This is a genomic window from Stenotrophomonas sp. I18B00994, from assembly GCF_014145825.1.
Classification (GTDB): Bacteria; Pseudomonadota; Gammaproteobacteria; order Xanthomonadales; family Xanthomonadaceae; genus Stenotrophomonas; species Stenotrophomonas maltophilia.
Genome location: NZ_JACIUW010000001.1, coordinates 168,153 through 222,479, shown reverse-complemented (window position 1 = coordinate 222,479; position 54,327 = coordinate 168,153). Strand labels below are relative to the sequence as shown.

Genomic DNA, 54,327 nt, shown 5'->3' with positions numbered 1-54,327 from the left:
TCGGCCGGGGATTTCGCGCGTTCGTAACTGAAGGCCCTCATGCGCGCCTCCCTGCAGAGGTCACGCCAGCGACCTCTGCCATCGCCTCGGCAATGTTGGAATAGGCGCCGCAGCGGCAGAGGTTGCCGCTCATGCGTTCGCGCATTTCCATGTTGGTGGCCCGGGGCCGTGCGCTGACGTCCGCCTGTACATGGCTGGGCACACCCCGCTTGATCTCGTCCAGGACCGCCACCGCCGAACAGATCTGCCCCGGCGTGCAATACCCGCACTGGTAGCCATCATGCTTGATGAAAGCGGCCTGCATCGGATGCAGGTCATCGGGAGTTCCGAGGCCTTCGATGGTGGTGATGGCATCGCCCTGGTGCTGCACCGCCAGGCTGAGGCAGGCATTGATGCGCTCACCGTTGACCAACACGGTACAGGCACCGCATTGACCGTGGTCGCAGCCTTTTTTCGTTCCGGTCAGCTTCAGATGTTCGCGCAGGGCATCGAGCAGCGTGGTCCGGGTGTCCAGTTCAAGTTCCCGCCGCTTGCCGTTGACGGTCAATGCCACCGTGCTGATGACCGGCGGCCTGGGCGGCGGGGGCGCCGCCAGTTCGGCGGCGAGCGATGACGCCCCCGGTGCGGCGGACATCGCCACGGTCGTGACGCCGCCGGCGATCACCTGGCGACGCGTCAACTTCATTCCTTCATCACAACTTGGCACAGTGACCTCCTGGCGTTCGGGGAAACCCCGTGGCTGGATGGACGCGCTCACACTACCGAAGGGCTACTATGCCCCTGTGCGGGGTACAGACCTGTGAAGTCGGCGAAATGTGCGAACATGATGCAGCAAGCCCGAAGAAATCGGCTGCATCCAGCCACAGCGCGGCACTCTTGAGCCATGCGTATGCCTCACTGGATGACTCACAGTCCTGTTTGTCCCTCAGCATGAGGAACATGATGGCCCGACGCTACAAAGGCGTTCGCTGGGAGGGCTCGGGTTCGTGGATGGAGCCCTCCAACAAGGCAACGTAGGTATCAAGCCTGGTGCGAAGGCCGATCAGCATCCAGCCCAGCAGGTACAGCAGCACCATGGTGAAGATCAGTAGTGCACCCAGCGGGCCAACATCGAAAGCGCCCGCCCAGTCGCCCCATTTCCATCCGCGGAACTGCAGGTAGAGGGCAATCAACAGCGGGAATGGTCCCAGCCGCTGCAGGCCGCCATACATCATGCCCATGCGCTCAATCATGTTTGTGCGCAAGGTGCTGACGAACTTGAGTCGCCGCTCGCGCTGGACGCGCGGGAATCCGCGAAGCTCGGTCACCACCGCTTGCCAGTGAGCGAAGTCTTCATCCATCTCCCGGGCGTGCGAGAGCCGCGGCTGGCTGAACTGGCGAATGCCCCTGCGGGCGGCCAGTACGCCACCGACAATGAACCCTCCTACTTCGATTGCCAGGCAGGCAACAACCACCTGGAGCACTACGCCAAGAGGCAGCCATCGATCCGGAAGCTGACCCATGAGAATGCCGACGATCGCCGCACCCACGCCGATGCGAAACGCCCACGTCTCCACCCTGCCCGCCTTGGGGTAGATGCTGTGCTCAACCAGTCCCTGCACCCGCTGGTAGAGCCAGTGGAATGTCAGTTCCTGCGAATCGGTCTTTGCCGGCGGATCGAATCCGCCCCCTGCCTGCATGTCCATTGCATCCCCTGCCCCACCGGCCAGGTTGCCGGCGCCACCATCGTAGCCGAGCGGGGTTGTGGCGGAATACGGCCTAGCCGTGTAATCGTCAGGGCCAGGACCTTCCCGGAGTCGAGCATGGCTCGATTCTACAGAGGCGGAGCCTGCGGGCCGACCCGAACATGCACCACATGGCTGACGCCGCGATGGAACATCTTGGCGTATGGGCAGACGCGTTCGGTGTTGCGAACGAGTTCGCAGGCCAGGTTCTCATCCATGCCGGGAAGATGTACCACGATCTCGGCCGACAGCAGGTACAGCCCATCTGCCGGATCACGGGCGAAGGTGACCGCCACTTCGATGCTGGGGTTGTGCAGCAGCAGGCCGGCACGCGCGGCCACCAGCACCATGGCACCGTGGAAGCAGCCAGCGTAGCTTGCGGCCAGCAGCTGCTCGGGATTGGCGCCGCCGCCAGGCCCGCCGAGTTCCGGCGGCAGGCGCAGGTCCACCGCCAGTGCACCGTCGTCCGACCGCACGACGCCGGACGCCCGCCCGTGCTGGGCCTGGCCACCGCTCACCCGCACGCGGCCGGTATACAGCGGCTTCACGTCGTCGCCCTGGTAACGGTCCAGCATGGCGGGCGAAGGAGGCTTCAGCTCGGTCATTGCGCGGCTCCATCAAGCGCAGCTGCGGCAGGCGATCGATTCGCCGCTCAGGCAGGCTGCCGCTGCAACAGGCCGGACTGCTGCAGCCAGGCGTCGAAATCGACCTGCCCCAGCCACGCGTGTCCGACCGGCACCAGCGTGTCGATCTGCAGCGGCGCGCCGAAGTACAGCGCCTGGGCATCCGCAACGACCTGCCGGGAATCACCCGTCAGTTGCAGATACTGCCTGGCCAGATCCGCCATCGCGCTACGCTGCGGCCCGGCGATTTCCAGCACGCCATTGGCCGGCGGCTGCTGCGCGATGCGTGCCACCGCTTCGGCAACATCCTCGGCGGCAATCGGCTGCACGTCGGCGGCCGGCAGCCGCAGGGTCTCCCCATCGCCGGCGGACTGGATGATGCCCGGCAGGAACTCGAAGAACTGCGTGGAATGGATGATGGTGTACGGCAGGCCCGAGTCGCGGATCAGGCGCTCCTGGGCGATCTTGCCGCGGAAATAGCCACTGGCTGCCAGCATGTCGGTGCCTACGACGGAAAGCGCAACGTGGTGATGTACGCCGGCACGGATAGCGGCCGCAAGTATGTTGTGGCCAGCGGTCACGAAGAACGAAAGCACTGCCGCATCTTCGAACGAGGGCGAGTTGGCCAGGTCCACCACCACGTCGACGCCGTCCATGGCGGCATCCAGACCTTCACCGGTCAGCACATCCACCCCGGTCGAGGGTGCTGCCACCACGATCTCATGCCCGGCTACGCGCAGGCGTTCCACCACCTTGCTGCCGATGCGGCCGGTACCACCGATGACGAGGAACTTCATTGCATGTCTCCTGGAATGTAGAAGGGCTACCGGATGTGGCCGGGCGCAGGCATCGTAGGTAGCGCGGGCGCGAGGCAGTAGGTCCATGGCGGGCCGCGCACTGTTGCCCGGCACGCACCAATACGCTCAGGCCCAGCCAGGCCGTGCGCCTGGGTTCAGAGGGGTGGCCTGCTGGCGCGCTTCCCAGTGCGAGATCACATCCAGCTCGAGCGCGCGCACCCGCTGCGTGCTGAAGTCGATGAAGGCCCGCACGCGCTTGGGCAGCTGGCGGCGGCTGAGGTAGCACAGGTAGTGGCCGCGATCGAGCGGCGCATGCCGATCCAGGCAGGTCACCACCCTGCCCGCCCACAGCGCTTCACGCACCTGATAGCTGGGCAGCTGGGCGATTCCGAGCCCGTCGATGACGGCCTGCAGGACCAGGTCGGCATCATTGAACACCAGTGCGGCCGGCGGCTGCAGGTGCACTTCGGCACCGTCGACACGGAATTCCCAGGGCTGCATGCGTCCGCCCGGCAGGCGCCGCCCGATGCAGGCATGTGTGGACAGCGCATCCACCGATACCGGTAGACCGTACGCCTGCACGTACGCTGGTGAAACACATACGACCAGCTGCATCGGCACCAGCTGCTTGGCGATCACCTGGCTGTCTTCCAGCAGGCCGTCGCGAAATGCCACGTCGATGCGGTCACCTGCCAGGTCGGGGGCCTGCTCGTCCAGCAGCAGTTCTACAGAGACCTGCGGGTACTCGGCGCGGAATGCGGCCAGCAAGGGGGCGATCACCCGCCGGCCGAAGCCGTGGCTGGCACTGATGCGCAGGTGCCCGCGCGGCGGACCCTCGCGCAGGTCGCGCATTTCCTCCAGCGCCTGCAGGATGCAGGTCACGCCCGGGTTGCAGCCCTCCAGGAACAGCTCGCCTTCCCGGGTGAGCGTGGTCGAGCGCGTGGTGCGCAGGAACAACCGCACGCCCAGCTGGCTTTCCAGCTTCTGCACGCTGCGGCTGACGGCCGAGCGGCCGATGCCGAGGCGGTCGGCCGCGCGCGCGAAACTGCCCTCGGACGCCACTGCAATGAAGGCCAGCACACCGGCGTAGCTGGTGGAGAAGGACGCATTGAGCGCATCGTGGCCGTCACTGGCCGCGCGGGGCGTTGCGGCATTCATGGGTGGCCTGGCTCCAGGCGGGCACGTTGTGCGTGCAGGTGGCTCCGCGCCGCCGCCAACCGTTGCCTGCACGTGGAAGGGTCGAGCCCCAGCAGGGGCACGATGTCCTCGAATCCGGCGCCCAGCACGTCGTGCAACAGCAGGATCGCGCGTGCGTCGGGCGGCAGTTCGCGCAATGCGGCGAGGAAGGCCTGCCAGACCTGTTCGCTGGCAGGGCGCGATGCGGTGCGCAGGTGCGATGAGGTGTCCATGCCCGGCAGACGGCCGAGCATCGGCCGCTGTGACAGGACATTGGTGTTTTTCATGCAACAGCGTGCGGCCCGGCCCCCGCCTACCGGCGTTGCGAATGCAGGCCTAGCCTCGCTGTGCCCTTCACACGCTACAGGAACACACCATGACCGCACGCCTGGATTACGCCGCGCAATCCCCCGAACTGTTCAAGAAGCTCGGCGTGTACTCGCATGCCGCCCACACCGCCTCGATCGAAGGGGCCATCATCGATCTGGTCAACATCCGTGCATCGCAGCTCAACGGCTGTGGCTTCTGCCTGGACATGCACGTGAAGGAGGCCACCCTGCGTGGTGAGCGCCCGCTGCGCCTGCATCACCTGGCGGCATGGCGTGAATCAACGCTGTTCAGCCCGCGCGAGCGCGCCTGCCTGGCCTGGACCGAAGTACTGACCCAGCTGCCGGCGCAGGGGGTGCCCGACGAGCTGTACGCGCGCGTGCGCGGCCCGCTGTCCGATCAGGAAATGGTCGACCTCACCCACGCGGTGATGGCGATCAACGCCTGGAACCGTGCCAATGTCGCCTTCCGTACCACGCCCGGCACCCTGGATACGGCCTTTGGCCTGGACAAGGCCGGCCTGGCCTGACCCTTCCGCCGCTGCCCCATGCAGCGGCCCTCCTCCACCGCTTTGGAGACCTGCCATGCGTCGCTCTGTTCTGGTCCTGTTTGCGCTGCTGCCACTGTGCGGCGCTGCCGCCACCCCGCCCTCTCCTGCGCCCCAGCCCTTGGTGCGCGAGGTGATGACCCGCGCCCTGCCGGAGCAGCCCGGCAAGGAAGCGCTGATCCTTACCGTGGAGTACCCGCCGGGTGGCGCCGATCCTGTCCACCGCCACGATGCCCATGGCTTCGTCTACGTCCTGGAAGGACGGATCGTGATGGGTGTGGCCGGCGGCAAGGAGGTCACCCTTGGCCCGGGCGAGGCCTTCCATGAAGGCCCGTCCGATCTGCGCACCGTAGGCCGCAACGCCAGCGCTACCGAGCCGGCGAAGTTCGTGGTGTTCCTGATCAAGGACATCGGCAAACCGGCGGTGCTGCCGCCGCACTGATCGCACGTCCGGCGCTGGCACCAACGACAGGTTCCCGGGTGTCACAATCCGGGGACCTGTCCCGTCTACGCTGGCATGGACGATTCCACTGCGCTGTTCTCACGCCTCCGCCCACGCCTGTTCGGCGTGGCCTACCGCATGCTTGGGTCTTCACACGAAGCCGAAGACGTGGTGCAGGATGTCTGGCTTCGCTGGCATGGCGCCGACCAGTCACAGATCGAGAATCCGGAAGCCTGGCTGGTGGCGGCCACCACCCGTCGCGCCATTGATGGCCTGCGCCTGGCCCGGCATGCGCGCGAACACTATGTGGGCATGTGGTTGCCCGAGCCGCTGCTGACCGATGACGCCGCCACGCCCGAGTACGTGCTGGAAACCGCCAGCGATCTGTCGGTCGCCTTCCTCAGTGTGCTGGAACGGTTGGCCCCGGATGCGCGTGCGGCTTTCCTGCTGCACGATGTGTTCGATCAGGATTATGCGGTGGTCGCGCGCACACTGGACAAGACGGAAGCCGCTTGCCGGCAGATCGTGCATCGCGCACGCCAGCAGCTCAGGCAGGAGCGCCCGCGCTACAACGTCCCGCAGGACGTGCACCAGAAACTGCTGCGCCGCTTCGCCGAGGCTGCATCCAGTGGAGATTTCCGCACGATGAAGGCGTTGATGGCCGAATCGGCCGAGCTGGTGGGTGACGGCGGCGGTATCGTCACCAGCTTTCCCGGGCCTTTGCTCGGCGGCACACGCATTGCCCAGCTGCTGTATGCCCCGCACCTGCGGCGCAGCGCGCAATTGCGGATGGTACCGGCCATGCTCAACGGACGGTTGGGACTGCTGCGCTATTTCGATGGCGTGCTGGAGGCGGCGATGGCCTTCGAGACCGATGGCGAACGGATCACGCAGATCCTGGTGCAGCGCAACCCGCACAAGCTGCAGCGGTTGGCTCGCCCTACCGCCATCCAGTAGTTTCACGCCAGGTGTGGATGGCGTCCGTTGTCGGCCTCGTCCTTGCGGGATTCGAGCGGGGCGCCGATGCGCCCCGTCGAAAACCCCTGCTCGCGCTGTATCCGCAGGATCCGATCAGAAGTCCCAGAACACCGGCACCCAGCGGAACGTCTCGCCCTCCAGCGACACCCGGCCCACTGACGGGAACGGAAGATGCGTGGCCACCAGCATTTCGCCGGTGCCGGCCAGTTCCTTCAGCAGAGCGATGCGTACGCGTGCGGATTCCTCCGGGTCGTGCTCAAAACCGTTGTGCCAGTTCGGTTGGTCGAAGCCGACCGCAAACACCGCGTCACCGGCAAAGGTCAGGGCCTGCCCCGCGGACGCTACGCGCACTACGCAGTGGCCCGGGGTATGCCCACCGGTACGGCGGGCCGTTACGCCCGGCGCGATCTGCTGTTCGTCCTGGAAGGTATGCACATAGCTGCTGTACTCGGCCCAGAAGTGCTTGGCCGTGGCGCGTAGCGCATCGGGGAAACCCTGCGGCATGTTGGTGCGGCTGAAGTCCGGCGACTTCCAGAACTCCACCTCCGCTGCGGCCACGTGGATCTTCAGGTCCGGGCGCAGCTGTTCCTTCACACCTTCAACCAGCAGCCCGCCGACGTGGTCCATGTGCATGTGGGTGATCACCACATCGGTGATTTCGCCCAGGTTGATACCGGCAGCACCAAGGCGACGGATCAGCTGGCCGGCGCGCGGCAGCTGCAGGTCCGGGTCCATGCCCAGGCCGGCATCGATGAGAATGGTGCGATCCCCGCTGTGCACCACCATCACGTTCAATGCCCAGTCGAAGGCATCCTGCGGCAGGTACATCTCTTCGAACCATTCGGCACGGGCGGCCGCCGGTACGTTGTGGCCGAGCATCTGGGTGGGCAACGGCAGGACGCCATCGCTGATCACCAGCACTTCGACGTCGCCCACTTTCAGGGCGTAGCGCGAGGGCACCAGTTCATCGAGGGCGGGGGCAATGGGCGCGGCGGTGTTTTCCATACTGAACATGAGGGATCTCCACGAAGAGCCATTTGGCGGGCAGCAATGCAAGGCTGGCGCGAACGAATCCGGGCGCTTGCCCATGGCGCAGGCAGTGACATTGCCAGGGCACGGTTGCCTGGCAGGCCAGCGCTGCGGAGTTCATGGGAAGACGGGCCACTGCGCGGGCAATGGGCCCGGAACACGGCAGGTGCCGTGTGGGATCAGCCTAGGCAGTACGCCGCAGGTGCGGTAGCGCCGTGAAGGGGTACGTCATGTTGCGTTCCGGGAAGCAATGCGGAACCGGCTGCAATGCCACCATTGCAAGCACCTCTGGCTCGTTCGGTAGCGCGCAGGCCCAGGTCGGGCAGCTTCGGATGATCATCCAGTCGACCCCACTGTGGATCCGTGCACTCAGGACGATCTATCACGAAATTCGGACTTGTCATATCCCTGGCGCCTGATCGCGGGCGCAAAGTACGTCTCACCACCCACCCATGAGAGTTCCCCGCATGAACACCTTCACCCGTGCCCTGGCCGTTGCCGCCCTCGCTCTCTCGGTCCAGGCCGGCCTGTCCGCGCAGGCCGCCGAACCGGCCACGCCGGCGGCAGTCACCAGCATCGCGCGCACCGCCAGCTACATCACCACCGCCGATGGCGTGCAGCTGTACTACAAGGACTGGGGCCCGAAGGACGGCCCGGTCGTGACCTTCAGCCACGGCTGGCCGTTGAACTCGGACAGCTGGGAATCCCAGATGATCTTCCTGGCCGATCATGGCTACCGTGTCATCGCGCATGACCGTCGTGGCCACGGTCGCTCCAGCCAGCCGTGGGACGGCAATGACATGGATCATTACGCCGATGACCTGGCCACGGTGATCAATACGCTGGACCTGCACGATGTCACCCTGGTGGGCTTCTCCACCGGTGGCGGCGAAGTGGCGCGCTACATTGGCCGGCATGGCACGGGGCGGGTGAAGAAGGCCGTGCTGATCAGCTCGGTACCGCCGTTCATGCTGAAGACCGCCGACAACCCGAACGGCCTGCCGATTGAAGTGTTCGATGGCATCCGCAAGGCGCAGATGGATAACCGCGCGCAGCTGTACAAGGACATTCCGTCGGGCCCGTTCTACGGCTTCAACCGTCCGGGCGCGAAGGTCTCGCAGGGGCTGATCGATGCGTGGTGGGCGCAGGGCATGCAGGGCGGCCACAAGAACACCTACGATTCGATCGCTGCGTTCTCCGCCACCGATTTCCGCGCGGACCTGAAGAAGTTTGATGTGCCCACCCTGGTCATCCACGGCGACGACGACCAGATCGTGCCGATCGATATCTCAGGCCGCCAATCGGCAAGGCTCATCAAGGGCGCCAGGCTGATTGTCTACCCGGGTGCGCCGCACGGCCTGACCGACACCCACAAGGACAAGGTCAACCAGGATCTGCTGGCGTTCCTGCAGGAAAAGTGAGTGACCGGGGCTCTGTTGTGATGGCAGAGCCCTTCCTTCCCAGAAGCAGGGCTGGCACCGGAGAAGCGCCGGGTGCCCGCGTCAGTGCACGATTGCGGGCGTAGGATTTCAGGCCAACGATGGAGCGTGTTCCGCACTTTGATGAAGGGTTAACCTCCAACGGAGGACACTGCGCCCTCACGGCTCTTCTCCGGCGCAGAATCCTTTGCTCCCGTGTCCAGCCCAAGACGACACGGCCATGCACCCTCCCAATGCCTTCCGGATCCATGCGATCCAGCCCCTTCTTGCGCGCAATGGCGCCATCGTTCGCCTCGATCAGTTGCGATCCACCTGCAAGAGCTGCGGCTTGCGCTCATCAATGACTCAGGACGAGGGCATCAAGACGAGTCCATCGGGTACGACGCTCACGTGCCCAGCGTGCGGTGCCACGGGGCTGATGGACGAGGTGGAGATATGGCACCACTGGCTCGAACAGTGCCGGCGTGAGCGGATGCTGGCGCTCTTCGATCCCGCGCCTCACGAACCACTGGAGCCTGGTGTCCCCGAATGAGAGCGGCTGTCATGGACTCTTCGGCCGGCGCCTCAGCGCCGCGCCTCAGCCGTCGCCCGGGTGCCGCCCCGCCAGGCTGCCCATCGTGAAGGCGTAGCCGGCCTCCTCCAGCAGCGCTCTCATGCGCAGCTCCACGCGCCTGGGTGAAAGCAGGCTGTTGGGCGCATACAAGGCGTAGACATAGCCGGCGCCGTCGATGATTTCACGGCGCACGGCGCAGTCGTTGGATTCCGCCGCCTCGGACCAGACAGACATCAGCCTGGCCGGACTGATGGACTGCCCGTTGCGAAGGCGAAAGAACAGCCAGCGCACTCCCAGGGAATGGGCTGGATTCAACCTAGCCACTGAGAGCCTCCAATGCGCCGGAAGAGATCCGTGAGAACCTCAGGATCCAATCGTGGATGCTCGTCTTTTGAAGATCGCGGAAGGTCAATGCGCGCGGCACCCTTCACCAGTGCAGGCAGATCGGACTGAAGGTCGATCCACCATCCCGCAGGCAGCCGGAGCCCTGTGCCCGTTCTATCGTAGATGCAGATCGGAAAAGTCATCGCGTTGCTCCTGAATGACTCGAGCATACGCCTGCGCGATGTCAGGTCCGGATGCGACGCCTAGGGAGATGCCACATCGGCGCGCTTTGCGCATTCGAATACGTGTGCTTCGTCCTGCTGGACCCTGCGGAACGATTCCAGCCAGCCGAACGCTGCACCACGATTGTGAATCGTATCGCCGAGCCTGCCGGTCAGGCACCGTGCGCACTCCATCCCGCCAGGGCTGGGCGCGTGGCAGCAACGGCATTGCGCCATTGTTGTGGTTTTCTCCGGGCGACACTGGTACATGATCTTGGTCATCAGGCTGATCGCCTGGCTTTGTGCGGACATGCACGCTCCCTGTCTGCTGCGGAAGCAGCCGCGCGGCGCGCGGCTCCTCCTGTTCCTCAGCGGCGGGTATCGCCGCCGAGACCGCCCTTCTTTTCATCCGCTGGCTTCGGGCTCTCGCGATCCTTGTTGTCCTGCTGCTGTTGCTGTCCTTGCTTGCCGGGCTCCTCTCCGCCGGGTTCGCCCCCCTCGCCCTGCCCCTGCTGTGCAGGCTGTTCTGCTTCAGCGGACGCGTTGGAGCGGTCATTCCTGTTCTGTTCGGGGACGCTGTTCATTTCGATTCTCCGCCGCAGCAAGTCTGCTGCCGATTGACTGTGGGCGTGTCGCCGTTACGGGAACGTACGGGGACGCGTCCCATATGAACAAGGGTCATGAACAGGCCCGCAGCAACAAGCGTGTACAGTGGAGTTTCGAAAAGGGGTAACGCCATGATCCATGGAAGAAGCAAGCACGTTGTCGACGTCGAGCGCGAGCTGGCCCACTGGAAAATCGCGTTCAACCTGGGCGCCCTGCCCGCGATGAGCTTCCGATATGAAGTGGCGCCCGTTATCCGGCTTGCCTGCGATATCTATGTGAGAGATCCGCATGGCACCCGGTCGGCATGGATCGACGATCTGCAGGGCAGGCTTGCGAAGCGATCGAGCCTGCGCGGCCATCCTGGCGCAGCGGAGATTGCCGATCGGTGCTGGTCCCTGCTTGGCTGCGCCTAGGCGCGGCTGGCTGCGTGATTCCGCTCGCGCATCAACTCATCATTCAGTACGTGGACAATGGACATCACCGCGTCGGCAAGTCCACGAGAATCGCTGATGGATCCGTAGAAGTAGATCCTGGCGCCTTCAATGCGAACATCCGCCAGCTGGAGCTGGGACGCCAGTGCCCTGCACTTGATGAGGAACATCTCTGTCCAGCGAGCGCCCGGCGCCAGATCCAGCAGCGCGGTGATGGCTTCGTCGGTGGATGCGTCTACACGCTCATGCAACAACGGGACATCGAAGCCGACGATTCTTGGGAGCATGGAAGCGTTCACCTGACCATCCTCTCGCTGATGGGCGCTGCGAGTACTCCCACAGTACAACAGAATGCGTCCAGCCCCAGATGAGATGGCGTCAGCTGGCCTGCCCCAGCTCGCGCGCAAGGAACGGCGCAGTCCTGCTTCCCTTGGCGCGGGCCACCTGTTGCGGCGTGCCCTTCGCCACGATGGTGCCACCCGCGCCGCCTGCACCTGGCCCGACATCAATCACCCAGTCCGCCTGTGCGACAGAACGCATATCGTGCTCGATCATCACCACGGTGTTGCCAGCCTCCACCAGCCGTTGCAGCTGCGCCAGCAACCTGTCCGCGTCCGATGCATGAAGGCCGGTGGTGGGCTCATCCAGCACATACAGCGTGCGTCCGCGCTGGCTGCGCTGCAGCTCGGTCGCCAGCTTGATGCGCTGTGCCTCACCGCCTGAAAGCTCGGTGGCCGGCTGGCCCAGCCGCAGGTAGCCCAGACCGATTTCCTGCAGCAACTGCAGCGGGCGGGCAATGGCGTCTTCTTCGGCGAAGAACGCCTGCGCCTGGTCCACCGTCATCTGCAGGACCTCGGCGATGGTGCGACCATTCCACAGCACCTTCAGGGTGGCCTCGTTGTAGCGGGCGCCATGGCAGGTGGGGCACGGCGCATAGACGCTCGGCATGAACAGACGTTCGACGCTGACGAAGCCCTCGCCTTCGCAGGTTTCGCATCGGCCCTTGGCCACGTTGAACGAAAAGCGGCCCGCGTCGAATCGGCGGCGGCGCGCGTCGGGTGTCGCGGCGAAGAGCTTGCGCACGTGATCGAACAGGCCGGTGTAGGTGGCCAGATTGGATCGTGGCGTGCGGCCGATGGGCTTCTGGTCTACCTGCACCACGCGCTGGATGGCGTCCACGTCGCCGGCCAGCTGGCCCCGCGTGGCTTCGATCACGGTCGGCCCATCCGCGGGCGTGCTGTCGGCGCTGTCGTCCACCGGCTCATGCCCCAGGTGCAGCAGTATCAGCTCGGGCAGCGCTTGTGCCATCAGGCTGGACTTGCCCGATCCGGAAATACCGGTCACTGCGGTCAGAAGCCCCAGCGGCACCTGCGCGTCCACGCCCTGCAGGTTATGGCGATGGATACCCTTCAGCTCCAGCCAGCTGATGACACTGCGCTGCCGGCTGGCGGGCGCAGGCACCTGGTCGAACAGGTACTGCGCCGTGCGCGAATCCTGAACGTCGCGCAAGCCATCGGGCTCGCCACTGTAGAGAACGCGTCCGCCATGCTCCCCTGCCTGCGGGCCCACATCGACCAGCCACTGCGCGCGGCGCATCAGCTCCAGATCATGTTCAACAACGAACACCGAGTTACCGCCGTCGCGCAGCCGTTCCAGTGCGTCGTACAGCGCCTGGCTGTCGGCCGGATGCAGGCCGGCCGAGGGTTCGTCGAGCACGTACAGCACGCCGAACAGCAACGAGCTGAGCTGCGTGGCCAGCCGCAGGCGCTGCAGTTCGCCGGCCGACAGCGTGGGCGTGGCGCGATCAAGTGATAGATAGCCCAGGCCGAGCTCGCGCAGTTGCCGTACACGCGCCATGACCCCGCCCGCCAGACGTTGTGCCGCCAGGCGCTTTTCCTCAGACAAGGCTGAGGTCAGGCGCACGTCGGGTGCGCCTTCGTGGGTCGCGCGGCCACTTGCTGCCCGCTTGGCGCGATCGCGGGGCGTTGCACGCCTGCTGGAACGCGCGCCGTGGCTGTGTGCACTGAAGTCGCCCCGCGCGATGGGCTCGAGCAACGCCGCCAGCTGGTCCAACGGCAGCCGCATGAACTCGCCGATATCCACACCGGCAAAGGTGACCGAAAGCGCCTCCGGTTTCAGGCGCTTACCGTGGCAGGCCGGGCACAGCTTGCCTTCCATGTAGCGCGACACACGCTTGCGCATCAGGGCGCTCTGGGTGTTGGCAAAGGTGTGCAGCACGTAGCGGCGTGCGCCGGTGTACGTGCCCATGTAGCTGGGCTCCTGCTTGCGCTTGAGTGCGGTACGGGTCTCGGCCGGCGTGAAGCCGGCATAGACCGGCACGGTGGGCGTCTCCTCGGTGAACAGGATCCACTCACGGTCCTTCTTCGGCAGTTTCTTCCACGGCACATCGATGTCGTAGCCCAGCGTGACCAGGATGTCGCGCAGGTTCTGGCCATGCCATGCCGGTGGCCAGGACGCGATGGCGCGCTCGCGGATGCTCAGCGACGGGTCCGGAAACATCAGTGCTTCAGTCACTTCGTAGACATACCCCAGGCCATGGCAGGTGCTGCAGGCGCCCTGTGGGGTGTTGGGCGAGAAGTCTTCGGCGTACAGCATGGGCTGGTGGGCCGGGTAGGCGCCTGCGCGCGAGTACATCATGCGCACCAGGCTGGACAGCGTGGTCACGCTGCCCACCGATGAGCGCGCGTTGCTGGCACCGCGCTGCTGCTGCAGGGCCACCGCCGGGGGCAGCCCGTCGATGGCATCCACATCGGGCACGCCCGCCTGGTCGATCAGGCGGCGCGCATAGGGTGCGACGGATTCGAAGTAGCGCCGCTGCGCCTCGGCGAAAACCGTGCCGAAGGCCAACGAGGACTTGCCGGATCCCGACACGCCGGAGAACACCACCAGTGCATTGCGTGGAATGGAGACATCGACATTCTTCAGGTTGTGCTCGCGCGCACCACGGACTTCGATGCAGCCGCTGGCTGCGGCAGCACATGACGACTCGCCAAAGGGGGTGTTGGACATCTCAGCATTCCTGCAATCGGTGGGCGGCTCGCGCATGGTGCGCCCGAGGGGGCATTGTCGCTGCTGCGGAGTGAATGGCGCGAGGGCGCCGGAGGTGGGATGCCGTCTTCACCTTCCCTTCGTACGGCGTTGCCCAGCCAGGGGCTAGCGTGGGGTGCCCACACATCGGAGGCCCTCATGCACCCCGACGTACTTGGCTGGGCCGCCACGGCGGTGCTGATGGCAACCCTGATCCGGCAGATGGTGAAGCAGTGGCAGTCGTCCCACCCGGAAGCCGTATCCAAATGGCTGTTCGCGGGCCAGATGACCGCGTCTGCGCTGTTTACTGTCTACAGCGCGATGCTGGGCAGCACGGTCTTCGTGGTGACCAATGCGATGCTGCTGTTGACGGCGGTGGTCGGCCAGGTGATGGCCTGGCGCCGCCGTGGCCGACGCCGGGCTCCCCCATCCTGCTGATTGTTAACGCGTGTTGCCTGAAGGTTTGACGCCACGTTGCCCCGCCCTTGATGGGGCCGCTCACAGCGCACTCCTATGCTGGGCCCGCCACCTGAGGGGTGGTGATCAACCTGGAGATTCACCATGCAACGCGATCAGAAAGACCTCCCCCACCCGGACGCGGAAGCGCAGCGCCCCGATCCTGTCAGCCCGCTGCAGGCAAAGCTGCACAACCACCGCAATCATGACGAAGCGCTGCAGGAAACCTTCCCTGCCAGTGATCCGATCTCCCCCTTCGTCGCCGCGCCAACGCCGGAAGAGCAGGCCAAGCGCCTGGGTGAGCGGGTCAGGCTGCCAGATCGTCGAACGGATGAGGAGGCCGCGGGAGGTGACGAGTGATCCGGCGCGGCTTCGCCCGGGTCGCGGCCGCGACGGCACGATTGTCCGGCAGCCTGGGCGCATTCGTCGCGGCGCTGGGGGTCATCATCACCTGGGCCGCCAGCGGGCCGGCCTTCCACTTCAATGATACGTGGCAACTGGTGGTGAATACGGGAACGACCATCGTGACCTTCCTGATGGTGTTCCTGATCCAGCATACGCAGAATGCCGATACGGCCGCGCTGCACATCAAGCTGGATGAACTGATCCGGGTCAGCAAGGACGCCAACCAGGAGCTGTTGAACCTGGAGTCGATGGAACCGGCGCACCTTGAAGAGATTCGCCAGCGTTACGAGGCGCTGGCGAAGACCGCTGCAGACATCAAGTCCAAGAAGGAACGCTGCATGCCCTGCGAGGCGGATGCGGCCGCCGAAGCCTGAGGGTCACCGCTGCAGCGGCTGCTCTGCCTGCAGCGGTTCTGGCGTGAGGCCCTGCCGGGCGGGGCCTTCCAGCAGCGCCCCGGTGGCGGAAAAGCGGCTGCCATGGCATGGGCAATCCCATGTGCGTTCATGGCCATTCCATTGGACAACGCACTTGAGGTGCGGGCACAGCGCCGACATCGCATGCAGTTGACCGTGCTCATCGCGGTAGACGGCGGTCCGCTTTCCATCCACGTCCAGCAGTGCGCCACAGCCACGGCTTAACTCGCTGGGCGAGTGCGACGGCGCAGCACCAAGGCGATCTCCCACCATGTGCCTTGCAACCGTGCCATTGGTACGGGCCCAGCCGGCCGCCGAACGCACTGGCGTGAAGCGCATGGGGCTTAGCAGCTTCTCGATCTCGCTGGTCGTGCCCATGATTCCCTCGGTGATCGCACGAGCGGCCACGCCCGCCCAGGTCAAGCCATCGGGACCATAGCCGGTGGCGACCCACACATTGTCGTGCGCGCTGCTGCCGATGTAGGGCAACTGGTCGGCTGCACGGAACTGCTGCGCCGACCAGCACAGCGGCTCGCCCTGCACGGTGAAGTTGCGACGCGCGTCGGCGACCAGATGCTGTGCCGGATCCATCACCGGGGTTTCGCCGGTGCGATGTGTCTCGCCGACCAGCACCAGCCAGTCGCGGCCATCAGTACCGCGCACCCCGCGCATCGAGCGGTGCCGATCGGCGATCCAATGAATACCTGCCGCTGGCGGATTGGCAACCGCCACCGCCACGCCGTACTCGCGGTACACCTCCATCTCGGCCTGCACCAGGTTGAACCCTGCTGGCGAGTGGGTGGCGAGCACGAAGTGCCTGGCATGGATGCGGCCGCCAAGGGCGGTGGCAACGCCTGCTGATGCCTCGATGCTGTTGATCTGGGTCCAGTCGTGGATGCGCACCCGGCCCACCAGGTGTCGCGCCAGCTCCCTGCAGAAAGCCGCCGGATCCAACTGCGCCTGATCGGGAACACGGAACGCGTGGCCCAATGCGAATGGCAGACCGGACTGCTGGTGTTCGCACTGCAGGCCTACGCGCTGATAGGCCTGAAGTTCACGCTCGAATCGCGTCGTCACCTCGCGCGTGCGCTCCTGCATGCCGTACTGCATGGCCACGCGTTCGAAGCCGCAACGCAGATCGTAGCGATGAACCAGCGTTTCGATGGCGCGCAGCGCCTGCTGCCGCCACTGCACGATACGACTGGCCGTGTCGCCGCCCCAGCGCGAGACCAGTTCTGCCAGCCGGGAGACGGGCGCGTAAAGATTGCCCGTGGACATCACCGTATTGCGCCCGCCGATGGGCCCTGCATCGACCACCAGCACATCCAGGCCGCTATCCGCCAGGCGGGACGCTGTCAGCAGGCCGGTCATGCCGGCGCCCACCACCAGCACGTCCGCGCGCGTCGTGCCGGCAAGGGGGCGGAAGCAATGCGACTCGGTGTCAGCTGACCATAAGCTGGCACGCGGGAACGGTTCGGACATGAAAGGGATCCTTGCAGCTTCAGCTGGGAGGCTTCTCTGATACGCCTTGCCGGGTGAAACGAGGGTGGCGCGGCCGTGCAGATGATGCTCACGCGCTGCGACGATCAACGCCATGGTCAAGACAAGGTGAGCGTTGCGTGGGCAACACGCCTGTGTCGCCTCTGCGAACCGCAACTCTCTGCTTGCAGCGTGGTCGCTAACGTGCCTGGAAGGAGGATCAGGCAGTGAGCACGCACCTGGAAATCGATCTGATGATCGCGCAACTGGACGAACTGCTGCCGACCTGGGCAGCGTTCTACCCCGAGCAGCAGTTCGTCCGCATGCTTGCCGAGGCACTGGACTACATTGCTGCCAGTGCAGACCCGGAGGCCCGGCTGTATTGCGTGATGCGCACCGGGCACCTCAACGTGTGCAGCGGAGAAATTCCATGGGCGGCGCGCTATGGAGGCCGCTAGGCCGGTGGATCACGCCGCAACCGCGTAGGGTTCCACCAACCTGGCCAGGATATCCATCGCCGTCTCGGTTGGCGCATCGTCACCGCTGTGCTGGGCGAACCCTGACCAGTCCGCGCGGGCAAGAAGCTTCAACTGCTCGGGTTGGGTGGGCAGCCAGCGCATCGGCCAGAACGGGAGCCGCCGGTTGCCCACCCTGCCGCGCTGCAACTCGATGAGCCCGGTATGGCTGAAGGCGCCCACCACCCGCGAATACGCCACCCTCAAGCCGTCTTCGGGCCCCTCCATGTACTGCAGGAAGCGGCTGCCGTCGAACAGCAGGACGCCGGTAACGCCGGCACTGCGGTTGAAGCGGGCGGCATCATCGACCAGATCGTCGAGCTTTCCGCTGCCCAGGCCGAACGGATCACCAGCAACGGCTGGGCCCGCTTCGCTGACGTATGCGACTGCCCTGATCGGCATTGGCTGCTCCTGTAGCGAATCCCCCCAGATTCCGTGGCCGTAGGATAGGCCACCTGCGCCCCGCAGTTGTTCCCATCATGTGCATTTTGTGAATCAGTTGGGTTCCAGCTGACAAACGGCATGCAGGACGCCTACACCCCCCATGCCATGGATCGTTTACGCTTGGGCCAGATGACTCGGGAGCGCCCCATGCCCAATACCGGCCTTTTCCATGTTCTGGAGCTGGACGCTGTTTCCGGCGTGCAGGGTATTGAGCGCGTCAGGTCCATTCGCGTGCGCTGCAACACCTGCGGCGGGATTACACAGTTGTCGGGGGACGCGTTGGGGGCGGTGCCCGGTGGAACGACGCTGGTGTGCGGCGCTTGTCCTTCGCGCCAGACGGTCAGCAACGCGCGGCTGGTCGAATGCGATCATGTCCTGCCCGGCAGCGCCCAGGGATCCGACGCGTAGGCGCGGGCTACGGGTCTGCCTGCGCCCAGCGCGCCAGATTCTGTTTCACTTCCCCGATGCCGGCCCAGGGGTCTTTGCGCCGCCGCTTGAGCTTTGCTGGCACGTCCTTGATCGTGAACGCGTCTGCGCGCTTGAGTTTCGCCAGATCGCCCCAGGCGATCGGCAACGCGACCGGTGCGCCCGGCCGCGCCCGCAGCGAGTAGGACGCGACTGCCGTGGCACCGCGCCCGTTGCGCAGGTAGTCGACGAAGATCCGCTTGTTGCGGAGGCTTTTGGTGGCCGTTGCCAGGAATCGCTGGGGCTCGGATTGCGCCAGCGCATCGGCGAAGCCCTTCGCAAAGCGCTTGGTCAGGTCCCAGTCGCATCCCGGGTTGAGCGGCACCACCACGTGCAGGCCCTTGCCGCCGGAGACACGCAGGAACGATTCCAACTGCAGCTGCGCGAGCAGTTTGCGGATGTCGGTTGCCGCCTTCTTGACCTCTGCAAAGGGTACGTCCGGTCCTGGATCCAGATCGAACACCACCCGGTCGGCCTTGTCGGGCGCTTCGGCGTGGCTGCCCCAAGGGTGGAACTCCAACGCGTTGAACTGCACCAGTTCAAGCAGGCTGGCCGCGTCACGCACCACCAGGTAATGGGCGTTGATGCCGCTTTCCTCCTTCAGCCTTACCGGATCGACCAGTTCCAGCCCGGCTGTGTGGTGTTTCTGGAAGAAGCAGGGCTTTGCGGTGCCACTGGGGCATCGGATGATCGACAGCGGACGATCAACCACCTCGGGCAGGAGGTGCTCCATCACTGCTGCGTAGTAGTCCCATACCTCCTGCTTGGTGTAGCCATCGCCAGGAAACAGGATCTTGCCGGGGGACGAAAGCGCGGGCGGTGTGCGGCCGGTAGCGGGTGGTTTTTTCGCCCTGCGCCCGGGTCGCGAGGGTGCATGCGTGCCACCCGCAGCCGGGGCCTTTCCGGCGCGATCGGAATCTTCGAGATCGGCGATGTCCTTGTCCGCCCGTACCGCCTTCAGCGATGCCTGGCGCAACAGCTTCTGCCCGCCAATCCCGCGATAGAAGACCTCCACCACGAAACGCGGTGCGAACCAGGTCGCGGCGCGAAGGTCGGTGTCCTGGGTGGGCACGTGCGCCGTCGGCTTGCGGCCGCCGCCGCCTTCGATGCGCCTGCTGACTTCGCCGATCAGTTCGTCCGAGAACCCGGACCCGACGCGGCCGACGTAGAGCCAGCCATGTTTCGGGTCTGGCCGCGCCAGCAGCAGCGAGCCGAACCCGGTGCGGCTGCCTTTCGGCGCGGTGTATCCGACCACCGCGAACTCGTCGCTGGCCAGCTGTTTGGTCTTTCGCCAATCCTCACTGCGGCCGCTGTGGTAGCTGCGATCGGCGCGCTTGGAAATGATGCCTTCGAAGTGCTGCTCACCGGCCAGGCGATAGGCCTCGTCGCCATCCCCCTGCACATGCGAACTGAACGCCAATGGCCTGCCCTGCCCCTCCAGCACGGAGTGCAGCAGGGCTTTGCGTTCCAGCAAGGGCGCATCGGCGATGTCCACGCCATCAAGATGCAGCAGATCGAACAATGCATACGTCAGGACGCCCTGCCGCTCGCCGGAGAGCGTGGCCTGCAGCAGGTTGAAGTCTTCCTTGGTGCCGGCGCCGGCGATGAGCTCACCGTCCAGTGCCGCCGAGGTGAGGCCCAGTGCCGCGATCGCGTCACGTATTTCAGGCAGCTTGCCGGTCCATTCCAGTGCGTTCCGCGACCACAGCTGCACGTTGCCCTCAGCCACCGTAGCAAGGATGCGGTATCCATCCCATTTGATCTCATGCACCCACTGCCCGCCCTGGGGCGGCGCGTCGCCCAGCTTGGCCAACTGCGGCTCAAACGGCCCGGACGGCGCCGCCGCCCTTCTCGCCTTGCCGAGCGCCAGGGCCTTCTTCGCCCAGTTCTTTCGTCGGGTGCGTGTGGGGGATACGACCGTGAGCTTCTTCTTCGCGGTCTTTCCGGCCCCGGCACGCTTCAGGTCCTCCGGGGGCGCTACAGCGACATCCGCCAGCAGATCGTCTGCCTCGATATCGCTGGCAAATTCGTCGTCGTCCTTGAACAGCAGCCACTGTGGCTGGCGCGCAGGCTTGCCGGAACGGACCAGATGCCATCCACCCTTGAGCTTGGCGCCGAACAGCTCGAAGCGTAGATGGCCCTTGGCGAGCTGGGCTTCCGGGTCACCCTGCGTGGCCCACACACCGTGGTCGAACTGGGCGACATGTCCGCCGCCATACTGGCCTTTGGGAATCTCGCCTTCAAATGCTGCGTAGTCGACGGGATGATCCTCCACCTCCACCGCCATGCGCTTGACCTTCGGGTCGTAACTGGGGCCCTTGGGAACGGCCCAGCTCTTCAGCGCGTCACCCACCTGCAGACGGAAGTCGTAGTGCCTGCGGCTGGCATGATGCAACTGCACCACGAAAATGGCGCGTTGGCCTTCTGGCAGCGCCTTGCCCGGTTCGGGCTCCCTGGTCTGGTCAAAACGACGCTTGCGGCGGTACTCGACCAGTGACATGGCAGCTCCGCGCTACTTTCCCAAGTGCTTGCGTACGGCAGCGGCGGTGGGCCCGACCTCGGCGACCGCGGCCCGAAGTTCCTCGGCTGACACACCCAGCGTCGTGGTCCAGTACTGCAGTTCATAGTCTTCGTTGACGTTGATGCGATCCCGGTCCGGGCTGCCGGTGTTCTTCTTGTCATCGCTCATGGGAGTCTCCACGCGTGATCGGGCGTGAAGTGACCGTACAGGCCGGCCCATGGGCGCCAGGCGACGCCACCGTGAAGCGATGGCGAAGGCCTGCCGGTATCGGGACTTCGGCAGGCGGGCGACAGACGCCACCTCGTGAAGACAACGCGCAGGGCTCGCGTTGGCGTTCACATGCCGCCTTCACCTGGCCCCCGCCTGATCGCAACCGGGCGGGACCTACGCTGAGCGCTCCACTCACAGCGGAGCCCAGCATGGCTATCAAGACAGCGGAAGACCTGTTCATCCACGAACTCTCGGATATCTACAGCGCCGAAAAGCAGCTGACCAAGGCCCTCCCGCGCCTGGCCCGTGCGGCCGAGAACCCTGACCTGGCCACAGCGTTTGAAACGCACCTGGAAGAAACCCAGGGCCAGATCGAGCGCATCGACCAGGTGGTGGAGGTTCTCGGCATCCGGCTGAAGCGCATCAAGTGCGCGGCAATGGAAGGTCTGGTAGAGGAAGGCAAGGAAGTGATCGACAGCATCGACAAGGGCCCTGTGCGCGATGCCGCCCTGATCGGCGGCGCGCAGAAGGTCGAGCATTACGAGATCGCGTCCTACGGCACCATCGCCGCGCTGGCCAAGCAGCTGGGCTACAAGGACGCCCTTCCGCTGCTGCTGGAGACGCTTGAGGAAGAGAAGGCCACCGACGAGAAGCTCACCCTGCTGGCCAAGGGCGGCGGCAATGCCAAGGCAGCACAAGCCGCCTGATCGACGCGCCCCGAAGCCGGCCGCCATGGACGGCGGCCTCAGGGTTCGTACAGCACCTGGTCGTTCGGGCAGAAGAACGTGCGCCGCCGGGTGGTGCCCATGTAAAGCTTGCTGATCGGGCCGCCGCATGCCGGGCAGATCCTGCGCGTGTGTACCTGCCAGTGCTTCTTCAACTCGAAACGGCGCTTCCACTGCAGGAAATCAAAGCTGTAGGCGCGGGCCTGCGTGATCAGCGCGGTGAGCCTGCGCGGTGGCAGGTCGCCCAGCCGCGTGGCGGGGTGCACGCCTATTCGGAACAGAACCTCGTTCTTGATGATGTTGCCCACGCCGGCAAAGACCGTCTGGTCCAGAAGCGCATCACAGACCATGACGTCCGGCATTGCCTTCAGCTTGCGCCGGGCCAGCTTCGGATCCCAGGCATCGTTCATCACGTCCGCGCGCCAGTCGTAGACCTCGTCCAACGGCTCGTCGATCAGCCGCACGGAACACGCATAGAAGTTCAGCTCGCCATTGTCGAACCGCAGGGATACACGCGGCGGGGTTGGCTTCCGTTCGTCGATGCGCCAGCTGCCGAACATCATCAGATGGATGCGCAGTGTGTGGCGGCTGAATTCCAGCAGGAAGTGCTTGCCCCAACTGCGGACCGCCTTGACCCTTCGGCCCTGCAGCGGCGACAGGTCGACCCGGCTGTTCCCGGAGACGGCGCGGACCACGTGCCCCTTGAAGTGGCTCGCTGCTTCGCGCAGCAGGACGATCGAAGGGCCTTCAGGCATGTTCCTTCTCCTGCAGCAGCGCCTGCAGGTGCAGGGCGTTGCCGGTGGCGTGACCCAGTGCGGTGTTGTCCAGTACGAACCAGGCGGGTCGTTTCGCCTCGGCCTCGGCCAGCAGCTGCCGCGCAAGGTGGGCAAGGGTGGGTTCGTCGTAGGCGCTGCGATAGATCTGTGGCTGGCCGTGCCAGCGCCAGTAGCTCCACGCGCGGTCACCGCCGGGCGTCGCTGCCGCCGGCACACGTGCCGGATCCGCGGCAACCCGTGCCACGCCATGCGCGCTCAGAAGCGCATCCACTTCCGGCGTGAACCAACTCGGGTGGCGCGGCTCGCACGCCACATCGGCCTGGGTACGCGCGCGCAGGCCCCGCAGGAATGCTCTGGCCGTGGCCGTGTCGTACACCAGGCTCGGCGGCAACTGCAGCAGTAACGGCCCGAGCTTTTCACCCAGCTCCAGCACGCCTTCAAGGAACCGCTCGAGCGGTTGCATTGCGTCGCGCAGCCGACGCTCATGGCTGATCTCTCGCGGCAGTTTCACCGCGAACCGGAAGCCCTCCGGCACGCTCGCCGCCCATCGCGCATAGGTCCTGGCCTGGTGCGGTCGATAGAAGGATGAGTTGATCTCCACCATCGGCAGGCGTGTGGCGTAGCGCTGCAGCGCGCTGTCGCCCGCGCCGAACGCTTCCTGATCCGCGCGCGGCAGCGACCAGCCCGCACAGCCGACACGCAGTGGAGCGGATGCACGCGGGGCGTCCGCCGCCGTCATCGTACCAGCTGCCCGTACGGTTCCAGGGTCTCTCCCGCACCTGCATCCGTCTGCAACTGTGAGACCGACAGCAGACGATCCAGTGCACTGGCGCCCGACTCCAGCGCCGACGCGCTGCGCACGAAGCCGGTCCAGTCGGAGATGGCGATCTTTCCCAGCGCGAGCTCATCCACCCGCACGCTGCGCATCCGCCAGTGCGGAAACTGCCGGCGCCCCACCCTGCCCCGGTTCAGCTCGACGATCCCACTGCGGCTGCCGGCCGCGAGAATGCGCGTGTACGCCGCATTGGTCCCGGCCTCCGGGCCCTCCAGATACTGCAGGAAGCGCGAGCCGTCGAACAGCAACGTGCCGGTGACATCGACGGATTCGTTGAACTGCACCGCTTCGGCCACAAGCCGTTGCAGCCGCTCTTCGGTCAGGCTTCGGGACGCTTCACTCACATAGGCAATCGCACGAAAAGGCATGGCACCACCGGTTGTTGCAGACAGCTCTACCTTAGCGACGCGGGTCGTATGTGCAGTGAGGCCGGCGTAGAGGCTGCGTCGAGTTGAGGCGCGGGCCCGCCGCATCGCCTTGACACGTGCTCGAGCGCGGCGGGCGCGCCTGCGGGCGCACACGCGCGTGCACCACGTTTCGTGGAGACCGGATGAGGAATCGTGGGCTTCCGGATGACGCCACGTTGGCGGTCATGCCACCGCGGTCTAGCGCCGGATCTGGAAGATGGTCCCTGCCGCCAGTCGGGCGGCTCAACCCAGGGAGACTTTCCATGGCCAACCAGAACCAGAACCAGGGCAACAGCAACCGCGGTTTCGCTTCGATGGACGAGGACAAGCAGCGCGAGATCGCCGCCAAGGGTGGACGTGCCGCGCACGAATCAGGCAACGCCCATGAATTCAGCTCGGAAGAAGCACGCGAAGCCGGCCGCAAGGGCGGCGAAGCGGTGAGCCAGGATCGCCAGCACATGGCGGACATCGGCCGCGAAGGCGGCCAGAACAGCCGCGGGGGTGGAAACCAGGGCGGTAACCAGGGCGGCGGGCAGCAACAGCAGGAACGCGGCGGCGGTAACAACCGCGGTGGCCAGCAGCGCTGATCGCGGCTGAAGCCAGATGCACCTCTTCGTGGGCGGACGTGATGTCCGCCCACTTTCGTACGCCTTGACGCTGATCAAGGGCTTCGCCACTGGGGCGCCGCAGATGGGTGCCCCAGCTCTTTCACGGCTCGCGTGGTGGCAGGTCCAGTGCTCCCGCGCCCGGGCCGGCCCCCAGCTCGGCCCCGGTGGTCGGCCGCGCTTCCGGGTCGGAGAGTGTACGCAGGGCCATGGCCTGCACCGCCGCTTGTTCGCGCGCGTCCAGGTCCACCGTGCCGCCGCCGTCGCCACCATCCACAGCGGTCTGTGCCTCGCGGTCGCTGACCCGCTCCCATAGCTCGCCGCTGTTCCAGCTGCCCTGCAGGTCGTCGGCGCCGTCGCCCTGCGACATGTCCATGTACAGATCGGTGAACGCAGGGTCCCCCGGCAGCTTGCCCGGCGGGAAGTTGGGCTGGATGCTGTGCAGCGCCTTCTCGAATGACTTCATGTGCGCGATCTCGCGCGTCATCAGGAAACGCAGCGCATCCTTGATACCGGGGTCGTCGGTGACGTTGATCAGGCGCTCATACACCAGCTTGGCGCGCGCTTCCGCAGCGATGTTCGAGCGCAGATCGGCGGTAGGTTCCCCGATCGAGTCGATGTAGGCCGCTGTCCACGGCACCCCGCTGGAATTGACCAGCGCCGGCCCGCCACCGTACAGGATCTGCTCGGTATGGCTGGTGCTGTTCTGCCCCAGCAGCCGCATATCCTCGGCCTCGGCAAGCCCTTCGGACTGAATGGCCTTCGGCCCGCGGTTGAGCATGGCGATGATGGTGCCGATGATCTCCAGATGGCTGATCTCTTCGGTGGCGATATCCATCAGCAGGTCCTTGCGGCCCGGATCGCATTCGCCAAGTCCCTGGGTGAAGTAACGCATGGCGGCAGCAAGCTCGCCCTGCGGGCCGCCGAACTGTTCAAGCATGAGGCTGGCGAGCTGCGGGTTGGATTCGCGCACGCGCACGGTGTACATCAGCTTCTTGTGATGAAAGAACATGGGGTTTCTCCAATGGCTGGCTGTGCTGGCTTCGGGGTCAGCGCTTGGCTTGCGCGCCCGGCGTTTCGTCGCGATTGAGGAACGCACCGACCAGGCCGTCCTGGTGGTCTTCCAGCCAGCGCGCCATGGCGATCTCTTCCTGCAGGATCTGGCCACAGACCGCGGCGATGTCCGGCGCTGCGGCACGCTCGGCAGCAATCACCAGCGCCCGGTAGGTGGCGATCTCGGTGTTTTCGAAGCCGAACGAGAGCCCCACGCTCTTGACCACCTCGTCTTCCATCAGGCTTGTGCCGGCCGCATGGAGAGCCGCAGTCATGCTGGCGAACAGTCCCTTGGCGGTCGGCACGCTTCCTCCAAGCGCTTCAATGCACTGGCGCAGCGAAGCGGCCTGCCCCTGCGTCTCCTGGACGTGCTGGGCGACCCGTGCAGCGAGGTGGGGATAGTTCTGGATCCGCGAAGCCATGGCCTTCATCATGGTCTCCGCCTCCTGCTCCATGGCGTAGGCGTCCTGCAGCCACTTCAACAGGCGCTCGCTTCGGGCGTTGTTCTGGTCTGCCATTTCGTTCTCCGGTGCGGGGCGACATGCCTCCGGAGACCATGGTGGAGCGCCGGCAATCACTGCCCTGTCGGCCGGTGTGAGCCGTCGAAGGTGGGCGCTGCACGCAGTGGTGATGCGGCGATAACATCCGCAGCCCTGTGTTTCACCCAGGAGGTGCTCTCAGGTCGCCATTGCGCTGGATACGCCCACGCCGGCTGCAGGTCGCTCGCGCCTGGCGTTCGAGGCGCACGCGCCGCCCGCCGCCATCACGGCCTGCATTACCCGATGTTGAGCACGATGCCCGCCACCATCCACGCCCACGACATAGACGAAGCGCCCATCGAACTTGGCCTGTGCGCCTTCCATGGCGTCGTCGGCCAGCAGTGCTCGCTTCAGCGACTTCATCCAGGCCCGTTCAGGCGCCCGGTCCAGCTCCACGACGATGGCGGCACCGCCGCAGTCGAGCGGCATGCACTCGACACGCAGTACGCCTGGAGCGACAGAATCGGTTCCGGATAGCGGCATGACAGAATCTCCGATGCGGGGGACGGCGGCAGTATCCACAGCGCGTGCCAAGACGCCGTCAACGAAATCCAGGGCACCTTCCACACCTCCTCCACCCGGTTGGCGGCGCGCTCGGGGGGAGGCTTCGCGCCGGGCTGACAATGCACACGCATGGCGTTGATGCAGCACAGCACAGACTGCAGTTCCCAGGACAACACAGGCGTGCACGTATGCAATCCGGAATGAGCCAGCGCAGATGCAACCTGCTGCTGGTGGAAGACCAGCTCGACCTGGCTGCGCTGATGGAACAGGCGCTGGAGGACGCAGGCGATCAGGTAACGCATGCCTACAGCGTGTTCGATGCGCTGGGGCTGCTGGACAACCAGCGATTCGACGGCGCCGTGCTCGATGTCGAGCTTCGCGACGGCGTGGTCTTCCCGGTGGCTGATCGCCTGACGGAACTCGGCATTCCGTTCCTGTTCGTATCCGCGGTCTATGACCAGTTGGTGCCGCAGCGTCACCGTCGCGCCGCTTTCGTGGCCAAACCGTTCCACGTCGGCGAGTTGCAGGAGACGGTTCGGCGCGTCATGGGGGATGTCTGCGTGCAACCGCCGGCGCATTGATTGCCATGGGGTGGTCACCCCAGGTGCGGGGCCACCACCAGGCTCAGCTGGCGCAGCGCGCCGCCACGGGAGAGCCCATCCCAGTTGCTGCGCGCCACGCTGCGGATCTCGGAGTCATCGACCCACAGCAGCCGCATTGACCAGTAGGGAAAGAACCGGCCGGAAACCCTGCCCCGGCCCAGCTCGATCACCTCGCAATGGCTGCGGGCACTGAGGATGCGGCTGTACACCACGTTGATGCTGTCTTCCGGTCCCTCGATGTACTGGAGGAAACGGAGCCCGTCATAAAGAAGCACACCCGTAACGCCGGCTTCGAAGTTGAAGCGGGCGGCGGCCCTGGCGAGGTCATCCACATGGTCCATGGAAAGCCCCGATGTCGCCTCACTTGCGTAGGCGACTGCACGGAGGGGCACGTTCGTTCCTTCTGACGCAGGAGATTTCCTGCTCGTCCATCATCGCTTCGCGGAGGTAGGCAGGGATGAGGGCCTTCGTGGCCTGCGCTCTCCCAACGCTCTCCTCAACCGCACGCTCCGATAACACGGGGCGCTTGCGTGACGGTGTGGCTGACCCTCAGGTGATCAGGGCCGATGCTTCCGCGCCGGAGCGCTCGCCACCCAGCGCCGCCAGATAAGCGGAGAATCCGCCTGTAGCACGCCCCTGCAGGCGCGCACTTGTCATCACCACGGGAGCGCCAGCCCATCGCACCACCGCACCGCAGCGTTGCAGCGCTCTGACAAGCGCCACGTCTTCACTACAGTGCAGGGGAGCAAAGCCGCCAACGGCCCGATAGGAACTGGCAGAGACGCCGAGGTTGGCACCGTGGATGCGCCCATGATGGTCGCCCCACTGCTGTCTTGCCTGGAATGCCCTGCGCAGGCGCCGTTCACCCTGGCAGGACGTCGCTATGTCCACCAGTCCGCAAAAAGCGTCACAACCGCCCTGAACCTGTGCGGCCAGCCACTCGGGAGGCACCTCGCTGTCAGCGTCCGTGCTTGCCAGCCACCTGGCGCCCCGCCCCAGCAGTTCAGCAGCGGCTGCGGCCCGGGCGACACCGACGCAGCGTGCATCCAGCTGCACGCTGCCGACCAGGTGTTGGCGGCAGATGGTGCCCGTTGCATCCGTACACGCATCCAGCGCGACCATCACCTCCACTGCTTCGCCGCCGAGGCCCGGGTGAAGGGCCGCCACCCGGATGGATTGCAGGCACCGCGCGATACTGTCCGCCTCGTTGTGGGCGGGTATCAGGACGCCTATCACCGCAGGCCCTCGTTCCGGGCCAATGACAAGGGGCCCCGTGTCCATCCCTGAAGCACGAAGTCCGCATCGCGGTAGTGGAAGGCCTCCTGCAGGCCTTCCCCCAGGCATCGATGCACCACCTCGGTCCGGCTCGCGCGTCCGGCGAACGAGGGCAACCAATGGCAGGCAACCAGCAAGCCGTCATCGCGAAGTGCTTCATCGATGCCACGGCGCAGCTCGCGCAGTGCGCCTGCTCCCAGGTAGTAGCCCATTTCGCCGCAGACGATCAGGTCGAAGCGCCCTGGCGGCCACTGCTCGGGATGGCTGGCGCAATGGACCTGCACGTGCGGCAGATGGGCCAGGTTGCGGCGCGCCTGGAACGCCGCACGTGGGCTGATGTCGGTGGCCAGCAGGCGTTCGCAACGTGCGGCCAGCGCCTCGGTCAGTACGCCGTTGGAACACCCCAGTTCCCAGCCGCGAGCGAACTGGCGCTGGCTGAGGCTTGCCAGCAGCAGCGCACGCTTGCGCTCTTCATACCACCGGCTGCGGTAGCCGAACGGGTCCTCCTGCTCATGCAGGTCATCGAAGTACGGTTGCGCGCTCATGCAAGGAATACCTCGTAGTTTCGGAAGAATCGGGCGAGTACATGTGCGGGCAGCACCGGCGGGCTGTTCAGGCCCACCACGTCGCCGGTCTGTGTACGGAAATGCGCGATCGCGTTTCGCTTTGCGGACGCCACTGCTGAAATGTCGACCAGCTTCGGAACCTCCCACGCCATATGTGCGCAGGCAGGGTCAAGCCAGTGCCAGCCCCACGCCGGGTACTCCAGCCGGTGGCAACCGACCGCCCGCGCGGCGCGGCAGGCAGCGCGTCCTGCCGCTTCGTGATCGGGGTGACCATCAAACCGCCATGGCGCCAGGACCAGGTCGCGCGGTTGCAGATACTGCTGCAGCCAACCTTCCAGCCCCTGCTCATGCGCGCTGACCGCGCCGTCGGCGATACCCAGGTGGAAGATGGAGCCGACCGGAATACCGAGTTCGCCCAATGCCGCGGCAAGCTCCGCTCGGCGCGCTGATCGCAGGCGTTCGGGCGTCCACCACGGCTCGCCCGGGTAGCATGCTTCGCCGTCGGTCACGGCAACGACACTGACGTCGATACCCTGCCCCACAGCGTGATGCAGCAGCCCGCCACAGCCGAGGATTTCGTCGTCCGGATGCGGCGCGACCACCACCATGCGGTCATGCCCGCTGCAGAGTGCGGTTGCCGATGTGGTCGGTTGCTGCCAGAGCCAATCGCAGTGCAGCCAGGCCTGCTCCTGGGTTCCTTCCCCTTGCAGGGGTGTCCTGGCTACAGCGCCCATGTTGCCTCCTGTGCTGCACGCTGCTCGCCCAGCCATTCCCAATCGCGGTCGGCGTGGCTCTGGCGAAGGAACACGGTCAGGTCCGCGCAGCGCCGGGCATGGGCGTCCTCCAGGCACATCGGGCCCGGGCCCAGCGCCCGACCCGCCAGGTCCAGCACACGCGTTGCCGCGCGCTCAACGACACAGCGCACGCGCACTACATCTTCGCGATGGGCCAGTTCGGGCGCGGCGTCGATGTGCGCCGCCAGTTCGCGAAGCAGCGCGGCTGCCGGGCCAAGGGCGAGGTCCACTTCACCCAGCAGCCGCGCGCGATTTCCCTCGGTGCAGGCCGGTCGCATGCGCTCGGCCAAAGCGGCCGCTGCACCAAACCAGACCGCCGCGATGCCTGCCCCGCCGTGCCAGAAGCCCGGGCGCTGCAGGTAGTCATCGCGCGTCCCCAGGATCACCATCGGTGCGCCGTCAAAGCGCACCGTGGTGGAAGGGATTGCGGCCATGCCCACGGCAGGCCATGGCTCGCCCGCAAGTGTGTGCCAGTGTTCCGCCGCTACCTGGCATAGCCACACGCCCTGCGGGTTGCGAACCGTTACCAGTGCCGCATCTACCCATGCGCTGCCGGAACACCAGGGTTTGTCACCGTACAACCCACCGCCGGCATCGATGCGAACGGTGTTGGCCGGACCCTCTGCAGCCCACACCGCCAGCAACGTGTCTTCAGCAGGGATGGGCGCCCTCAACTCGGCAGCAATCGCCTGGGCGTCATAGTGGGCCTCCAGTACCTTGGCCAGGCAAAGATCCTCTGCCCCCCAGGCTGCCAGCGCCTGCCAACGCTGCAGCGTCTGGCCGCCACCGGGCAAAGGCAATGCCGGTTGCTGCACCAGCACCTGGCGTGCGCGATTGAACAGCGAAGAGGATGACGTCACATCCTGCATGGGTGGCAGACCTGCAATGGAGATACGCCATGAACGTAGGCGGCAGGCGGTCACATGTCTGTCTTGATGGCGTGGCGGGCACATGAATGCCCGGTACCATGATCCTCACGGCCCCGTCTGCGTGCGCTGCCTTGCACGCACGCACTGCCGCAGTTCCCAGAGCCATGGCAGCACCACCAGGCCCAGCGCCGGCAGCAGGGTGAACCACCAGACGTCCGGTTCTGCAGGCTTCACTTCGAGCGACCACCGCGGGTGGACCTGCCAGCCCACCCAGGCCAGCAGGACCCACGGCGCGGCATCCAGCACGCTGTGCACATGCTGTTCCGCCGGGCTGATGCGTCGACGGCCGTCCGCGCTGACGGTATCGAGATAGCCGGCGACCGCGTGTGCGATGACCAGGCCTGCCAGAAGCGCGACCAGCGACAACGTGTTCTCCAGCAGGAGCCAGGCAAGCACACCGCTGCCGATCAGCAGCAGCTGCACCCCATGCAGCAGGCTTTCGCGCATCGCGGAAGTGTGCGGAAGATCGGTGCGCCGGTGAAAATGGAAATCCAGCGATCCGGCAGCCAGCCACAGGGCGTAGACACAGGCGATGACAATCGCGCTCATGGCGGCACTCTCAGGGTGTCAATACGATCTTGCGGCAGTCATCGTCCTTGGCATCAAACATTGCATAGCCCTGAGCTGCATCGGCCAGGCGCATCCGGTGCGAGATGATGTCACCCGGGTGCAGCTTTCCTTCCATGATTGCGTCGAGCAGTTCCGGCATCAGTCCCTGCACGTGGGTCTGCCCCATCTTGAACGTCAGCCCCTTGTCGAACGCATCACCCAGCAGAAAACCATGGATGAAGCCAGCGTAGACACCCGGGATGCTGACCACGCCGCCGCGGCGTGCTGCCGCGATGCACTGCCTGATCGCCACGCCGCTGCTGCCCTCCAGCTTCACGGCAGTCAATGCTGACTCCAGCGCACTGCCCTCGGCCTCGAAGCCCACCGCCTCGATGCAGGCGTCCACGCCCCGCCCGCTGGTCTGGGCAAGGATGTAGTCCGCCGGGTCTTCGATCTCCTTGAAGTCGATGGGCGTCACACCGTAGGTACGGCGCGCATAATCCAGACGGTAACGAAGATGGTCGACCATGAAGATGGTCTCTGCGCCCAGCAGGCGGCAGCAGGCCGCGCTCATCAGCCCCACCGGGCCCGCACCGAAGATGGCCACCGTCGAGCCCGCCTTCACCCCTGCGTTCAGCGCAGCCTGGTAGCCGGTGGGGAGAATGTCGGACAGGAACAGCACCTGCTCATCCGCAATGCCTTCCGGAATGCGCAGCGGGCCTACATTCGCCTTCGGTACACGCACGAATTCGGCCTGGCCCCCGGCCACGCCGCCATACAGATGGCTGTAGCCGAACAATGCGGCCGGAGGCAGCATGCCCTTCTGATTCAGTGCGGCGCCCTTGCCGGTATTGGTGGTTTCGCAAGCGGCATACTCGGCCAGGCGGCAATGGAAGCACTCTCCACAGGCGATCACGAAAGGGATCACCACACGATCGCCCGGCTGCACCTGGGTCACGCCGCTGCCGACCTCTTCCACCACGCCCATGAACTCGTGGCCGAGCACATCGCCATCGTGCAGATCCGGAATCTTGCCGCGATACAGGTGCAGGTCCGATCCACAGATGGCGGTGGCAGTTACCCTCAGGATCAGATCATCCTCGGCCGCCAGTACCGGGTCCGGTACGGTCTCGACTCGCACATCCTTGCGGCCGTGATAGGTCAATGCCTGCATCGTGCTTCTCCAGGAGCTCGGGACGCCAGCATCGCAAGGCCGCCATCCCGCTTCGGTGACATCCCGGTGTGCACGGCGTTCATTCTACGGGGTCATGGTGTTAACCCGGCCCGGTGCAGTCTTCGGTCTCTAGCCGCAGGAGCTGCCCATGAACGACAAGCTGCCCTTCAATCCGACGACAGACGTGGACGATCAGTCGAAGGCGCACACGCCGGACGAGCGGCGCAACGATCGAGCCAAGTGGAAGGAGCACGACATGCCCGACGACGGCGATGGCCCCAAGGCCGTACCGGAAGACTACGAACGTCCTGATCCTGACCCGACCGGAAAGCGTTGAGTCCGCCTCACATTCTGGATGCGCCGGATTCACGGGTCATGGCCTGCTACCCGCGCAAGCTTCGCGCACGGCCTCTGGAACAGACTGAACGAGGTGTTGCATGTGGAAACGCAACGGTCTCTCGCTGGTGCTGCTTATGCTCACGCTTGTGTTCATCGTCGGGCAGGCGGTTGCCGGGCATCACGTGCACAACCAGGAACTGGTCGAGTACGGACGCGCGCCGATCGATCTCTGGCACTACCTCGCGACGGGGCACTTCGTCAGCGCCACGTTCGAGAACTGGGAGAGCGAGTTCCTGCAGATGGGGATGTATGTGCTCCTGACGGTCAGCCTGCGCCAGCGCGGCTCGGCCGAATCGCGGCCGCTGGACCCTGCGCAGGAACAGAATCGCGTCGAGCCGGGGCCCACGCCGTGGCCGGTAAGGCGCGGTGGTCCATGGAAGACGCTTTACGGTCATTCGCTTGCGATTGCGTTCGGGCTGTTGTTCCTGTTCAGCTTTACACTGCATGCAGTGGGAAGCTGGCGTGCCGAGGAGGCCGAACAGCAGTTGAAGGGATTGCCGCCGCCAGGCTTTGTGGAGCACCTCGCCAGCAGCACATTCTGGTTCGAATCCATGCAGAACTGGCAGAGCGAATTCCTGGCCGTGCTGTCCCTGGTGGTGCTGACGATTTTCCTGCGCCAGAAAGACTCGCCGCAATCCAAGCCGGTTGAGGCCCCACACGCGCAGACAGGTGATTGAGCCATGCGAGATGATCCATCGACGGCCCTGCTGATCATCGACATGTTCAGCCGATTCGACTTCCCTGGCGCTCAAAAGCTGGCGCCGGCGGCAGAGCGGGCGGCCCGGCAGGTCCGGCGCCTGAGGGATCACTTCGACGAACGCGGTTGGCCGGTCATCTACGCCAATGACAATTTCTCGGATTGGAAGCGCGACTTCCGCCAGCAGGTGGGACAGTGCCGGCGCGACGGTGGCCCGGCGGGGCGAATCGCCAGCGTTCTCTCGCCTTTGCCTGGTCACTACTTCGTGCTCAAGCCCAAGCACTCGGCCTTTCTGGCCAGCCCTTTGCCGATTCTGCTGGCCAAACTGGGAGTGCGCCGCCTTTGCCTGTGTGGCATGACGGCCGATTCATGTGTCCTGGCTACAGCGTTGGACGCCAACGCCAGGGAATTCCACGTGGTGTTGGCGTCGGAGGCCGTGGCGGGGATGCCAGCGCAGAAGCGGCGGGCACTGGCGCTGCTTGCTGGTTCGGGCGCAGCGCGGGTCGCGCGGGTTTCTTCACTTGTCTCTGGGCAGGAGCGGGGTGGCGTTGACGGCGACTCAGGCCCGGTCGGCTAAACCCTGTACACCTGAATGACCGGCGCAGTGTGCGCAGCAGAAGATCTGGCCGTTTCCTTCAACACCATGCCCGATAACAGCGCAATCGCAGTGTGCGCAGCGCGGTGCGAATGCGTGGATCGCGCATTCGAACGAATCGAACGTGCCGCTGCGTCCGCCCTGCTGGAGGGTGAAGCTCTTGTCGTAGTTGTTGCCGCAGACATCACAGGTGGCCATGGGGCACCTCGTGCTGTGGAAGGAACATGCAGTGTGTACAGCGCGGGTGTCGGTGGCCGTGAATGCACCGTGTCGCGAGGGTGTAGGACGTTCGCGTCGTCACGCGTTGGGCGCGGCCCGTCCTATTCGTCTTTGCCGGGCTCGGCACTGCCACCCCGCGACGCGCCACCACCACAGGGAAATGCGGTCCGCAGCGCTTCGGCAACCAGTGAAGACGCATCCTGCTGCAATCGCTCGCGGGGCAACTGCCGGAGATGGGAAGACACACGGTCGACCAGCTCATGCGGAAGAATCCTGCCTTGGCCACACCACTGGCCGTGGCTGGCATCGGCAACGCCCTGGATGTAGGCGCTGGCGCGAGCGCTGGACAGGTTCCGGCACTGCTCGCCGTCGCAGAACCCATCAGCGCCTTTGCCCTGCAGCAGGGTGATGAGTTCGGCTCCACTGACAAGCCAGGTGCGTGCCGGTTGCGTTGTTCCGGCGAGGGCGGATCCTGCCAGGGCGCAGAGGCCAAGTGCGAGGAGCCGACGCGTGAGGCGGCGCGCCTGGGGTTCGTGATGTCCGTTCATGTCGGAGTCCTTGGCGCGTTCCTGTGGGATGCACACAGCGTGGGGCAAAGTCGAGCTAGCTGGTTGTGGACAGATGGCTTGTAACAGACAGCGGCTGGCCCGCCAACACCCGGGCGGCATTCCCAGGCTTCGCCGCGATCGGGCGCCGAGCTATCGCGCTGCCGTCGACCCTCTGACCACGCACCGGCCCGTCATTACGAGTCGGCGTACCGGCAGCTCCGGCGTGCGCAGGCGCTCAAGCAGCAGCGACATCGCGGCCCGCCCCATCTCCTCAACCGGTTGCTCGATCACGGTGATGCCCGGCTCGACCAGCTCGGTCCAGCGTTCGTTGTCGAAGCCGGCCAGTGCCAACGCCTCTGGAATCGCCAGCCCTGCGCCGCGGGCGGCTTTCAATGCTCCCATCAACAGCAGGCTGTTGCTGGTGACCAGTGCTTCGGGGCGGGACGGCGTAGCGAGCCACTGATCGACCGTCGCGATGGCGGCTTCGGCCGTGGGTTCAACCTCACGGTAGTCCGGCTGCAACCCATGCGTGCGCATCGCAGCAAGATAACCGTCACGTCGCTCGGCCGCGGTGGTACTGGTGCTGCCGAACAATCCGCCGATGTGCCGATAGCCGCGCTCGACCAGATGCTCGACCAGGCCTGCCATCGCTGCCGGATTGTCGAGTACCACGCTGTCGATCGGACCGCCGGGCGCGGCACGGTCCACCAGCACCGTCGGATAGTCCAGCGTGAGCCGCTCGAGCCGGCCCACCGTGGTCCGGGTTGGCGCGAAGATCAGGCCACTGATGCGCTCTTCGTGCATCAATTGCAGATACAGCGCCTCCCGCTCGGGGTCCTCGTCGGTGTTGCAGAGGGTGACCCGAAGACCTTCGCGATAGGCCACCTCTTCCACGGCGCGGATCAGCGCCGTGAAGAACGGGTTGCGGATATCCGCCACGATCAAGCCGATGATGCCGGTGTGCCGGGAGCGCAGCCGTCTTGCCTGCAGGTTGGGTCGATAGCCGGTCTGGCGGATCGCCAGCTCGACCCTGCCGCGCACGTCCTCGCTGACCGGACCGCCCCCGAGCACCCGTGACACCGTGGATTTGGACACCCTCGCCACGCGTGCGACGTCGTTGATGCTGATGCTCATTGGAAACGTTCCCGGAAACGTGGGCTGTTCATGGCCGGATGGCTGTTCAGGACAATGCTAACGCCAAAGGACTATTGGCTTTTTGTGCAGTGCACATTGAAATGTGCAGTGGGAACGTTCCCAATACGCCTCAGCCATCCCCCCGGAGCCCGCTTTGTCGCCCCTGACCTCCCCTTCCCCCGTCAGCCGGGAACTGATCCGCCTGGATGCGCGGGCACAGGACAAGACCAATGCCATCGCCCAGGTGGCCCAGATGTTGGTCGCTGCCGGCTGCGTGGCGCCGGGCTACGAGGCCAGCATGGGACGCCGCGAAGCGCTGGTGAACACCTTCCTCGGCCATGGCGTGGCGATCCCGCACGGGCTCGGCGAGGACCGCCACCTGGTGCGCCGCGACGGCATTGCGGTGCTGCAGTTGCCGGAAGGCGTGGAATGGAACCCCGGCCAGGTCACCCGCCTGGTGGTTGGCATTGCCGCCCAGTCCGATACCCACATCACCCTGCTGCGCAGGCTGACCCGCCTGATCCAGGACGAGGCCGCGCTGCAGCGGTTGTTCACTACTCCCGATGCAAGTGAAATCGTCAATGCGCTGGCCAGTGATGCGACTGTCAGCGTCGCCCACGTACCGGTGACGGACCTGGCCGAGCGTTTCGACTGGACCATTGCTTACCCCAGCGGACTGCACGCGCGCCCGGCCACGCGCTGGGCCGAGACGGCGCGGGGTTTCATGGCCCGGGCCCAGGTGCGCGCGGGCGATCAGGCGGCCGATGCCAAGAGTCTGGTGGCGCTGCTGCAGCTCGGGCTTCGCGAGGGCGATGCCGTACGTGTTTCTGCCGAAGGCGCCGATGCCCCCGCACTGCTGGCTGCACTACGCAAGACCATGGACGGGCTGGTCGCGCAGGAAAAGGCCGATGCGGAGCGTGCAGCGCAGCGAAAGACGGCGCCGGTCGCCGGCTGGAATCCGCCCGAAGCGCAGGCAGCGATCGTCGGCATCGGCGCCAGCCCCGGGCTGGCCATCGGTCCGGTGCATGTACTGGCCAGCGCGCAGGCCGATGTTGCCGATCGCCCTGCCCCGCTTGGCGAGGGCGGCGCGCGCCTGCAGGATGCACTCAGCCGTACCCGCCAGCAGCTCGCCGCGCTGCAGGACGACACCCAGCGCCGCCTTGGCGCCTCGGATGCGGCGATCTTCAGGGCACAGGCTGCGCTGCTTGACGACACCGACCTGATTACCCGCACCTGCCAGCTGATGGTTGAAGGTCATGGCGTCGCGTGGTCCTGGCACCAGGCCATCGAGCAGATCGCCTCCGGGCTGGCGGCGCTGGGCAATCCGGTGCTGGCCGGGCGCGCTGCCGACCTGCGCGATGTGGGTCGGCGCGTACTGGCGCAGCTTGACGCCTCTGCGGCCGGTGGCGGCCTGGCAGATCTACCGGCGCAACCGTGCATCCTGCTTGCCGCCGACCTGTCACCCTCGGATACCGCCAACCTTGACACCACCCGCGTGCTCGGCCTCGCCACCGCACAGGGCGGCCCCACGTCGCACACTGCGATCCTCTCGCGCACGCTCGGCCTGCCGGCGCTGGTTGCCGGTGGCGCCGAACTGCTGGCGATCAAGGCCGGCCGCGAAGCGATCATCGACGGCAGCAGCGGGCGGCTCTACCTGTCCCCTTCCGAGGCCGATCTTGCTTCGGCACGCGCCTGGATCGCCGAGCAGCAGCAGATCCGCGCGCGCGAAGCCGCACAACGCGCGCAGCCGGCGCAGACCACCGACGGCCATCGCATCGACATCGGCGCCAACGTGAACCTGCCTGAGCAGGTGCCATTGGCGCTGGAACAGGGCGCGGAAGGTGTCGGCCTGATGCGCACCGAATTCCTGTTCCTCGAACGCGGCAGCACGCCCAGCGAGGAGGAGCAGTACGCAACCTACATGGCGATGGCCAAAGCGCTGGAAGGCCGTGCGTTGATCGTGCGTGCGCTCGATATCGGTGGCGACAAGCAGGTCGCCCACCTGGAGCTGCCGCACGAGGAGAACCCGTTCCTCGGCGTGCGCGGCGCGCGCCTGCTGCTGCGCCGCCCGGATCTGCTTGAGCCGCAGCTGCGTGCGCTGTACCGCGCAGCGAAGGAAGGGGCACGCCTGTCCATCATGTTCCCGATGATCACCTCGGTGCCTGAACTGGTCGCACTGCGTGCCATCTGCGAGCGCCTGCGCGCCGAACTCGAGGCCCCCGACGTGCCGATCGGCATCATGATCGAAGTACCGGCCGCGGCCGCCCAGAGCGATGTGCTGGCGCGCCACGCCGACTTCTTCTCGATCGGCACCAACGACCTGACCCAGTACGTGCTGGCGATCGATCGCCAGAACCCGGAGCTGGCCGCAGAGGCCGACAGCCTGCATCCGGCCGTGCTGCGCGCGATCCGCACCACGGTGGACGGCGCACACACGCAGGGGCGCTGGGTGGGTGTCTGCGGCGGCCTGGCCGGCGATCCGTTCGGCGCAATGCTGCTGGCAGGGCTGGGCGTGGACGAACTGTCGATGACCCCGAACGACATCCCGTCCGTGAAGGCACGCCTGCGTGGCAGCGCGCTGGCCGATCTGCAAACGCTGGCTGCGACGGCGCTGGACTGCGAAACCGCCGAGCAGGTGCGCGCCCTCGACGGAGCCCGCGCATGAACGCCCGCGCCGTCACCGTTACCTTGAACCCGGCGATCGACCAGACCGTGCGGCTGGCCAGCCTGCGGCCGGGCCATGTGCACCGCGCCCGCAGCAGCCGCGACGATGCGGGTGGCAAGGGCATCAACGTGGCCGCCTGCCTGGCCGACTGGGGCGTGCCGACCACCGCGCTGGGCGTGCTCGGTGGCGGCAACGACGGTGTGTTCGGCGCGCTCTTCTCCACGCGCGGCATGGTGGATGGTTGCCTGCGTATCCCCGGCAGCACCCGCACCAACATCAAGCTGGTTGACGAGGACAACGGCGAAACCACCGACATCAACCTGCCCGGCCTGGCCCTCGACGATGCCGCTCTGGACGCAGTGTCGCGCAGGCTTGGCGCCTTGCTGCTGCCGGGCCTTCCGGTGGTGCTGTCCGGCAGCCTGCCGTCTGGACTGCCGTCCGATGCATGGGCGCGACTGCAGGCGCAGGCCGCCGCCGCCGGTGCGCGCGTGCTGCTGGACACCAGCGGCGACGCACTTGTGGCTGCATTGAGTGACACCGCTGGTGCACTGCCCTACGCGGTCAAGCCCAACCGCCACGAACTGGAGGCCTGGACCGGCACCCCGCTGCCGGACCGCAGCGCCCTGCGCGTCACTGGCCAGGCCTTGGTCGAACGTGGCGTTGCGCTCGTAGCGATCTCGATGGGCACCGACGGCGCGCTGTTCATTGATCGCAGCGGCGCCCTGGTCGCTCGACCACCGCGACTGGCCCAGGGCAGCACGGTCGGTGCGGGCGACGCGATGGTGGCCGGCATCGCTGCCGCCTTGCTGGAGCCTTCCATCGATCTGGACGGCTGCGCGCGGCTGGCGACCGCGTTCTCGATGAGCCGGCTGCAAAGCGGTGACGCACGACGGCTGGACCCGGCGCAGGTACGCGGTTGGACCGGCGATGTACTGATCGAGCGGTTGGATTGACCCCCCTGCCGGGAGCACGGCGGCGGCTTCAGGCTGACCGCAGCGCTTTCGGCAAGCACGAGCCCGAAGAATTCCAGGAGTTTCCATGCACGCTTTCACCGTAGTCATCGCCGCCGGCGAACGCAGCATCGAGGCGGTTCTCGCCGCCGAAGCGCTGCGCCGCGCCGCCCGCCAGCGCGGGCTCGAGCTGATGATCGAGATCCGCAGCGACCAGGGCGTGACCGGCGCACTGTCTGCCTCGGACGCCGCCGCCGCGACGCAGTTGCTGCTGGTGGGTGAGGGTGAGGCGGACATCGCGCGCTTCGCCAATGCCGGGATCGTGCATGCCAGCCTGGGCGAGGTACTGGACGACCCGGCTGCGGCGCTCGCACCGCTCGCGGCCGCGGTGTCGGGCAACGCCGGCACGCATGCGGGCAAGCGCATCGTCGCCGTCACCTCCTGCCCCACCGGCATCGCCCACACCTTCATGGCGGCGGAGGGCCTGCAACAGGCCGCCAAGGCGCTGGGCCATGCAATCCGGGTCGAAACCCAGGGCTCGGTCGGCGCGCAGGACGCGTTGAGCGACGAGGAAATCGCCGCCTCAGACCTCGTCCTGATCGCCGCAGACCGCGAAGTCGATCTGTCGCGCTTCGCCGGCAAGCGCCTGTTCAAGAGTGGCACCAAGCCGGCGATCAACGATGGCCAGAACCTGATCCGCAAGGCGCTGGCCGAGGCCGGCGTGCAGGCAGGTAGCGCGACTCCGGGCCGCACGGCCGAAAAAACCAGGGCCACCGGCCCCTACAAGCACCTGATGACCGGCGTGTCGTTCATGCTGCCGTTCGTCACTGCCGGTGGCCTGCTGATCGCACTGGCGTTCGCACTCGGCGGCATCTATGCCTTCGATGACGCGCACAAGGGCACGCTGGCGTGGTCGCTGTTCCAGATCGGCGCCAAGTCCGGCTTCATGTTGATGGTGCCGGCGCTCGCCGGTTACATCGCCTACTCCATCGCCGACCGGCCCGGCATTGCGCCCGGCATGATCGGCGGACTGGTAGCAGTGAACATGGATGCTGGCTTCATCGGCGGCATCCTGGCTGGCTTCACCGCCGGTTATGGCGTGCACTGGATCAACCGTGCGCTGCGCCTGCCGCGCAGCCTGGAAGGGCTCAAGCCGGTGCTGATCCTGCCAGTGCTGGGCACACTGCTGGTCGGCCTGTTGATGATGTACGTGATCGGTACGCCGGTCGCCGGGCTGCTGGCGTGGCTGACCGACTGGCTGCGCAGCATGCAGGGCAGCAGCGCGATCCTGCTTGGCCTGCTGCTGGGCGGAATGATGGCGGTGGACATGGGCGGGCCGGTCAACAAAGCGTCCTACGCATTCTCTACCGCATTGATTTCCAGCCAGGTCTACACGCCGATGGCGGCCACGATGATCGGCGGCATGACGCCGCCGCTGGGTATCGCACTGGCGACATGGCTGTTCAGCAATCGCTTCACCGCAGAAGAGCGAGGCACGGCCGGCGCCGCCAGCGTGCTTGGCCTCAGTTTCGTGACCGAAGGCGCGATCCCCTACGCCGCGCGTGACCCGCTGCGCACCATTCCGGCGCTGATTCTGGGTTCTGCGGTGGCGGGAGCGATCTCGATGGCTGCTGGCGTCGAGCTGAAGGTGCCGCACGGTGGTGTGTTCGTGCTGCCGATCCCGAATGCGGTCACTCATCTCGGCATCTACCTGCTGGCATTGCTGGCTGGCGTGGCCGTCACCGCAGTCGCGCTGCGCATCCTCAAGAAGCCGGTGACGGCCGCGGCCTGATCCCCCTGCCCTCACGGTCCTTTCGCGGTCCCTGCGCGCGTAGGGGCTCAACGACCTACGCCCTGCACACGGAGCCCCGCCCATGACCTCCCCTTCCCGCCGCCTGCTGCCGACAGCGATCCTGCTGGTCCTGCCGTCGCTGGCCGCAGCCGCCGACGCGAGCGATGTCCTCATCCCCAAGCTTGCCTACACCGGCGAAGCCGCCGCCACGCTCGACGGCGGCAAGCGCAGCGGTACGGCGTATGCCGGCCAGCTGATGTTCGGTGCCGACGTGGACCTGGACGCTGCGTTTGGCTGGCGAGGCGCGACGATCAAGGCCTACGGCATCAATCGTCATGGCACCAACCTCGCCAACAGCAGCACGGGCAACAGCACCTCGGTGCAGGAAATCTTCGGTGGCCAGGGCACGCGCCTGGCCAACCTGACGCTGGAGCAGAAACTGCTGGACGACCGGCTGGTGCTGGAAGCCGGGCGCAGCGTCGCCAACATCCATCATCTTGGTTCGGAGCTGTGCCAGTACTTCCAGGGCAACTCGGCCTGCGGCAACCCGACCTATGTGTTCCGCACCAGCAGTTTCACATGGTGGCCGGTATCGAGCTGGATGGCCGATGCCACGGTTTGGGTGACGCCGGATGTCTACGTGCGCGTCGGCGCCTACCAGGTCGACCCGAGCCAGGCCGAAGATGGCCAGCACGGCCTGAAATGGAGCACGAACCAGGCCACCGGCTGGATCGTGCCCTACACGATCGGCTGGCGCAGCCCCGCGTCGGCGCGCTTGAAGGCCCGCTACGAACTGGGTGGCTGGCAGGACAACTCGACCTACCGCGACCCGCTGCGCGATGCCAACGGCATGCCGGCGCTGCTCAGTGGCCAGGAGTACGCGACACGTCATGGTCGCTCCGGTGCGTTCGCCCGCTTCGAGCAGCAGCTCAGCAGCGATGGCAGCGGCCGTGGCCTGACCCTTTTCGGCGCCGCGCTCAAGGGCACCTCCGGCCAGGTGATCGAGGATCACTTCCTTCAGGCCGGGCTGGTGCAGAAAGGTACGTTCGCCAGCCGACCGCAGGACAGCATCGCCTTCGTCGTGACGCAGCAGAAGTACAGCAGCATCGCGCTGGAAAACCTGCGCCTTGCCCGTGCCGCAGCGGGCGGCAGCGGCACCCCGCACGGGAGCCAGGTGATGATGGAGCTGAGCTATGGCATCCAGGTCACCCCCCAGCTTCGGGTCGCGCCGAACCTGCACTACATCGTGCATCCGGACCAGTTCAACGAACCCGCACGCCAGCGGGACCTGCCGAATGCGCTGATCGCCGGCCTGCGGGTCGATTGGAGTCTGTAGGAAAATCCGTTTTCGTCCACGCGATTGCCGCTCAACGGCTCATCAAGTCTCGAAGTGGGCTTTCAGCCAGTCGTCGACACCCTCCAGTTTCACGCCAATGCTGGCATTGAACGTCCCGTCCAGGCTCCAGGAGACGCCCCTGCCCTGGGCGAAGGCAGCACGGTACTTCCTGATCATGTTTGATGGGTCACTGGCAAGCTCCTCCATCAGCTGGGGAACGCTCCACACGATCAGCTTGAAGGGAGCACCGAACTTTTCCTCAAGGATGGCGGGCAGCTGCTCATAACGGACCGTGTCTCCCGCAAGATAGACGATCTCGTTTCGAAGGGGGGGCGAGTGGAAGACGATCTGTGCAGTCATTGCACCGATGTCCTCTGGTGTGGTCAGCGTAACCGCATTGGAGGCTGTGCCAAGTGCATTGACCTTTCTGCCGGGAAGATCGATGACGCCAAACTCCGGCTCGAAGAGGTAGCTGGTGAACATGCCGGTGGAAATGACCACCCAGTCCATTTCGGCCTGTGAGCGGAGATAGTCGCGTACATTCAGCTGGGCGTCGAAAAGATCCTGTGGCCCGCCGCGTCCGATGGCGTCAAAGTCGACCCCGAATTGCCAAGGGAAGTACCTGGTAATGCCCGACTTCACGGCGGCGCGCGCTACCTTCATGGGAGTGTCGCGGCCAGCGGCGTAGCCGGTGCAGCCGATGACCGTGTCATAACCGGAAAATAGATCAGCCAGCTCATCGACCGTGGCAGTGACCAGGTCGCCAGGAACGAGGGCCACTCCCAGCGAGCGGATCTGGTCAATGACCGTACGCTTGTCCGGTAGTGTGGATTCCATCGACGCAGGCCTCAGCATCACGCTGATGGTTGCGTCATGCACGACCGCGAGCTGGGCCAGGTTGCGGATGACGGGCATTCCGAGTTCGCCGGCACCCAGCACCAGGATTGAGCGGGAAACAATCGGGGGAGACATTGAAACCACCATCTGTGTGTACGATGGCGGCGATTCTGCGCCCCTCCCTAGTTGCCACGTAAGAAGGCACACCGATGATACCGACCGCACCGTTCATGAGCACCGATGAGCTTCTGCGACATTCACAATCGATATGCGACGGCATGAGCGCGGACGACGACGGTCTGCGCCGCGAGGTGCTCGCGCATGCCGGCAGCCGCTGGTCGCTGGGCATCATTCACGCCCTGGGGGTCTACGGAACACTGCGTCACGCCGATGTGGCGCGGCGGATGAAAGGAGTCACGCAGCGTATGCTGACGCGTACCCTGCGTCAGCTTGAAAGGGACGGACTGATCCATAGGCAGGATTTCCGTGAGGTTCCGCCGCGCGTGGAGTACACCATCACTCCGCTGGGCAGGGAGCTGCTGGTTCTTATGATCCCGATGTGGACCTGGGTAGTGGGACACGCCGAGGAATTCCGCCGCTGCAGGGAGAATTTCGACACGCATCAAGGCCCTCTCCCTGACTGACCCGGCCTGCATCCGGTGCATCCAGGCGCTCCCGCCAGCCGTATGTAGGATGCCCGCGCTGTGCGGGCATCCTATCGAGGAACGCACCGTGAACGCTCTTCAGCGCATCGCCGCCGCAGTCAGCTTCGCCGTACTCGTCTCAGCCGCTTCCGCCAGCTTCGCCGCAGATCCGGTAATGGTTGGCGGGGCCGAGATGTACCCGACCAGGACCATCGTTGAAAACGCCGTGAACTCCAGGGATCACACCACGCTGGTGGCAGCGGTCAAGGCCGCAGGCCTGGTCGAGACCCTCAATGGCGCCGGCCCCTTTACCGTCTTTGCGCCCACCAATGCCGCCTTCAACAAGCTTCCAGCAGGCACGGTCGATACACTGGTGAAGCCTGAAAACAAGGCGCAGCTCACCCGGATCCTCACCTACCACGTGGTCCCAGGACGGTTCAGTTCCGCCCAGCTCCTGGCCGATGCCAGGAAGCACGGTGGAAAAGCCACGCTGAAGACAGTGCAAGGCGAGCCGCTTACCGTGGCGCTCCACGACGGCAAGCTGTGGGTGATCGACGCCAAGGGTGGCAAAGCAGGCATCAGCATCGCCGACGTCAACCAATCCAACGGCGTCATCCACGTTGTCGATACCGTGCTGATGCCGAAGTAGTGGCGCGCCCTGCCAGACCCTGCCACTCCGGCCAGCAGCATGAAGCAGTGGACGAGGATCCGGGCGCAGGCCCGGCTCCTCCGTTCACTGAAGCGCCTGGGCCAGCGTGAGTACATCCGCCGGGAATGTCGCGTAGTCATCCAGTGGCGCGCGATGGCTGTCGCGTCGGTGGATGAGGCGCACGGCAACCACGCGCTGTTGCGGAACGATGACCAGGTGCTGGCCCAGGTAACCGTTGGCGGCGTAGGCAACGGTGGGGCCGCGTTGGATGTCGAACATGTCGGACAGCTTGAGTCCACGACCGGTGATCTCGCTGCCATAGTGCTGCGGCCAGTCCGCCCCAAGTCGCTCGGCCACGTACGCAATCAATGCGCTCTTGCTGTCGAATACCCTGCCCCCGGTGGCCAGCAATGCCTGCTGGACCGGAGCGCTGACCCCATGCCGCGCCAGGAAGTCGGCCATCTGGCCTTTCAGCTCATAACGCTCCCATGCTGGAATGCGCCACCAAAGAAGACCAACATCCTGGGAGCGGGCACTTGCTCCAGTCAGCAGCGCCACCGACCGCTCGCTCAGCACGCGCGTACCCGCCGGAGTCACGCCGCCATCAAGCAGCAGCTGCCCGATCTTCGCCAGATCGCGGGCAGTCAGCGACAATCCGGCCATGCCCAAGGGGGTGCCCGCACCGTCCTTCAACCAGGTATATCGGGCAATGCCCAGCGGTTTGAACAGGCGCTTCTCAACGTAGGCATCCATCGGTTCCCCTGCCAGACGCTCGACAATGCCGGGCAGCAGATTGGTAGCCTTGTTGTTGTACGAGAACGTGGTACCTGGATCGCTGCTCAGCTCTGCCGCCAGTGCGAGCTTGACCAGGTCCGGCGCAGCTTCCAGCTCTTCCCCCGCGTTGGCCACGTTCTGCAGGCCAGAGGTATGGTCCAGCAGCATGCGTACCGTGATGTCCCTTTTCCGCCCCTGCTTCCACTCCGCGAAGATGTTGCTTACCGGCTCGTCGACCGAGGCCAGTTTTCCGTCGTCCAGCAGTAGCATGATGGCCAGCGACACCACCGACTTGGTGGCCGACATGAGGTGAACCGGCTCCTCGCCGGTCTCTGGCTGTGGCTCCAGCAGTGTTTTTCCATCCTTCCAGACAAGCACCGCGTCGGAATGCGCGGCACGGGCGTTGCGTTCGATCGTCGCGACGGCGTCGGCCGTGGTGGTCGTGCTGGCCAGTGCAGGGAGGGCCAGCATCAAGGCCGCGAAGCTGGACAACCATCGTGCAGTTTTCATGGGCATCTCTTCCGGTGAATGCCTGTCCACATTGCCTACAGCTGTAGTCACGACCGAGTGCCTGAAGTCATGCCCGGCCACATGACAGCATCAGCACCACGCCCCCTGCATGGCCCCGTAGTCCGCCAGCGGATACGCGAAGCCGATGGCCCTTGCTGGCGCCCCGCTTTCTGATGGTTCCAATCCAGCCGTTGCAGTCGCAGGCAGGGCGCAACGCCGCTCGATTTCGTTTCGCATTGCAGCAAATGCGGCGTGCCAGGCAGCACTGCTGATCGCTCAACTGTCTGATTTCCCGAGCTTCTGGTCATCCATCGTTCATTCTGATTGACAGCGTTGTCAGGCCGCGCTTACAAGAGCCCACGTCCGGCGCGTGGCGCGGGAACGTCCAGACATCACTTATGGGGAGAGAGGGACCCTATGACCGGCCATTTCAGGAAGAGCACACTCGCACAGGCAGTACTTGCCACCATCGTCACCGCCACTGCAGCGCTGCCGGTCGCAGCGCAATCAGTCAAGGAAAGCAGCTCGACCGCCACCAGCGAGGCACGGGAGGCCTCAACGCTGGACGCCGTCATCGTCACTGTCGAACGCCGGGAACAGGACCTGCAGAAATATGCAGGTACCGCCCAGGCAATCTCCGCGGACGATACGCGTGCGCTGGGCATCAACAATGAGCTGCGCAACATCCAGGCCCTGGTGCCGGGTATGAGCATGGCCAACCAGGAAGGCAACCTGGAGATCTTCATCCGCGGCGTGGGCTCTTCGAACAACACCGAACTGGGTGATCCGGGCGCCGCGCCTCACATCAACGGGGCCTACATTGCACGACCGCGCGGTCTGGGCGGCATGTTCTACGATGTCGAGCGGGTGGAAATCAACAAGGGCCCGCAGGGCACGCTGCGCGGCCGCAATGCGCTGGCCGGCACGCTGAACATCATCACCAAGCGCCCCGACCTGGAAGCGTTCGGTGGGTATGTTCAGGCCGAGGCCGGCAATCGTGACCATCGCGGTGGCGAGTTCGCCCTGAATCTCCCGATCGGTGGTGGCGCGGCCTTCCGCGTGGCTGGCTACAAGGTGGAGAAGGACTCTCCGTTCAAGAATGCGGGGCGCGCGCAGGACCTGGAACCGGCTGGTGTGCAGGACGACCGGGGGGCACGCCTGTCGTTCCTCTACCAGCCGGATGACAAGTTGTCGATCTTCGCCATGGCCGACATCGGCAAGGAAGGCGGCACCGGCTATCCCGGTGCCAATGTCTACACTGCCGCGAAGGCCGGTTATCTGCCGGACGATGTCGATCTGCGCAAGATCATCTACCGCGGCGCGCAGGGCAAGCTGGACAGCACCAACTGGGGGGCGCAGACCAGCATCTCCTACGACTTCGGCAAGGTAGCGGTGGAATACAACGGCAGCTACCGCAACGTGGACTACCGCCAGACCAACGCGCAGAGTGAGGGCATCCTCTGGCCGAACCGCAACATCGATCCGGTATCGCCCAGCAACCCGGGTGGCATCGACTACGACAACTACTCCACCCAGTACTGGCTGACCGAGTCGGAGTCGCAGGTACATGAGCTGCGGTTCACGTCCGACCAGGACGAGCGGCTGCGCTGGACCACCGGCCTGTTCCACTTCAACGAGGACCAGCGGGTGGGCTACCTTTCGCTGGTGGACAAAGGGCGCTGGTACTCGGGCACTGAATTCACCATGCCCAAGGTCAATGGCAAGTCTTCCGCCGTGTTCGCCGATGGCACGTTCGACGTCAACGATCGCCTGCGCCTGAAGGGCGGCCTGCGCTACTCCGAGGAGAAGAAGTCGCGTTACGGCATCGGCGGCAACTGGTCGCTGGGCCTGCCTGGCCAGGGCGGGGACTTTGCCACGCGCCTCGGCACGCCCGGCTTCGAGCCCGCGTTCATGAGCCGTCCGAACTTTGATGTCAGCAACATCACCTCGCAGGCGGAGATGGCCCGCTTCCTGCTGCAGGGCGTGCTGCGACACGGTCGCAACGACACCTTGCTGCAGCAGATCGGCGCGGTGCCCGATGGCGGCCCATTCGGCTGCGTGGACCGTCCCGACATCGGTGGCGATACCGTCGATTGCCCGTACCAGAGCTGGGCCCAGGTCAGCGCGATTCCGGCCCAGCAGTTCGGCAAGAGCAAGTTCAGCTTTACCGACTGGCGCGCGGGTTTCGAGTACGACGTGAGCGACGACAGCCTGCTGTACGGCCTGGTGTCGACCGGCCACAAGGCGGGCGGCTTCAACGACACGTTTGATCCGAAGGAGATTCCCGAGACCTTCAAGCCCGAATCGATCATTGCCTACGAAATCGGCAGCAAGAACTCCTTCCAGATGCTGGGTCGCACCTCGACCTTCAACGTCAGCGGGTTCTATTACGACTACAGCGACCAGGTGTTCCAGGACCTGGCGGTGATCGCCACCAACCCGACCACCGGTGAAGCCACCGGCTATGCGCTGGTCAACCGCAACGTCGGCAAGTCCGCTGTGTACGGCCTGGAGGCGGAAAGCACCTTGCGACTCCCGCACAACTTCATGGTCAACATCAATGCACTCTGGATGGACAGTGAGATCAAGCGCGGCACCGTCGCCGATGTCCGCAGCCAGAACTACGACGCCGGTGGCGCCACTTCGTTGATCGACCTGTCCGGCAATGAACTGCCGCTGGCCTCGAAGCTCACCTTCAACGTGCGCCTGCAGCATACGACCGAGCTGCGCTTTGGCACCTTCGACTGGCAGTTGCTGGCCTCGTACCGCTCGGCCTTCTATCTCACCCAGTACAACAACCGGGACGTAGAGTTCATCCGACAGGATCCGGCCACTGGTGAGCTGGTCCATGACCGTACCGAAAGTGCCGCTGCGGCCGGCTTCCCTGACCGCCAGAAGGGCGAGACCACCTTGAACGCGGGCATTGGCTTCACCTCACTGAGCGGCAACTGGCGGGTGGAAGCCTGGGGCAACAATCTGCTGGGCAACGACGTCTCGCAGAAGGCCCTGGTGGGTTCCGGCATCAACGTCCGCTTCCTGAACGATCCGCGCAGCTACGGCCTGCGCCTGCGTTACCAGTTCTGAGCAACGCAGCCTTGAAGGAGGGCCGGTTTCGCCGGCCCTCCGTGCGCAATCACCACGTCCCGCCCTGTGCGACAACGCACGGGGCGTCGCCCTGCCCGCGATGACACGAGAATCATGAAACACACAACCCGCTGGTCGCAGTTCGGTGTACTCATCACCGTCTTCTTCTTCTGGGGCTTCGTTGCCGCAAGCAACGGCATCCTCATTCCGGTGTTCAAGAAGGCGTTCCATCTCAGCCAGGCGCAGAGCATGTACGTGGCGATGGCTTTCTACGTTGCCTACACCGCCGGTTCGCTGATCTACATCGCCGTCTCCCGCGCCATCGGCAGCGACCTGCTGCACAGGGTGGGCTACCGCAACGGCATCTGCCTTGGCCTGCTGGTCTCGGCACTGGGTGCCCTGCTCTTCTATCCCGCGGCCAACACCGGCTCGTTTGCACTGATGCTGTCCGGCCTGTTCATCGTTGGCCTGGGCTTCTCGCTCCAGCAGATCGCAGCCAATACGCTGGCGGTGATCATGGGTGATCCGGCCACCGGATCGCAGCGCCTGACCATGGCCGGCGGTGTCAACAACCTGGGCGCGACGGTAGGCCCACTGCTGGTGAGCATTGCCATCTTTGGCAGCGTGTCAGCGGGCAACACAGAGGCGAGCATCGAGAGCGTAAAGATCCCATACCTGGTGCTGGGCGCCGCCTTCGTACTGGTAGCCGTGCTGCTGCGGCTCTCGAGCGTGCCCAATCATGTCGAGCTGTCCGCGACGGTCCCCGCAGGTGCAACCGGGGCAGATCACCAGACAGATCGCAGATCTGCGCTCGCTTACCCGCAGCTGGTCATGGGCATGATCGCGATCTTCCTTTACGTCGGCGTGGAGGTATCGACCATCGACAATCTTCCAGCCTACCTTGAGCAGCCCTTGAGCAAGGGTGGACTGGGGCTGGAAACCTCGGTGATCGCCCCGTTCGTGTCGTTGTACTGGGCCAGCCTGATGATCGGCCGCTGGGGTGGTGCCGCAGGCGCGTTCGATGTGCGCGCAGGCACCCGGAAGCTGTTGATGCTGGTGTTGCCGTTCGTCGCGTTCGCCATCTACCTTGCCGTCAACGCGATCTCTGGCCACAACTCCGCACAGTTCCTGCACTACGCGCCGGTGATCGTCCTGATGATCATTGCCACCCTGGCCAGCAGGGGCAATCCGTCGCGCATGCTGCTGTACTTTGCCGTGTGTGGCATTGCGGCGCAGCTGGTCGGCATGTTCACCACCGGCATGACCAGTGTGATCGCCTTCATCAGTGTCGGGCTGTTCTGCAGCACGATGTGGCCCTGCATCTTTACCCTGGCCATCAGCGGCCTGGGCCGCCATACCAACCAGGCAAGCAGCCTGCTGATCATGATGATCATGGGCGGCGGCATCGTCAGTTGGGCGCAGGGTGCGCTTGCCGACAAGGTCGGCGTGCACTACAGCTTCATCATTGGCGTGCTGTGTTTCTGTTATCTGGCGTTCTACGCCTGGGCGGCCGGCCGTACACTTCGTCGCCAGGGTGTTGATCTGGAGCGATTGGCAACCGAAGCGGGCCACTGAGCTGAACCGCGCCCCTGCCCTGCCAGCGCGGCGTCCCGATCGCGCCGGCAGGCCGTTGGACCGCGTTCAATCGTGACGGACCGGCCCCGTGGATCGCCGGACCTGCAGGGCGTAGTCAATATCGACCACGCCACCGCTGCCGAGCTCGCGCACTTCCTTGATAAGCTCCATGGCCGCCCGCCGGCCCATCTCTCGGGTGGGCTGGCAGACCGTGGTCAACGCCGGATAGATCTGGCGGGCGATCGGCGTGTCATCGAAACCACAGACCGAGATGTCGCCCGGCACCGAAAGGCCGTGCTCGAACACCGCGCAGATGACCCCGGCCGCCATATCGTCGTTGGCAGCGAAGATGGCAGTCGGCCGATCAGGCCGATCAAGCAGTGCGTTGGCGCCGATGTAGCCGGATTCGTATGAGAACTCACCTTCCAGCACCAGGCTGGGGTCGTAGCGCAGGCCTGCCCTGCGCAGGCCTTCGCGATAGCCTGCCAGGCGCCACATGCTTGCGCCATGCGCGGCGTGTCCCTTGATATGGGCGATGCGGGTATGGCCCAGCGAGGCCAGGTGTGCGATCAGCGCCACCACCGCGCCGATTTCATCCACGACGACGCCCACGTTCCGGTTCTGTTCCTTCGCCGAAATGCTGGAGTACGGAATGCCCAGGTCGACCAGGCGTTCCAGCAGGGCCGTGTCGTCGGTCAGGGGCGGCGTCAGCACCACGCCGTCGAGCTGCGACTGCATGATCAATGACTCGACCTTTTCCACGATATCGGCCGCGTCGTAGATCAGCGGAGCGAGCATCAGGTTGTAGTGCTGTTCCATGCAGGCATCCAGCACCCCCATCTCGATCTCCATCAGATAGTTCGAGGACGGATTATCGAAGAGCATCGCGATCAGGTAGGAACGCCGGCCGGCGAGGACCCGTGCAGAGGGCAAGGGACGGTAACGCAGCTTTTCCACTGCCGCGTCCACCCGGGCCCGGGTGCTCTTGGAGACGTTCGGCTCGTTGTTGAGCACCCGCGAGACGGTCTTCATCGAGACCCCGGCCGTTGCCGCGACATCCTCGATCCGCACGCGTCCCGGCCTGCCTGCGAGCACCTGCTCAGGTCCCGGCATCCCCCGCCCTCTGCCCGTCATAGCCTCACCATCTCTACCGAAATCCTGCACCACGGGATGTGGATGCAGATGCAACTTTATCCTCAAAACCCATGCCGCTGTGCAGCAAGCATTCGTTCCGCCGGCTGGGTATGCTCGGTTCCGACTGACAACGCTGTCAGGTTGCTTTCTGGTCGCCGAGCCCATCCAAGCCACCCTTCCGAGATGATTGTTCCGATGAACGTCCGTCATTCCGATCGTGCGAAGCGCAACCCCGTTCTACGTCCACACCGCCTGCTGCTGGCTGCATCGCTTGCCATGGCGCTGGTGCCTGCGACCGGTGCGGCCCCTGCCCCGGTGAACGACGCAGGTACCATCACTCCCGCGCACTGGCCCAAGGCAACCTGGCCGCTGGCCAACGATCCGGCCATGGAACGACGCATCGACGCGCTGATCGCATCAATGACGCTGGAAGAAAAGGTCGGCCAGATCGTGCAGGGCGATATCGCCAGCATCACGCCCGACGACGTGCGCAGATATCGATTGGGTTCAATACTGGCGGGCGGCGCATCCGACCCAGGTGGCCGCTACAACGCAAAACCCGCCGAATGGCTTGCGCTGGCCGACGCGTTCTGGGAAGCCTCGATGGACACGCGCAACGGTGGCAAGGCCATTCCCATCGTCTGGGGCATTGATGCGATGCATGGCCAGAGCAATGTGGTGGGTGCCACTCTGTTCCCGCACAACATCGGCCTGGGCGCAGCGCGCAACCCGGAACTGCTGCGCGAGATCGCAAGGATCACCGCTGCCGAAACCCGTGTGACCGGCATGGAATGGACCTTCGCGCCGACCGTGGCCGTTCCGCAGGACGACCGCTGGGGGCGCACGTACGAAGGCTACTCGGAAGATCCGGCATTGGTGGCCAGCTATGCAGGGGCATTCGTCGAAGGCCTGCAGGGCAAGGCCGGCGCGGCCGACTTCCTCGACGACCACCACGTGATGACCACGGTCAAGCATTTTCTCGGCGATGGCGGCACGGGCAACGGCAAGGACCAGGGCAACACCACGGTCAGCGAGGCAGAACTGCGCGACATCCATGCCGCCGGATACCTGCCTGCGATCAATGCGGGCGCGCAGTCGGTGATGGCGTCCTTCAACAGCTTCCATGGCGAGAAGATGCATGGGCACAAGCCGTTGTTGACCGATGTGCTGAAGGGTCGGATGGGCTTCGGCGGCTTCGTGGTCGGTGACTGGAACGGCCATGGCCAGATCAAGGGCTGCAGCAACACCGATTGCGCGAAGACCTATGTTGCCGGCCTGGACATGGCGATGGCGCCGGACAGCTGGAAAGGCATGTACGAAAGCACGCTGGCCCACGTGAAGGACGGCAGCCTGCCGGAGGCGCGGCTGGACGATGCCGTTCGCCGCATTCTGCGGGCGAAGATGCGCATGGGCCTGTTCGACAAACCCAAGCCGTCCGAGCGCGCATTGGGCGGCAGATTCGAGCTGCTCGGGGCGCCGGCGCATCGCCAGGTGGCGCGGCAGGCCGTGCGTGAATCGCTGGTGCTGCTCAAGAACCAGAACCAGCTGCTGCCGCTCCGGCCGAAACAACGGGTGCTGGTTGCGGGCGATGCCGCGAACGACATGAGCCGTCAGGCGGGCGGCTGGACGCTCAGCTGGCAGGGCGATGGCACGCGTCGGGAGGACTTCCCGAATGCTGAGACGATCTGGGAAGGCCTGGGGGCACAGGTCAGGTCCGGCGGCGGCCAAGCCGAACTGGCGGTCGATGGCCGTTATCGCAACCGGCCCGATGTGGCCATCGTGGTGTTCGGCGAAGATCCGTATGCCGAATTCCAGGGCGACTTGCCCAACCTGATGTTCAAGAACGGCAAGTCCGGAGACCTGGAGCTGATGCGACGCCTGAAGGCAGACGGCATTCCGGTCGTGGGGGTGTTCCTGAGCGGGCGCCCGTTGTGGCTGAACCGCGAAATCAACGCCGCCGATGCCTTCGTGGCCGCATGGCTGCCGGGATCGGAAGGTGGGGGCGTGGCCGATGTGCTGCTGCGTGGGGCCGATGGGCGCGTGCAACACGACTTCCGCGGAAAGCTGAGCTACTCCTGGCCACGCCGCGCCAACCAGTACCAGAACAACGTGGGGCAGAAGGACTACGACCCGCAGTTCGCCTTCGGATACGGCCTGACCTATGCCGACAAGGGAAATCTGCCTGCGCTTTCCGAGGACCCGGGCATTGATCCGGACGCCGCCGGTAGCGGTACCCTGTTCGATCGTGGTGTGGCCGGCACTGGGCTGATGCTTCGCCT

At 65.5% G+C, this 54,327-nt stretch carries 61 protein-coding genes (2 of these 61 running past the window's edge); 25 read left to right on the top strand and 36 right to left on the bottom strand.

The features are described 5' to 3' along the window. From H4O10_RS01085 to H4O10_RS01055, 7 genes are all read right to left on the bottom strand, one after another. Positions 1–41: the beginning of a xanthine dehydrogenase family protein subunit M gene (locus H4O10_RS01085; RefSeq protein WP_012480263.1), read on the bottom strand. Its footprint begins 910 nt before the window's first position; only the first 41 of its 951 coding nucleotides appear in the window; its start codon is at positions 39–41; its stop codon lies beyond the left edge, outside the window. Then, entirely contained in the window at positions 38–685 is a 648-nt protein-coding gene (gene paoA / locus H4O10_RS01080; RefSeq protein ID WP_044570199.1) for an aldehyde dehydrogenase iron-sulfur subunit PaoA, read from the bottom strand. Before paoA ends, H4O10_RS01085 begins: the two co-directional genes overlap by 4 nt. A gap of 268 nt (positions 686–953) precedes the next feature. Continuing rightward, a complete protein-coding gene (locus tag H4O10_RS01075; protein WP_012480265.1) occupies positions 954–1,685 on the bottom strand; it encodes a hypothetical protein in 732 nt (243 codons plus the stop codon). A 128-nt stretch (positions 1,686–1,813) separates the two neighbouring features. Beyond that, on the bottom strand, positions 1,814–2,329 hold the full coding sequence (locus H4O10_RS01070; RefSeq protein WP_012480266.1) for an Ohr family peroxiredoxin: 516 nt from the start codon (positions 2,327–2,329) through the stop codon (positions 1,814–1,816). Between the two features lie 47 nt (positions 2,330–2,376). Continuing rightward, positions 2,377–3,144: an SDR family oxidoreductase gene (locus tag H4O10_RS01065; RefSeq protein WP_012480267.1), complete on the bottom strand. Its 768-nt coding sequence runs from the start codon at positions 3,142–3,144 to the stop codon at positions 2,377–2,379. A gap of 126 nt (positions 3,145–3,270) precedes the next feature. Beyond that, positions 3,271–4,302: a LysR family transcriptional regulator gene (locus H4O10_RS01060; protein WP_012480268.1), complete on the bottom strand. Its 1,032-nt coding sequence runs from the start codon at positions 4,300–4,302 to the stop codon at positions 3,271–3,273. Further along, positions 4,299–4,607, bottom strand: a complete 309-nt coding sequence (locus H4O10_RS01055; protein ID WP_012480269.1) for a sigma factor-like helix-turn-helix DNA-binding protein — start codon at positions 4,605–4,607, stop codon at positions 4,299–4,301. The genes H4O10_RS01060 and H4O10_RS01055 overlap by 4 nt, the downstream gene beginning before the upstream one ends. An 89-nt stretch (positions 4,608–4,696) precedes the next feature. Between H4O10_RS01055 and H4O10_RS01050 the strand changes: the two genes are divergently transcribed. The 3 genes from H4O10_RS01050 (at position 4,697) to H4O10_RS01040 (ending at position 6,593) form a co-directional block, all read left to right on the top strand. Continuing rightward, positions 4,697–5,176, top strand: a complete 480-nt coding sequence (locus H4O10_RS01050; RefSeq protein ID WP_012480270.1) for a carboxymuconolactone decarboxylase family protein — start codon at positions 4,697–4,699, stop codon at positions 5,174–5,176. Positions 5,177–5,231: 55 nt separating this feature from the next. Continuing rightward, a complete protein-coding gene (locus tag H4O10_RS01045; protein ID WP_182680956.1) occupies positions 5,232–5,636 on the top strand; it encodes a cupin domain-containing protein in 405 nt (134 codons plus the stop codon). A gap of 75 nt (positions 5,637–5,711) precedes the next feature. Continuing rightward, a complete protein-coding gene (locus H4O10_RS01040; protein WP_012480272.1) occupies positions 5,712–6,593 on the top strand; it encodes an RNA polymerase sigma-70 factor in 882 nt (293 codons plus the stop codon). Between the two features lie 114 nt (positions 6,594–6,707). Here H4O10_RS01040 and H4O10_RS01035 read toward each other — a convergent pair whose 3' ends face one another. After that, the gene (locus H4O10_RS01035) at positions 6,708–7,628 is read right to left on the bottom strand and encodes an MBL fold metallo-hydrolase (protein ID WP_012480273.1); all 921 of its coding nucleotides are present in this window, start codon (positions 7,626–7,628) and stop codon (positions 6,708–6,710) included. Positions 7,629–8,110: 482 nt separating this feature from the next. Here H4O10_RS01035 and H4O10_RS01030 point away from each other — a divergent pair, with 482 nt between their 5' ends. Further along, positions 8,111–9,064, top strand: a complete 954-nt coding sequence (locus H4O10_RS01030) for an alpha/beta hydrolase (protein ID WP_012480274.1) — start codon at positions 8,111–8,113, stop codon at positions 9,062–9,064. Between the two features lie 595 nt (positions 9,065–9,659). Here H4O10_RS01030 and H4O10_RS01025 read toward each other — a convergent pair. The 3 genes from H4O10_RS01025 to H4O10_RS01015 all read right to left on the bottom strand — a co-directional run bounded on the left by H4O10_RS01025 (position 9,660) and on the right by H4O10_RS01015 (position 10,764). Beyond that, positions 9,660–9,959 (bottom strand): hypothetical protein, encoded by a 300-nt coding sequence (locus H4O10_RS01025; protein ID WP_012480275.1) that lies wholly within the window; start codon positions 9,957–9,959, stop codon positions 9,660–9,662. A gap of 263 nt (positions 9,960–10,222) precedes the next feature. Next, positions 10,223–10,492, bottom strand: a complete 270-nt coding sequence (locus H4O10_RS01020) for a hypothetical protein (protein ID WP_012480276.1) — start codon at positions 10,490–10,492, stop codon at positions 10,223–10,225. 56 nt (positions 10,493–10,548) lie between these two features. Further along, positions 10,549–10,764: a hypothetical protein gene (locus H4O10_RS01015; RefSeq protein WP_044570206.1), complete on the bottom strand. Its 216-nt coding sequence runs from the start codon at positions 10,762–10,764 to the stop codon at positions 10,549–10,551. 153 nt (positions 10,765–10,917) lie between these two features. Between H4O10_RS01015 and H4O10_RS01010 the strand changes: the two genes are divergently transcribed. Then, on the top strand, positions 10,918–11,199 hold the full coding sequence (locus tag H4O10_RS01010) for a hypothetical protein (protein ID WP_010485730.1): 282 nt from the start codon (positions 10,918–10,920) through the stop codon (positions 11,197–11,199). Here H4O10_RS01010 and H4O10_RS01005 read toward each other — a convergent pair. Together H4O10_RS01005 and H4O10_RS01000 are read right to left on the bottom strand one after the other, a co-directional pair. Continuing rightward, a complete protein-coding gene (locus H4O10_RS01005; RefSeq protein ID WP_019336574.1) occupies positions 11,196–11,516 on the bottom strand; it encodes a hypothetical protein in 321 nt (106 codons plus the stop codon). The two genes, H4O10_RS01010 and H4O10_RS01005, sit on opposite strands and share 4 nt — an antisense overlap. Before the next feature lie 79 nt (positions 11,517–11,595). Then, a complete protein-coding gene (locus tag H4O10_RS01000; protein ID WP_182680955.1) occupies positions 11,596–14,247 on the bottom strand; it encodes an excinuclease ABC subunit UvrA in 2,652 nt (883 codons plus the stop codon). Between the two features lie 177 nt (positions 14,248–14,424). Here H4O10_RS01000 and H4O10_RS00995 point away from each other — a divergent pair, with 177 nt between their 5' ends. The 3 genes from H4O10_RS00995 to H4O10_RS00985 all read left to right on the top strand — a co-directional run bounded on the left by H4O10_RS00995 (position 14,425) and on the right by H4O10_RS00985 (position 15,500). After that, entirely contained in the window at positions 14,425–14,703 is a 279-nt protein-coding gene (locus H4O10_RS00995) for a hypothetical protein (protein WP_012480279.1), read from the top strand. Positions 14,704–14,826: 123 nt separating this feature from the next. Then, positions 14,827–15,081, top strand: coding sequence for a hypothetical protein (locus H4O10_RS00990; protein ID WP_005409683.1), 255 nt, complete (start codon positions 14,827–14,829; stop codon positions 15,079–15,081). Then, positions 15,078–15,500 (top strand): low affinity iron permease family protein, encoded by a 423-nt coding sequence (locus tag H4O10_RS00985; RefSeq protein WP_005409684.1) that lies wholly within the window; start codon positions 15,078–15,080, stop codon positions 15,498–15,500. The genes H4O10_RS00990 and H4O10_RS00985 overlap by 4 nt, the downstream gene beginning before the upstream one ends. Positions 15,501–15,503: 3 nt before the next feature. Here the strand turns inward: H4O10_RS00985 and H4O10_RS00980 are convergent, their stop codons facing one another. After that, positions 15,504–17,021, bottom strand: a complete 1,518-nt coding sequence (locus H4O10_RS00980; protein WP_012480280.1) for an FAD-dependent oxidoreductase — start codon at positions 17,019–17,021, stop codon at positions 15,504–15,506. 224 nt (positions 17,022–17,245) lie between these two features. Between H4O10_RS00980 and H4O10_RS00975 the strand changes: the two genes are divergently transcribed. Next, positions 17,246–17,476, top strand: coding sequence for a hypothetical protein (locus H4O10_RS00975; RefSeq protein WP_005413467.1), 231 nt, complete (start codon positions 17,246–17,248; stop codon positions 17,474–17,476). Positions 17,477–17,485: 9 nt separating this feature from the next. Here the strand turns inward: H4O10_RS00975 and H4O10_RS00970 are convergent, their stop codons facing one another. After that, positions 17,486–17,935: a BLUF domain-containing protein gene (locus H4O10_RS00970; RefSeq protein WP_012480281.1), complete on the bottom strand. Its 450-nt coding sequence runs from the start codon at positions 17,933–17,935 to the stop codon at positions 17,486–17,488. A gap of 189 nt (positions 17,936–18,124) precedes the next feature. On the opposite strand from H4O10_RS00970, the gene H4O10_RS00965 reads away from it, so the two are divergent. Continuing rightward, on the top strand, positions 18,125–18,385 hold the full coding sequence (locus tag H4O10_RS00965) for a hypothetical protein (RefSeq protein ID WP_224482002.1): 261 nt from the start codon (positions 18,125–18,127) through the stop codon (positions 18,383–18,385). Positions 18,386–18,392: 7 nt separating this feature from the next. Here H4O10_RS00965 and ligD read toward each other — a convergent pair whose 3' ends face one another. Together ligD and H4O10_RS00955 are read right to left on the bottom strand one after the other, a co-directional pair. Continuing rightward, positions 18,393–20,942 (bottom strand): DNA ligase D, encoded by a 2,550-nt coding sequence (gene ligD, locus H4O10_RS00960; RefSeq protein WP_012480283.1) that lies wholly within the window; start codon positions 20,940–20,942, stop codon positions 18,393–18,395. A gap of 12 nt (positions 20,943–20,954) precedes the next feature. Then, positions 20,955–21,131 carry a DUF3606 domain-containing protein gene (locus tag H4O10_RS00955; RefSeq protein WP_005409690.1) on the bottom strand — a complete coding sequence of 59 codons (177 nt, stop codon included), beginning with the start codon at positions 21,129–21,131 and terminating at the stop codon, positions 20,955–20,957. Positions 21,132–21,382: 251 nt separating this feature from the next. On the opposite strand from H4O10_RS00955, the gene H4O10_RS00950 reads away from it, so the two are divergent. Further along, positions 21,383–21,880: a DUF892 family protein gene (locus H4O10_RS00950; protein ID WP_005409691.1), complete on the top strand. Its 498-nt coding sequence runs from the start codon at positions 21,383–21,385 to the stop codon at positions 21,878–21,880. A 38-nt stretch (positions 21,881–21,918) separates the two neighbouring features. On the opposite strand, the gene H4O10_RS00945 is transcribed toward H4O10_RS00950, so the two are convergent. The 3 genes from H4O10_RS00945 to H4O10_RS00935 are packed head-to-tail and all read right to left on the bottom strand — an operon-like array spanning position 21,919 to position 23,877. Beyond that, positions 21,919–22,653 carry a DNA-formamidopyrimidine glycosylase family protein gene (locus H4O10_RS00945; RefSeq protein WP_012480284.1) on the bottom strand — a complete coding sequence of 245 codons (735 nt, stop codon included), beginning with the start codon at positions 22,651–22,653 and terminating at the stop codon, positions 21,919–21,921. Next, the gene (locus H4O10_RS00940; RefSeq protein ID WP_012480285.1) at positions 22,646–23,413 is read right to left on the bottom strand and encodes a DUF72 domain-containing protein; all 768 of its coding nucleotides are present in this window, start codon (positions 23,411–23,413) and stop codon (positions 22,646–22,648) included. The genes H4O10_RS00945 and H4O10_RS00940 overlap by 8 nt, the downstream gene beginning before the upstream one ends. Continuing rightward, on the bottom strand, positions 23,410–23,877 hold the full coding sequence (locus H4O10_RS00935; protein WP_012480286.1) for a BLUF domain-containing protein: 468 nt from the start codon (positions 23,875–23,877) through the stop codon (positions 23,410–23,412). Before H4O10_RS00935 ends, H4O10_RS00940 begins: the two co-directional genes overlap by 4 nt. A gap of 302 nt (positions 23,878–24,179) precedes the next feature. Between H4O10_RS00935 and H4O10_RS00930 the strand changes: the two genes are divergently transcribed. After that, positions 24,180–24,503 (top strand): KGG domain-containing protein, encoded by a 324-nt coding sequence (locus tag H4O10_RS00930; protein WP_005409695.1) that lies wholly within the window; start codon positions 24,180–24,182, stop codon positions 24,501–24,503. 121 nt (positions 24,504–24,624) lie between these two features. Here the strand turns inward: H4O10_RS00930 and H4O10_RS00925 are convergent, their stop codons facing one another. The 3 genes from H4O10_RS00925 to H4O10_RS00915 form a co-directional block, all read right to left on the bottom strand. Then, positions 24,625–25,533 carry a manganese catalase family protein gene (locus tag H4O10_RS00925; RefSeq protein ID WP_012480287.1) on the bottom strand — a complete coding sequence of 303 codons (909 nt, stop codon included), beginning with the start codon at positions 25,531–25,533 and terminating at the stop codon, positions 24,625–24,627. A 37-nt stretch (positions 25,534–25,570) separates the two neighbouring features. Then, positions 25,571–26,092, bottom strand: coding sequence for a ferritin-like domain-containing protein (locus H4O10_RS00920; RefSeq protein WP_012480288.1), 522 nt, complete (start codon positions 26,090–26,092; stop codon positions 25,571–25,573). Between the two features lie 159 nt (positions 26,093–26,251). Then, entirely contained in the window at positions 26,252–26,680 is a 429-nt protein-coding gene (locus H4O10_RS00915; protein ID WP_232503850.1) for a hypothetical protein, read from the bottom strand. Between the two features lie 125 nt (positions 26,681–26,805). Between H4O10_RS00915 and H4O10_RS00910 the strand changes: the two genes are divergently transcribed. Next, positions 26,806–27,198 carry a response regulator gene (locus H4O10_RS00910; RefSeq protein ID WP_005409699.1) on the top strand — a complete coding sequence of 131 codons (393 nt, stop codon included), beginning with the start codon at positions 26,806–26,808 and terminating at the stop codon, positions 27,196–27,198. Between the two features lie 14 nt (positions 27,199–27,212). On the opposite strand, the gene H4O10_RS00905 is transcribed toward H4O10_RS00910, so the two are convergent. From H4O10_RS00905 to H4O10_RS00875, 7 genes are all read right to left on the bottom strand, one after another. Continuing rightward, positions 27,213–27,611 (bottom strand): BLUF domain-containing protein, encoded by a 399-nt coding sequence (locus tag H4O10_RS00905; RefSeq protein ID WP_012480289.1) that lies wholly within the window; start codon positions 27,609–27,611, stop codon positions 27,213–27,215. 157 nt (positions 27,612–27,768) lie between these two features. Further along, positions 27,769–28,455, bottom strand: a complete 687-nt coding sequence (locus H4O10_RS00900; protein ID WP_012480290.1) for a glycosyltransferase — start codon at positions 28,453–28,455, stop codon at positions 27,769–27,771. Beyond that, complete coding sequence (locus H4O10_RS00895) at positions 28,452–29,039, bottom strand: class I SAM-dependent methyltransferase (protein ID WP_012480291.1); 588 nt, start codon at positions 29,037–29,039, stop codon at positions 28,452–28,454. Before H4O10_RS00895 ends, H4O10_RS00900 begins: the two co-directional genes overlap by 4 nt. Next, positions 29,036–29,794, bottom strand: coding sequence for a PIG-L family deacetylase (locus tag H4O10_RS00890; RefSeq protein ID WP_012480292.1), 759 nt, complete (start codon positions 29,792–29,794; stop codon positions 29,036–29,038). Before H4O10_RS00890 ends, H4O10_RS00895 begins: the two co-directional genes overlap by 4 nt. Next, positions 29,782–30,723 carry a hypothetical protein gene (locus tag H4O10_RS00885; protein ID WP_005413479.1) on the bottom strand — a complete coding sequence of 314 codons (942 nt, stop codon included), beginning with the start codon at positions 30,721–30,723 and terminating at the stop codon, positions 29,782–29,784. The genes H4O10_RS00890 and H4O10_RS00885 overlap by 13 nt, the downstream gene beginning before the upstream one ends. A 105-nt stretch (positions 30,724–30,828) precedes the next feature. After that, entirely contained in the window at positions 30,829–31,332 is a 504-nt protein-coding gene (locus H4O10_RS00880) for a hypothetical protein (RefSeq protein WP_012480293.1), read from the bottom strand. A 10-nt stretch (positions 31,333–31,342) separates the two neighbouring features. Continuing rightward, positions 31,343–32,506, bottom strand: coding sequence for a zinc-dependent alcohol dehydrogenase (locus H4O10_RS00875; protein WP_005409706.1), 1,164 nt, complete (start codon positions 32,504–32,506; stop codon positions 31,343–31,345). A 148-nt stretch (positions 32,507–32,654) separates the two neighbouring features. On the opposite strand from H4O10_RS00875, the gene H4O10_RS00870 reads away from it, so the two are divergent. The 3 genes from H4O10_RS00870 to H4O10_RS00860 all read left to right on the top strand — a co-directional run bounded on the left by H4O10_RS00870 (position 32,655) and on the right by H4O10_RS00860 (position 34,179). Further along, a complete protein-coding gene (locus tag H4O10_RS00870) occupies positions 32,655–32,843 on the top strand; it encodes a hypothetical protein (protein WP_012480294.1) in 189 nt (62 codons plus the stop codon). Between the two features lie 100 nt (positions 32,844–32,943). Beyond that, a complete protein-coding gene (locus H4O10_RS00865) occupies positions 32,944–33,582 on the top strand; it encodes a DUF6766 family protein (protein WP_062607055.1) in 639 nt (212 codons plus the stop codon). A 3-nt stretch (positions 33,583–33,585) separates the two neighbouring features. Continuing rightward, entirely contained in the window at positions 33,586–34,179 is a 594-nt protein-coding gene (locus tag H4O10_RS00860; protein WP_012480297.1) for a cysteine hydrolase, read from the top strand. On the opposite strand, the gene H4O10_RS00855 is transcribed toward H4O10_RS00860, so the two are convergent. The 3 genes from H4O10_RS00855 to H4O10_RS00845 form a co-directional block, all read right to left on the bottom strand. Continuing rightward, complete coding sequence (locus H4O10_RS00855; RefSeq protein WP_005409710.1) at positions 34,162–34,395, bottom strand: hypothetical protein; 234 nt, start codon at positions 34,393–34,395, stop codon at positions 34,162–34,164. The two genes, H4O10_RS00860 and H4O10_RS00855, sit on opposite strands and share 18 nt — an antisense overlap. A 122-nt stretch (positions 34,396–34,517) precedes the next feature. After that, complete coding sequence (locus H4O10_RS00850; protein ID WP_080047700.1) at positions 34,518–34,964, bottom strand: Rap1a/Tai family immunity protein; 447 nt, start codon at positions 34,962–34,964, stop codon at positions 34,518–34,520. A 150-nt stretch (positions 34,965–35,114) separates the two neighbouring features. After that, positions 35,115–36,098 (bottom strand): LacI family DNA-binding transcriptional regulator, encoded by a 984-nt coding sequence (locus H4O10_RS00845; protein ID WP_005409711.1) that lies wholly within the window; start codon positions 36,096–36,098, stop codon positions 35,115–35,117. Positions 36,099–36,252: 154 nt separating this feature from the next. Here H4O10_RS00845 and ptsP point away from each other — a divergent pair, with 154 nt between their 5' ends. From ptsP to H4O10_RS00825, 4 genes are all read left to right on the top strand, one after another. Then, positions 36,253–38,763, top strand: a complete 2,511-nt coding sequence (gene ptsP, locus H4O10_RS00840) for a phosphoenolpyruvate--protein phosphotransferase (protein ID WP_180845689.1) — start codon at positions 36,253–36,255, stop codon at positions 38,761–38,763. Continuing rightward, positions 38,760–39,716 (top strand): 1-phosphofructokinase family hexose kinase, encoded by a 957-nt coding sequence (locus H4O10_RS00835; protein WP_012480300.1) that lies wholly within the window; start codon positions 38,760–38,762, stop codon positions 39,714–39,716. Before ptsP ends, H4O10_RS00835 begins: the two co-directional genes overlap by 4 nt. Positions 39,717–39,801: 85 nt before the next feature. Next, on the top strand, positions 39,802–41,505 hold the full coding sequence (locus H4O10_RS00830; RefSeq protein ID WP_012480301.1) for a fructose-specific PTS transporter subunit EIIC: 1,704 nt from the start codon (positions 39,802–39,804) through the stop codon (positions 41,503–41,505). An 82-nt stretch (positions 41,506–41,587) separates the two neighbouring features. Continuing rightward, positions 41,588–42,841, top strand: a complete 1,254-nt coding sequence (locus H4O10_RS00825; RefSeq protein ID WP_012480302.1) for a carbohydrate porin — start codon at positions 41,588–41,590, stop codon at positions 42,839–42,841. Positions 42,842–42,883: 42 nt separating this feature from the next. Here H4O10_RS00825 and H4O10_RS00820 read toward each other — a convergent pair whose 3' ends face one another. After that, positions 42,884–43,813 (bottom strand): aromatic alcohol reductase, encoded by a 930-nt coding sequence (locus tag H4O10_RS00820; protein ID WP_099596130.1) that lies wholly within the window; start codon positions 43,811–43,813, stop codon positions 42,884–42,886. Positions 43,814–43,908: 95 nt separating this feature from the next. On the opposite strand from H4O10_RS00820, the gene H4O10_RS00815 reads away from it, so the two are divergent. After that, on the top strand, positions 43,909–44,322 hold the full coding sequence (locus H4O10_RS00815; protein WP_044571374.1) for a helix-turn-helix domain-containing protein: 414 nt from the start codon (positions 43,909–43,911) through the stop codon (positions 44,320–44,322). Between the two features lie 88 nt (positions 44,323–44,410). Beyond that, positions 44,411–44,971: a fasciclin domain-containing protein gene (locus H4O10_RS00810; RefSeq protein ID WP_033834308.1), complete on the top strand. Its 561-nt coding sequence runs from the start codon at positions 44,411–44,413 to the stop codon at positions 44,969–44,971. Positions 44,972–45,055: 84 nt separating this feature from the next. Here H4O10_RS00810 and H4O10_RS00805 read toward each other — a convergent pair whose 3' ends face one another. Beyond that, entirely contained in the window at positions 45,056–46,216 is a 1,161-nt protein-coding gene (locus H4O10_RS00805; RefSeq protein ID WP_044570231.1) for a serine hydrolase domain-containing protein, read from the bottom strand. 456 nt (positions 46,217–46,672) lie between these two features. Between H4O10_RS00805 and H4O10_RS00800 the strand changes: the two genes are divergently transcribed. Further along, positions 46,673–49,339, top strand: coding sequence for a TonB-dependent receptor (locus H4O10_RS00800; RefSeq protein WP_012480307.1), 2,667 nt, complete (start codon positions 46,673–46,675; stop codon positions 49,337–49,339). A gap of 66 nt (positions 49,340–49,405) precedes the next feature. Next, positions 49,406–50,914, top strand: coding sequence for an MFS transporter (locus H4O10_RS00795; protein ID WP_111108932.1), 1,509 nt, complete (start codon positions 49,406–49,408; stop codon positions 50,912–50,914). A gap of 66 nt (positions 50,915–50,980) precedes the next feature. Here H4O10_RS00795 and H4O10_RS00790 read toward each other — a convergent pair whose 3' ends face one another. Next, positions 50,981–52,027 carry a LacI family DNA-binding transcriptional regulator gene (locus H4O10_RS00790; RefSeq protein ID WP_005409722.1) on the bottom strand — a complete coding sequence of 349 codons (1,047 nt, stop codon included), beginning with the start codon at positions 52,025–52,027 and terminating at the stop codon, positions 50,981–50,983. A gap of 216 nt (positions 52,028–52,243) precedes the next feature. On the opposite strand from H4O10_RS00790, the gene H4O10_RS00785 reads away from it, so the two are divergent. Beyond that, positions 52,244–54,327 carry the 5' portion of a glycoside hydrolase family 3 protein gene (locus H4O10_RS00785; protein ID WP_080047701.1) on the top strand. The gene runs 493 nt beyond the window's last position, so only the first 2,084 of its 2,577 coding nucleotides appear in the window; it begins with the start codon at positions 52,244–52,246; the stop codon falls past the right edge of the window.

Excerpts from the sequence above, each read along its gene's own strand:
- paoA (WP_044570199.1), bottom strand. The coding sequence starts at position 685 with ATGAAGTTGACGCGTCGCCAGGTGATCGCCGGCGGCGTCACGACCGTG.
- H4O10_RS01075 (WP_012480265.1), bottom strand. The coding sequence starts at position 1,685 with ATGGACATGCAGGCAGGGGGCGGATTCGATCCGCCGGCAAAGACCGAT.
- H4O10_RS01070 (WP_012480266.1), bottom strand. The coding sequence starts at position 2,329 with ATGACCGAGCTGAAGCCTCCTTCGCCCGCCATGCTGGACCGTTACCAG.
- H4O10_RS01065 (WP_012480267.1), bottom strand. The coding sequence starts at position 3,144 with ATGAAGTTCCTCGTCATCGGTGGTACCGGCCGCATCGGCAGCAAGGTG.
- H4O10_RS01060 (WP_012480268.1), bottom strand. The coding sequence starts at position 4,302 with ATGAATGCCGCAACGCCCCGCGCGGCCAGTGACGGCCACGATGCGCTC.
- H4O10_RS01055 (WP_012480269.1), bottom strand. The coding sequence starts at position 4,607 with ATGAAAAACACCAATGTCCTGTCACAGCGGCCGATGCTCGGCCGTCTG.
- H4O10_RS01050 (WP_012480270.1), top strand. The coding sequence starts at position 4,697 with ATGACCGCACGCCTGGATTACGCCGCGCAATCCCCCGAACTGTTCAAG.
- H4O10_RS01045 (WP_182680956.1), top strand. The coding sequence starts at position 5,232 with ATGCGTCGCTCTGTTCTGGTCCTGTTTGCGCTGCTGCCACTGTGCGGC.
- H4O10_RS01040 (WP_012480272.1), top strand. The coding sequence starts at position 5,712 with ATGGACGATTCCACTGCGCTGTTCTCACGCCTCCGCCCACGCCTGTTC.
- H4O10_RS01035 (WP_012480273.1), bottom strand. The coding sequence starts at position 7,628 with ATGTTCAGTATGGAAAACACCGCCGCGCCCATTGCCCCCGCCCTCGAT.
- H4O10_RS01030 (WP_012480274.1), top strand. The coding sequence starts at position 8,111 with ATGAACACCTTCACCCGTGCCCTGGCCGTTGCCGCCCTCGCTCTCTCG.
- H4O10_RS01020 (WP_012480276.1), bottom strand. The coding sequence starts at position 10,492 with ATGTCCGCACAAAGCCAGGCGATCAGCCTGATGACCAAGATCATGTAC.
- H4O10_RS01015 (WP_044570206.1), bottom strand. The coding sequence starts at position 10,764 with ATGAACAGCGTCCCCGAACAGAACAGGAATGACCGCTCCAACGCGTCC.
- H4O10_RS01010 (WP_010485730.1), top strand. The coding sequence starts at position 10,918 with ATGATCCATGGAAGAAGCAAGCACGTTGTCGACGTCGAGCGCGAGCTG.
- H4O10_RS01000 (WP_182680955.1), bottom strand. The coding sequence starts at position 14,247 with ATGTCCAACACCCCCTTTGGCGAGTCGTCATGTGCTGCCGCAGCCAGC.
- H4O10_RS00995 (WP_012480279.1), top strand. The coding sequence starts at position 14,425 with ATGCACCCCGACGTACTTGGCTGGGCCGCCACGGCGGTGCTGATGGCA.
- H4O10_RS00990 (WP_005409683.1), top strand. The coding sequence starts at position 14,827 with ATGCAACGCGATCAGAAAGACCTCCCCCACCCGGACGCGGAAGCGCAG.
- H4O10_RS00980 (WP_012480280.1), bottom strand. The coding sequence starts at position 17,021 with ATGTCCGAACCGTTCCCGCGTGCCAGCTTATGGTCAGCTGACACCGAG.
- H4O10_RS00970 (WP_012480281.1), bottom strand. The coding sequence starts at position 17,935 with ATGCCGATCAGGGCAGTCGCATACGTCAGCGAAGCGGGCCCAGCCGTT.
- H4O10_RS00965 (WP_224482002.1), top strand. The coding sequence starts at position 18,125 with ATGCCCAATACCGGCCTTTTCCATGTTCTGGAGCTGGACGCTGTTTCC.
- ligD (WP_012480283.1), bottom strand. The coding sequence starts at position 20,942 with ATGTCACTGGTCGAGTACCGCCGCAAGCGTCGTTTTGACCAGACCAGG.
- H4O10_RS00955 (WP_005409690.1), bottom strand. The coding sequence starts at position 21,131 with ATGAGCGATGACAAGAAGAACACCGGCAGCCCGGACCGGGATCGCATC.
- H4O10_RS00950 (WP_005409691.1), top strand. The coding sequence starts at position 21,383 with ATGGCTATCAAGACAGCGGAAGACCTGTTCATCCACGAACTCTCGGAT.
- H4O10_RS00945 (WP_012480284.1), bottom strand. The coding sequence starts at position 22,653 with ATGCCTGAAGGCCCTTCGATCGTCCTGCTGCGCGAAGCAGCGAGCCAC.
- H4O10_RS00940 (WP_012480285.1), bottom strand. The coding sequence starts at position 23,413 with ATGACGGCGGCGGACGCCCCGCGTGCATCCGCTCCACTGCGTGTCGGC.
- H4O10_RS00935 (WP_012480286.1), bottom strand. The coding sequence starts at position 23,877 with ATGCCTTTTCGTGCGATTGCCTATGTGAGTGAAGCGTCCCGAAGCCTG.
- H4O10_RS00930 (WP_005409695.1), top strand. The coding sequence starts at position 24,180 with ATGGCCAACCAGAACCAGAACCAGGGCAACAGCAACCGCGGTTTCGCT.
- H4O10_RS00925 (WP_012480287.1), bottom strand. The coding sequence starts at position 25,533 with ATGTTCTTTCATCACAAGAAGCTGATGTACACCGTGCGCGTGCGCGAA.
- H4O10_RS00920 (WP_012480288.1), bottom strand. The coding sequence starts at position 26,092 with ATGGCAGACCAGAACAACGCCCGAAGCGAGCGCCTGTTGAAGTGGCTG.
- H4O10_RS00910 (WP_005409699.1), top strand. The coding sequence starts at position 26,806 with ATGCAATCCGGAATGAGCCAGCGCAGATGCAACCTGCTGCTGGTGGAA.
- H4O10_RS00895 (WP_012480291.1), bottom strand. The coding sequence starts at position 29,039 with ATGAGCGCGCAACCGTACTTCGATGACCTGCATGAGCAGGAGGACCCG.
- H4O10_RS00890 (WP_012480292.1), bottom strand. The coding sequence starts at position 29,794 with ATGGGCGCTGTAGCCAGGACACCCCTGCAAGGGGAAGGAACCCAGGAG.
- H4O10_RS00885 (WP_005413479.1), bottom strand. The coding sequence starts at position 30,723 with ATGCAGGATGTGACGTCATCCTCTTCGCTGTTCAATCGCGCACGCCAG.
- H4O10_RS00880 (WP_012480293.1), bottom strand. The coding sequence starts at position 31,332 with ATGAGCGCGATTGTCATCGCCTGTGTCTACGCCCTGTGGCTGGCTGCC.
- H4O10_RS00875 (WP_005409706.1), bottom strand. The coding sequence starts at position 32,506 with ATGCAGGCATTGACCTATCACGGCCGCAAGGATGTGCGAGTCGAGACC.
- H4O10_RS00870 (WP_012480294.1), top strand. The coding sequence starts at position 32,655 with ATGAACGACAAGCTGCCCTTCAATCCGACGACAGACGTGGACGATCAG.
- H4O10_RS00865 (WP_062607055.1), top strand. The coding sequence starts at position 32,944 with ATGTGGAAACGCAACGGTCTCTCGCTGGTGCTGCTTATGCTCACGCTT.
- H4O10_RS00860 (WP_012480297.1), top strand. The coding sequence starts at position 33,586 with ATGCGAGATGATCCATCGACGGCCCTGCTGATCATCGACATGTTCAGC.
- H4O10_RS00855 (WP_005409710.1), bottom strand. The coding sequence starts at position 34,395 with ATGGCCACCTGTGATGTCTGCGGCAACAACTACGACAAGAGCTTCACC.
- H4O10_RS00850 (WP_080047700.1), bottom strand. The coding sequence starts at position 34,964 with ATGAACGGACATCACGAACCCCAGGCGCGCCGCCTCACGCGTCGGCTC.
- H4O10_RS00845 (WP_005409711.1), bottom strand. The coding sequence starts at position 36,098 with ATGAGCATCAGCATCAACGACGTCGCACGCGTGGCGAGGGTGTCCAAA.
- H4O10_RS00835 (WP_012480300.1), top strand. The coding sequence starts at position 38,760 with ATGAACGCCCGCGCCGTCACCGTTACCTTGAACCCGGCGATCGACCAG.
- H4O10_RS00830 (WP_012480301.1), top strand. The coding sequence starts at position 39,802 with ATGCACGCTTTCACCGTAGTCATCGCCGCCGGCGAACGCAGCATCGAG.
- H4O10_RS00825 (WP_012480302.1), top strand. The coding sequence starts at position 41,588 with ATGACCTCCCCTTCCCGCCGCCTGCTGCCGACAGCGATCCTGCTGGTC.
- H4O10_RS00820 (WP_099596130.1), bottom strand. The coding sequence starts at position 43,813 with ATGTCTCCCCCGATTGTTTCCCGCTCAATCCTGGTGCTGGGTGCCGGC.
- H4O10_RS00815 (WP_044571374.1), top strand. The coding sequence starts at position 43,909 with ATGAGCACCGATGAGCTTCTGCGACATTCACAATCGATATGCGACGGC.
- H4O10_RS00805 (WP_044570231.1), bottom strand. The coding sequence starts at position 46,216 with ATGCTGGCCCTCCCTGCACTGGCCAGCACGACCACCACGGCCGACGCC.
- H4O10_RS00800 (WP_012480307.1), top strand. The coding sequence starts at position 46,673 with ATGACCGGCCATTTCAGGAAGAGCACACTCGCACAGGCAGTACTTGCC.
- H4O10_RS00790 (WP_005409722.1), bottom strand. The coding sequence starts at position 52,027 with ATGCCGGGACCTGAGCAGGTGCTCGCAGGCAGGCCGGGACGCGTGCGG.